The sequence below is a fragment of the Limosilactobacillus kribbianus genome, from assembly GCF_026413145.1.
Lineage (GTDB): Bacteria > Bacillota > Bacilli > Lactobacillales > Lactobacillaceae > Limosilactobacillus > Limosilactobacillus kribbianus.
On sequence record NZ_JAOVYZ010000009.1, the window covers coordinates 1 to 49,675 of the forward strand.

At 54.5% G+C, this 49,675-nt stretch carries 47 protein-coding genes and 1 other RNA gene; 37 read left to right on the forward strand and 11 right to left on the reverse strand.

What is annotated here, in order from left to right; all coding sequences use genetic code 11:
• Positions 1 to 292: 292 nt before the first annotated feature.
• From adhE to nrdH, 4 genes are all read right to left on the reverse strand, one after another.
• Positions 293 to 2,923, reverse strand: coding sequence for a bifunctional acetaldehyde-CoA/alcohol dehydrogenase (gene adhE / locus OCT58_RS03415; protein ID WP_267201449.1), 2,631 nt, complete (start codon positions 2,921 to 2,923; stop codon positions 293 to 295).
• Positions 2,924 to 3,216: 293 nt separating this feature from the next.
• Positions 3,217 to 4,239 carry a class 1b ribonucleoside-diphosphate reductase subunit beta gene (gene nrdF / locus OCT58_RS03420; protein WP_267201450.1) on the reverse strand — a complete coding sequence of 341 codons (1,023 nt, stop codon included), beginning with the start codon at positions 4,237 to 4,239 and terminating at the stop codon, positions 3,217 to 3,219.
• Positions 4,240 to 4,306: 67 nt separating this feature from the next.
• Complete coding sequence (gene nrdE / locus OCT58_RS03425; RefSeq protein WP_267201451.1) at positions 4,307 to 6,478, reverse strand: class 1b ribonucleoside-diphosphate reductase subunit alpha; 2,172 nt, start codon at positions 6,476 to 6,478, stop codon at positions 4,307 to 4,309.
• Positions 6,479 to 6,698: 220 nt separating this feature from the next.
• Positions 6,699 to 6,920, reverse strand: a complete 222-nt coding sequence (gene nrdH / locus OCT58_RS03430) for a glutaredoxin-like protein NrdH (protein ID WP_267201452.1) — start codon at positions 6,918 to 6,920, stop codon at positions 6,699 to 6,701.
• A gap of 234 nt (positions 6,921 to 7,154) precedes the next feature.
• Here nrdH and tadA point away from each other — a divergent pair, with 234 nt between their 5' ends.
• The 19 genes from tadA to tsaD all read left to right on the forward strand — a co-directional run bounded on the left by tadA (position 7,155) and on the right by tsaD (position 23,570).
• Complete coding sequence (tadA, locus tag OCT58_RS03435; RefSeq protein WP_267201453.1) at positions 7,155 to 7,655, forward strand: tRNA adenosine(34) deaminase TadA; 501 nt, start codon at positions 7,155 to 7,157, stop codon at positions 7,653 to 7,655.
• A 41-nt stretch (positions 7,656 to 7,696) separates the two neighbouring features.
• An RNA gene (gene ffs, locus OCT58_RS03440) (signal recognition particle sRNA small type) lies at positions 7,697 to 7,783 on the forward strand.
• 161 nt (positions 7,784 to 7,944) lie between these two features.
• Positions 7,945 to 9,906 carry a DNA polymerase III subunit gamma/tau gene (dnaX, locus tag OCT58_RS03445; RefSeq protein WP_267201454.1) on the forward strand — a complete coding sequence of 654 codons (1,962 nt, stop codon included), beginning with the start codon at positions 7,945 to 7,947 and terminating at the stop codon, positions 9,904 to 9,906.
• 22 nt (positions 9,907 to 9,928) lie between these two features.
• Entirely contained in the window at positions 9,929 to 10,237 is a 309-nt protein-coding gene (locus tag OCT58_RS03450) for a YbaB/EbfC family nucleoid-associated protein (RefSeq protein ID WP_267201455.1), read from the forward strand.
• Positions 10,238 to 10,240: 3 nt separating this feature from the next.
• Positions 10,241 to 10,840: a recombination mediator RecR gene (gene recR, locus OCT58_RS03455; RefSeq protein ID WP_267201456.1), complete on the forward strand. Its 600-nt coding sequence runs from the start codon at positions 10,241 to 10,243 to the stop codon at positions 10,838 to 10,840.
• A 2-nt stretch (positions 10,841 to 10,842) separates the two neighbouring features.
• Entirely contained in the window at positions 10,843 to 11,091 is a 249-nt protein-coding gene (locus tag OCT58_RS03460; protein ID WP_267201457.1) for a YaaL family protein, read from the forward strand.
• Positions 11,092 to 11,105: 14 nt separating this feature from the next.
• Entirely contained in the window at positions 11,106 to 11,759 is a 654-nt protein-coding gene (gene tmk, locus OCT58_RS03465) for a dTMP kinase (RefSeq protein ID WP_267201458.1), read from the forward strand.
• A 12-nt stretch (positions 11,760 to 11,771) separates the two neighbouring features.
• A complete protein-coding gene (gene darA, locus OCT58_RS03470; RefSeq protein ID WP_267201459.1) occupies positions 11,772 to 12,092 on the forward strand; it encodes a cyclic di-AMP receptor DarA in 321 nt (106 codons plus the stop codon).
• A 13-nt stretch (positions 12,093 to 12,105) separates the two neighbouring features.
• Entirely contained in the window at positions 12,106 to 13,128 is a 1,023-nt protein-coding gene (gene holB, locus OCT58_RS03475) for a DNA polymerase III subunit delta' (RefSeq protein ID WP_267201460.1), read from the forward strand.
• Positions 13,121 to 13,471 carry a DNA replication initiation control protein YabA gene (locus OCT58_RS03480; RefSeq protein ID WP_267201461.1) on the forward strand — a complete coding sequence of 117 codons (351 nt, stop codon included), beginning with the start codon at positions 13,121 to 13,123 and terminating at the stop codon, positions 13,469 to 13,471. Before holB ends, OCT58_RS03480 begins: the two co-directional genes overlap by 8 nt.
• A 7-nt stretch (positions 13,472 to 13,478) precedes the next feature.
• Complete coding sequence (rsmI, locus tag OCT58_RS03485; protein ID WP_267201462.1) at positions 13,479 to 14,345, forward strand: 16S rRNA (cytidine(1402)-2'-O)-methyltransferase; 867 nt, start codon at positions 13,479 to 13,481, stop codon at positions 14,343 to 14,345.
• 13 nt (positions 14,346 to 14,358) lie between these two features.
• Positions 14,359 to 15,114, forward strand: a complete 756-nt coding sequence (locus OCT58_RS03490; protein ID WP_267201463.1) for an acyl-[acyl-carrier-protein] thioesterase — start codon at positions 14,359 to 14,361, stop codon at positions 15,112 to 15,114.
• A gap of 135 nt (positions 15,115 to 15,249) precedes the next feature.
• Entirely contained in the window at positions 15,250 to 16,761 is a 1,512-nt protein-coding gene (locus OCT58_RS03495) for an exopolyphosphatase (protein ID WP_267201464.1), read from the forward strand.
• Between the two features lies 1 nt (position 16,762).
• Positions 16,763 to 19,018 carry an RNA degradosome polyphosphate kinase gene (locus tag OCT58_RS03500; RefSeq protein WP_267201465.1) on the forward strand — a complete coding sequence of 752 codons (2,256 nt, stop codon included), beginning with the start codon at positions 16,763 to 16,765 and terminating at the stop codon, positions 19,016 to 19,018.
• Entirely contained in the window at positions 19,011 to 19,964 is a 954-nt protein-coding gene (locus OCT58_RS03505) for a Ppx/GppA family phosphatase (RefSeq protein WP_267201466.1), read from the forward strand. The genes OCT58_RS03500 and OCT58_RS03505 overlap by 8 nt, the downstream gene beginning before the upstream one ends.
• 148 nt (positions 19,965 to 20,112) lie before the next feature.
• Positions 20,113 to 21,108, forward strand: a complete 996-nt coding sequence (gene galE / locus OCT58_RS03510) for a UDP-glucose 4-epimerase GalE (protein WP_267201467.1) — start codon at positions 20,113 to 20,115, stop codon at positions 21,106 to 21,108.
• A 149-nt stretch (positions 21,109 to 21,257) separates the two neighbouring features.
• A complete protein-coding gene (gene tsaB / locus OCT58_RS03515) occupies positions 21,258 to 21,983 on the forward strand; it encodes a tRNA (adenosine(37)-N6)-threonylcarbamoyltransferase complex dimerization subunit type 1 TsaB (protein ID WP_267201468.1) in 726 nt (241 codons plus the stop codon).
• Positions 21,967 to 22,536 carry a ribosomal protein S18-alanine N-acetyltransferase gene (gene rimI / locus OCT58_RS03520; RefSeq protein WP_267201469.1) on the forward strand — a complete coding sequence of 190 codons (570 nt, stop codon included), beginning with the start codon at positions 21,967 to 21,969 and terminating at the stop codon, positions 22,534 to 22,536. The genes tsaB and rimI overlap by 17 nt, the downstream gene beginning before the upstream one ends.
• A 2-nt stretch (positions 22,537 to 22,538) precedes the next feature.
• A complete protein-coding gene (tsaD, locus tag OCT58_RS03525; RefSeq protein WP_267201470.1) occupies positions 22,539 to 23,570 on the forward strand; it encodes a tRNA (adenosine(37)-N6)-threonylcarbamoyltransferase complex transferase subunit TsaD in 1,032 nt (343 codons plus the stop codon).
• Between the two features lie 48 nt (positions 23,571 to 23,618).
• Here tsaD and OCT58_RS03530 read toward each other — a convergent pair whose 3' ends face one another.
• The 5 genes from OCT58_RS03530 to proB form a co-directional block, all read right to left on the reverse strand.
• Entirely contained in the window at positions 23,619 to 23,906 is a 288-nt protein-coding gene (locus tag OCT58_RS03530; RefSeq protein ID WP_267201471.1) for a DUF4160 domain-containing protein, read from the reverse strand.
• Complete coding sequence (locus tag OCT58_RS03535) at positions 23,890 to 24,150, reverse strand: hypothetical protein (protein WP_267201472.1); 261 nt, start codon at positions 24,148 to 24,150, stop codon at positions 23,890 to 23,892. The genes OCT58_RS03530 and OCT58_RS03535 overlap by 17 nt, the downstream gene beginning before the upstream one ends.
• Positions 24,151 to 24,260: 110 nt before the next feature.
• On the reverse strand, positions 24,261 to 25,034 hold the full coding sequence (gene proC, locus OCT58_RS03540) for a pyrroline-5-carboxylate reductase (RefSeq protein WP_267201473.1): 774 nt from the start codon (positions 25,032 to 25,034) through the stop codon (positions 24,261 to 24,263).
• A gap of 14 nt (positions 25,035 to 25,048) precedes the next feature.
• The gene (locus OCT58_RS03545; protein ID WP_267201474.1) at positions 25,049 to 26,293 is read right to left on the reverse strand and encodes a glutamate-5-semialdehyde dehydrogenase; all 1,245 of its coding nucleotides are present in this window, start codon (positions 26,291 to 26,293) and stop codon (positions 25,049 to 25,051) included.
• Positions 26,294 to 26,314: 21 nt separating this feature from the next.
• Positions 26,315 to 27,103 (reverse strand): glutamate 5-kinase, encoded by a 789-nt coding sequence (gene proB / locus OCT58_RS03550; RefSeq protein ID WP_267201475.1) that lies wholly within the window; start codon positions 27,101 to 27,103, stop codon positions 26,315 to 26,317.
• 596 nt (positions 27,104 to 27,699) lie between these two features.
• On the opposite strand from proB, the gene OCT58_RS03555 reads away from it, so the two are divergent.
• From OCT58_RS03555 to OCT58_RS03565, 3 genes are read left to right on the forward strand one after another with little or no spacing between them, the layout of a single operon-like run.
• On the forward strand, positions 27,700 to 28,485 hold the full coding sequence (locus OCT58_RS03555) for a carbon-nitrogen family hydrolase (RefSeq protein WP_267201476.1): 786 nt from the start codon (positions 27,700 to 27,702) through the stop codon (positions 28,483 to 28,485).
• Between the two features lie 14 nt (positions 28,486 to 28,499).
• Positions 28,500 to 29,678: a pyridoxal phosphate-dependent aminotransferase gene (locus tag OCT58_RS03560; RefSeq protein ID WP_267201477.1), complete on the forward strand. Its 1,179-nt coding sequence runs from the start codon at positions 28,500 to 28,502 to the stop codon at positions 29,676 to 29,678.
• Positions 29,679 to 29,693: 15 nt separating this feature from the next.
• The gene (locus OCT58_RS03565; RefSeq protein ID WP_267201478.1) at positions 29,694 to 30,656 is read left to right on the forward strand and encodes a ketopantoate reductase family protein; all 963 of its coding nucleotides are present in this window, start codon (positions 29,694 to 29,696) and stop codon (positions 30,654 to 30,656) included.
• A gap of 64 nt (positions 30,657 to 30,720) precedes the next feature.
• Here the strand turns inward: OCT58_RS03565 and OCT58_RS03570 are convergent, their stop codons facing one another.
• Positions 30,721 to 32,676: an ABC-F family ATP-binding cassette domain-containing protein gene (locus OCT58_RS03570; protein WP_267201479.1), complete on the reverse strand. Its 1,956-nt coding sequence runs from the start codon at positions 32,674 to 32,676 to the stop codon at positions 30,721 to 30,723.
• A gap of 247 nt (positions 32,677 to 32,923) precedes the next feature.
• Here OCT58_RS03570 and OCT58_RS03575 point away from each other — a divergent pair, with 247 nt between their 5' ends.
• The 6 genes from OCT58_RS03575 to OCT58_RS03600 all read left to right on the forward strand — a co-directional run bounded on the left by OCT58_RS03575 (position 32,924) and on the right by OCT58_RS03600 (position 39,837).
• Positions 32,924 to 33,565, forward strand: a complete 642-nt coding sequence (locus OCT58_RS03575) for a redox-sensing transcriptional repressor Rex (protein ID WP_267201480.1) — start codon at positions 32,924 to 32,926, stop codon at positions 33,563 to 33,565.
• A 190-nt stretch (positions 33,566 to 33,755) separates the two neighbouring features.
• A complete protein-coding gene (gene groES, locus OCT58_RS03580; RefSeq protein WP_047769278.1) occupies positions 33,756 to 34,040 on the forward strand; it encodes a co-chaperone GroES in 285 nt (94 codons plus the stop codon).
• Between the two features lie 66 nt (positions 34,041 to 34,106).
• Positions 34,107 to 35,738, forward strand: a complete 1,632-nt coding sequence (gene groL, locus OCT58_RS03585) for a chaperonin GroEL (RefSeq protein ID WP_267201481.1) — start codon at positions 34,107 to 34,109, stop codon at positions 35,736 to 35,738.
• A 190-nt stretch (positions 35,739 to 35,928) separates the two neighbouring features.
• Entirely contained in the window at positions 35,929 to 37,524 is a 1,596-nt protein-coding gene (locus OCT58_RS03590; RefSeq protein WP_267201482.1) for an APC family permease, read from the forward strand.
• Positions 37,525 to 37,687: 163 nt separating this feature from the next.
• Positions 37,688 to 39,526 carry an APC family permease gene (locus OCT58_RS03595; protein ID WP_267201483.1) on the forward strand — a complete coding sequence of 613 codons (1,839 nt, stop codon included), beginning with the start codon at positions 37,688 to 37,690 and terminating at the stop codon, positions 39,524 to 39,526.
• A gap of 50 nt (positions 39,527 to 39,576) precedes the next feature.
• Positions 39,577 to 39,837, forward strand: coding sequence for a hypothetical protein (locus OCT58_RS03600; protein ID WP_267201484.1), 261 nt, complete (start codon positions 39,577 to 39,579; stop codon positions 39,835 to 39,837).
• Here OCT58_RS03600 and OCT58_RS03605 read toward each other — a convergent pair.
• Positions 39,834 to 40,478 (reverse strand): YigZ family protein, encoded by a 645-nt coding sequence (locus OCT58_RS03605; RefSeq protein ID WP_267201485.1) that lies wholly within the window; start codon positions 40,476 to 40,478, stop codon positions 39,834 to 39,836. The two genes, OCT58_RS03600 and OCT58_RS03605, sit on opposite strands and share 4 nt — an antisense overlap.
• Before the next feature lie 62 nt (positions 40,479 to 40,540).
• Here OCT58_RS03605 and OCT58_RS03610 point away from each other — a divergent pair, with 62 nt between their 5' ends.
• The 9 genes from OCT58_RS03610 (at position 40,541) to lgt (ending at position 49,548) form a co-directional block, all read left to right on the forward strand.
• On the forward strand, positions 40,541 to 41,872 hold the full coding sequence (locus OCT58_RS03610; protein ID WP_267201486.1) for an ATP-dependent helicase ComFA: 1,332 nt from the start codon (positions 40,541 to 40,543) through the stop codon (positions 41,870 to 41,872).
• The gene (locus tag OCT58_RS03615; protein WP_267201487.1) at positions 41,869 to 42,546 is read left to right on the forward strand and encodes a ComFC family protein; all 678 of its coding nucleotides are present in this window, start codon (positions 41,869 to 41,871) and stop codon (positions 42,544 to 42,546) included. The genes OCT58_RS03610 and OCT58_RS03615 overlap by 4 nt, the downstream gene beginning before the upstream one ends.
• Positions 42,547 to 42,678: 132 nt before the next feature.
• Complete coding sequence (gene hpf / locus OCT58_RS03620; protein WP_267201488.1) at positions 42,679 to 43,221, forward strand: ribosome hibernation-promoting factor, HPF/YfiA family; 543 nt, start codon at positions 42,679 to 42,681, stop codon at positions 43,219 to 43,221.
• A gap of 201 nt (positions 43,222 to 43,422) precedes the next feature.
• The gene (gene secA, locus OCT58_RS03625; RefSeq protein ID WP_267201489.1) at positions 43,423 to 45,786 is read left to right on the forward strand and encodes a preprotein translocase subunit SecA; all 2,364 of its coding nucleotides are present in this window, start codon (positions 43,423 to 43,425) and stop codon (positions 45,784 to 45,786) included.
• A gap of 96 nt (positions 45,787 to 45,882) precedes the next feature.
• A protein-coding gene (prfB, locus tag OCT58_RS03630) for a peptide chain release factor 2 (protein WP_438361110.1) occupies positions 45,883 to 46,999 on the forward strand; the annotation gives its coding sequence in 2 pieces (ribosomal slippage) (positions 45,883 to 45,954 and positions 45,956 to 46,999; 1,116 coding nt in all).
• Positions 47,000 to 47,057: 58 nt separating this feature from the next.
• The gene (locus tag OCT58_RS03635; RefSeq protein WP_267201491.1) at positions 47,058 to 47,399 is read left to right on the forward strand and encodes a PspC domain-containing protein; all 342 of its coding nucleotides are present in this window, start codon (positions 47,058 to 47,060) and stop codon (positions 47,397 to 47,399) included.
• Positions 47,399 to 47,758 carry a phage holin family protein gene (locus OCT58_RS03640; RefSeq protein ID WP_267201493.1) on the forward strand — a complete coding sequence of 120 codons (360 nt, stop codon included), beginning with the start codon at positions 47,399 to 47,401 and terminating at the stop codon, positions 47,756 to 47,758. The genes OCT58_RS03635 and OCT58_RS03640 overlap by 1 nt, the downstream gene beginning before the upstream one ends.
• 15 nt (positions 47,759 to 47,773) lie before the next feature.
• A complete protein-coding gene (gene hprK / locus OCT58_RS03645; RefSeq protein ID WP_267201494.1) occupies positions 47,774 to 48,727 on the forward strand; it encodes an HPr(Ser) kinase/phosphatase in 954 nt (317 codons plus the stop codon).
• Positions 48,727 to 49,548 carry a prolipoprotein diacylglyceryl transferase gene (gene lgt / locus OCT58_RS03650; protein ID WP_267201495.1) on the forward strand — a complete coding sequence of 274 codons (822 nt, stop codon included), beginning with the start codon at positions 48,727 to 48,729 and terminating at the stop codon, positions 49,546 to 49,548. The genes hprK and lgt overlap by 1 nt, the downstream gene beginning before the upstream one ends.
• The last annotated feature ends 127 nt before the right edge of the window (positions 49,549 to 49,675 follow it).

The following is a 49,675-nucleotide window of genomic DNA, read 5'->3' on the forward strand; positions in this document are numbered from 1 at the left end:
CTATTTAATTTTAAAAAGCAACGCTGTTTAAAGCAAAGAGTGAGCCTTCATTCACACAAATTGTGTAAATAAAGGCTCACTCTTTTGGTATCCCAAATGTCAATAGCTTAACTTAATGACATTTGAAAGAACTCGCTTGCGAGTTCGTCTTCCCACCCCCGCGAGGCTGGCTAGGCGTCCTGGGCGTTGATTTATCAACGTTCAGGATCCAGCCAGCTACCGCGCTGCAGCATTTATAAGCTATATAACAGCAAAGAGGCTAGGTTAATTCCCAGCCTCTTAGAAAATTCAATTATTTAGCGTCTTCAACACCGGTACCATCGTAGCAGCGTTCCAGGAGTTCCTTCAGCTGACTAACGAGTGGTTCAACCGGGTTGGTCGTCGTACATTGGTCCTCGTAGGCGAGAACGGCCAGGTCGTCGACGACCTTGTTGAACTTCTCCCGGCTAACCCCGTTGTCCTTCAGGCTTAACTTAACACCGCACTGGTGAGCAACCTCAATGAACTTTTGGGCGTAGGCTTCTGCCAGTTCTTCATCGGAGTTGCCTTGCAGGCCAATAAACCGTGCCAGGTCGGCGTAGTCCTTGGTAGCGTGGAAAGTTTCATAGTGTGGCCAAAGGGCGAGCTTTTGTGGCCGCTTGGCATTGAAGCGGATTACCTGTGGCATAGCGATCGCGATCAGCAGACCGTGCGGCAGACCGAAGGCACCACCCATCTTGTGGGCCAGGGAGTGGGTGATTCCAAGGAAGGCCTGACCGAACGCCATCCCGGCCATCGTGGAGAAGTCGTGCATCTTCCGGCGGGCCAGCTTGTCACCGTCAACTGACTTCGGCAGGTATTCCATCGCGCCCTTAACGGTTTGCAGTGACCAACCACGGGTGTAGTCGGTTGCCATGACGGAAACGTAGGATTCAGTGGCGTGGCAGATGACGTCTAAACCCGTGTAGGCCGTGGTCTTGGGTGGAACGGTTTCCACGAACTGGGAGTCAACGATGGCGATGTTTGGCGTCAGTGCGTAGTCGGCCAGTGGGTACTTCACGTGGGTCTTGGAGTCGGTGATGACCGCGAACGGGGTCACTTCGGAACCAGTCCCGGAAGTAGTTGGAATCCCGATCAGCTGGGACTTCACTGGCTTCTTGATCTGGTAAGCACGCTTCCGGATATCAAGGTACTTCTGCATTACACCGTACCAGGAAGTTTCTGGGTGCTCATAGAACATCCACATTGCCTTGGCGGCGTCCATTGGTGAACCACCACCGAGGGCGATGATGGTGTCCGGCTTGAAGTCGTTCATCATTGCGACACCCTTTTCAACGGTGTTCGTTGATGGGTCTTCTTCAACGTCATCGAAGACCAGGTAGGCCGTCCGGTTTTGACGGAGCCGCAGTTGGTCGATCACCCGTTGAACGTAACCACGCTTGCTCATCCCCGGGCCGGTAACGATGAAGGCCCGTTCAATGTTTGGGATATCCCGCAATTCTTTTAGCGAGTTCCGTTGAAAGTATACTTTTGGGGGAATCTTGACCCACTGACGATTTTCCCGCCGTTTCGCGATCACCTTGATGTTTAAGAGATCCCAGTCGGTCACGTTGTGAGAAACAGAGTTACCACCGTAGGAACCGGTTCCCAGGGTCAGGGATGGGGTCATGTTGTTGTAGATGTTACCAATCCCACCGATGCCGGATGGGGAGTTGACGATGATCCGGGAAGCACGCATTTCCAGACCGTACTTGGTGATCAGGTCGTCGTCTAAGGTGTGGATAGCGGCCGTGTGACCTTCACCACCGTAGTGCAGGAGTGCCCGGCAGATGTCAAAGGCGTTCTCACGGGAGCTTGCCCGGTACATGGTCAGCACTGGGGACAGCTTTTCAGCGGAAAGTGGGTACTTGTCACCAACCCCGTCGTATTCGGCGATCAGGACCTTGGTGTTGGCTGGAACGTTCTTCAGACCACACATTTCGGCAATGGCATTGGCGGAACGGCCGGCGATTGGTCCGCGAACCTGATGGCGTTCAGGATCGATGAAGCCGTCGGTAAAGGTCTTGATTTCATTTGGCTTGATGAAGTAGCAGTTCCACTTCTTGAATTCTTCCTTGACTTGGTCGTAGATTTCGTCATCAACAACGACGGAGTTTTCGGAAGCACAGATCATTCCGTTATCGAAGGTCTTGGATAAAACAATGTCGTAGATGGAACGAGCAATGTTAGCGGACTTTTCGATGTAGGCCGGGCCGTTACCAGGACCAACCCCTAATGCCGGGTTACCAGAACTGTAGGCGGCCTTAACCATGGCTGGACCACCAGTTGCCAGGATGGTTGCGGTGTTCGGGTTTTGGATCAGGGCCGTCGTCGCTTCGATGCTGCATTGCGGAATCCATTGAATCATGTTCTTCGGTGCACCGGCTTTTTCAGCGGCTTCCTGAAGGATCTTTGCAGTCTTGATAGAGGACTGGAGAGCCTGTGGGTGGAAGGAGAAGATGATTGTGTTCCGCGTCTTAGCGGAGATGATTGACTTGAAGATCGTCGTGGAGGTTGGGTTGGTAACGGGAACGATTCCGGCGATTACCCCCAGCGGGTCGGCGATGGTGACGGTTTGGTCTTCGTCGTTGTCTTCAATGATGCCGACGGTCTTGTCGTGGCGAATGTTGTTCCAGATGTATTCACTGGCGTAGATGTTCTTGATAGCCTTGTCTTCGGCGATCCCACGACCAGTTTCCTTAGCGGCATCCACGGCCAGGTCCATGTGGTGTTCTTCGGCAGCCAGGGCCATCGCTTGACAGATGTTGTCAACTTGTTCTTGTGAATAGTAACGCAATTTTTCAAAGGCGGCCAGACTCTTTTGCATCAGGTCGTCAATCATTGTTTGAGCTTGTTGTTGCTTACTTTCTTTTGCTTCAGTAGTTTGCTTTTTTGCTGTCGCCATAACAAAGTGCTCCTTTAAGTCAATATAGTTTGTTACGCTTTGAACATGGTCCATAATAATATAGGCCATTTAGAAAAGCAAGGGTCTTGTTATTCATTGAGCAATGGTTGAATTGATGTATTCGCTTACAACATTATTGGGATAATGCTTGCGCGCACGGGAAAAATATTGGTATAAATTTTGGATGCTTGAACTGCATAAAATTCAGTTCATACAGTTATTGAACAATAATTCACATTAAGGCCAAAAGAAAACCCGTGCTGCCAATTGAATGGTTACACGGGTCTGTTGAATTAATCACGTGAATTCTTGTCCTTACCGGCATTCGGATCCTTGATATTGTAATCATCGTCGCTCATCGCTTCGACGGCCCCAAGCCGGTAGCCGTTCCCCACCTGACTGAAGAAGTCGTGGTTAGAGGTCGAAGTCGAGATCCCGTTCATGACCACTGGATTGACGTCGGCGGCGGTGTCCGGGAAGAGTGGGTCCTGACCGAGGTTCATCAGGGCCTTGTTGGCATTGTAACGAATGAAGGTCAAAACGTTGCTGGTCCAACCGATTTGGTCATACAGCAGGTGGGTGTAGTCTTCCTCATTGCTGTAAAGGTCGTAGAGGAAGTTGTACATCCAGTCCTTCATGTCCTGTTGCTGCTTTTCGGTCCGTTGCCGGAGACCAACTTGGAATTTGTAACCGATGTAGGTGCCGTGAACGGATTCGTCCCGCAGGATCAGTTTGATGATCTCGGCGACGTTGTTCAATTTATTATGGCCCAGGTAGTAGAGCGGGGTATAGAAGCCGGAGTAGAAGAGGAAGGTTTCCAAGAAGACGTTTACCACCTTTTTCTTCAGCGGGTCCTCGTTTGGGTCGCGGTACATGTTGGCAATGCGGACGGCCTTGTTTTGAAGGTACTCCTCGGAGTCGGACCACTTAAAGATTTCCTCGATTTCGTCAGGAGTGTTCAGGGTTGAGAAAATAGTGGAGTAACTCTTAGCGTGGACGGATTCCATGAACTGAATGTTGTTTAAGACGGCGGTTTCGTGCTTGGTCTTGACGTCCTGTTTTAAGGCGGTCATTCCAGCCTCGGATTGAACCGTATCCAGGAGGGTCAGGCCCCCGAAGACGTGACCGACCGTCCAACGATGATCATCATCGAGCTGGCGCCAGTCGTCAAGGTCGTTAGAGACGGGAATTCGGGTGTCAAGCCAGAACTGTTCGGTCAACTTTTCCCAGGTAGCCTTGTCGATCATGTCCGAGACCTCGTTCCAGTTGATGGCTTCGTAGCTTTTTAGTGGCTTAAATTCTTGGTCAAACTTCATTTTGTGCTCCTTTAAATTGTAAACGAACGAATTGCTCTACCTAGTTTAGCAAGTGCGCACCGGCAAATCAAATCACACAGCTCTCGCATTGGTTGGCGCCGATCTCATCCTGATCGTCAGTGAAGGTCCGGACGTAGTAAATCGACTTGATGCCCTTTTGGTAGGCATAGTGCCGCAGAATGTTGAGATCCCGGGTGGTCATCTTGTCGGTCCGGCCGTCCTTCCATTCGTAGAGACCGGCCGGGATGGTGGAACGCATGAAAATCGTCAGTGACATTGACTGATCGACGTGCTGCTGGGCCGCCGCGTAGGTGTCAATGACCCGCCGCATGTCAATATCGTAGGCGGACTTGTAGTACGGCAGGGTGTCATTGGAAAGGTACGGGGCCGGGTAGTAGATCTTACCGATCATTTTTTCCTGTCGTTCCTCAATCCGGTTGACGATTGGCGTGATGCTAGCCGTGGAATCGTTAATGTAGGCCGTGGAACCATTCGGGGCAACGGCCATCCGGTAGGCGTTGTAGAGGCCGTCTCTCATGACCTGGTCACGAAGCTTCTTCCAGTCTGCGATCCCGGGAATAAAGATCCCGTCAAAAAGCTCCTTGACGACGTCGGATTGGGGACCCCAGTCACGTTCAACGTACTTGGTGAAGTACGAACCATCGGCATAGGCGCTCTTGTCAAAGTCGTAGAAGGTCGCCTGACGTTCACGGGCAAGCTCGTTGGAAGCCACCAGTGACCAGTAGTTGAGAAGCATGAAGTAGACGCCGGTGAATTCAATGGCGACTGGACTACCATATTGAATATGGTGCTTAGCCAGGTAGCCGTGCAGACCCATGGCACCTAGTCCGATCGAGTGGTAGAGCGTGTTGCCGTGTTCAATCGTTGGCACAACCTCAATATGTTCGGCGTCACTGATCCGGGTGAGGCCGCGGACCATCGCCCGGATGCTCTTACCGAAGTCGGGACTCTCCATCATATTGGCAATGTTGGTTGAACCCAGGTTACAGGAGACATCGGAGCCTAGCGTGGTGTAGGTTTGGTCATCGTTGACCCGGGAAAGGATCTGCACCTGGGCAATTTCGGAGCAGAGATTGCTGCTGACGACCTTGCCATCGATCGGGTTGGCCCGGTTGACCATATCAATGTTGATAATGTAAGGATAGCCGGACTCTTGCTGGAGCTTACTGATCTCATCTTCGAGGTCGCGGGCATTGACCTTCTTTTTATGGATCTCATCGTTGGCAACCATTTTGTCATACTCCGCCGTGATGTCGACGTAGGAAAATGGCTTACCGTAGACCCGTTCAACGTCGTAAGGACTGAAGAGATACATGTCCTCATTTTTCTCAACTAATTCATAGAACTTGTCGGGAACCGTGATCCCCAGTGAGAGGGTCTTCAGCCGGACCTTTTCGTCAGCATTTTCCTTCTTGGCCCCTAAGAATTCAATGATGTCGGGGTGGAAAACACTCAGATAGACCACGCCGGCACCCTGCCGCTGGCCCAATTGGTTGGAGTAAGAGAAGCTGTCTTCTAAGAGCTTCATCACCGGGACGACCCCGCTGGCCGCACCCTTGATCTTCTTGATGGGGGCACCAGATTCCCGCAAGTTGGACAGGTTAATTCCGACCCCACCGCCGATCTTGGAGAGCTGCAGGGCGGAGTTGATCGTTCGTCCGATCGTGTTCATGTCGTCAGTGGTCTGAATGACGAAGCAGGAGACGAATTCACCGCGCCGCTTCCGGCCGACGTTTAAGAAGGTCGGAGTAGCCGGCTGGTAGCGCTGGTGGACGATCTCATCGGCCAAATCCATGGCCAGCTCTTCGTTGCCGTTAGCCAGGTAAAGGGCATTCATTGCGACCCGATCAATGTAGTTTTCCAAGTAGTATTCCTTGTCATTGGTGCGCAGGGCATACTGAGCGTAGAATTTGTAGGCTGCCATGAAGGAATGAAAGTGGAAATCCTGGTCCCGGAGATAGGCGTAGAGCTTTTCGATAAAGACCGGGCTGTATTGGTCCACGAAGCCGCGTTCGATGTAGTCATTGTCTTCTAGCCAGGCGAAACGTTCTTTTAATGAGGAAAAACGTTTCGTGTTGGGTTCGACGTTCTCCTTGAGAAAATCGGCCAGGGCTTCCTGGTCCTTTTCAAGCTGAATCTGGCCGTTGCGGGGGATGTTGACCTCGTTGTTGAGGTCAAAGTACTTTACCTTTGTCAGATCAATATCGGATAATGCCATCTTGCTTAACTCACTTTCTTTGATTTTGGGCAATAAAGAAGGGAGTGGGACAGAACTCGCAAGCGAGTTCGTTTTCCCACCCCCGCGAGGCTGGCTAGGCGTCCTGGACGTTGATTTATCAACGCCCAGGATCCAGCCAGCTACCGCGCTGCAGCAGTTATGATTATAAAAATAGTAAAGAGGCTGAGTTAATTCTCAACCTCTAGATAAGTAACGTCTCTTAGGCTAATTGCTGAAGACGGTCTGGACGGAAGCCAGAGAATGCGCTGCCGTTGGGCAACTTAACGACCGGAGTAGCCATGAACCCCTCGGCCTTCAGTTGGGAAACGTACTCTGGCTGTTCGTCAATGTTGTGTTCAATGAAATCAATCTGGTGCTGCTTGAGGAACTTCTTCGTCATCTTGCATTGAATGCAGTCGTTCTTGGAAAAAACAGTTACCATTTCGCTCGCTCCTTATTTTTGCTTAGTGATGTTATCTAGTATAGCGAGAAATAGGGAAAAAGCAATCAAAAAACTACCGCATCTTGTGACTTGCTTTTAGTGAAACACGACATGTGGTAGTAACGACGGGCGACAAAAATCGTGAAACATTTTCTGGCAATTTAATCACTAGATAAGAGCTGCTAAATAATCTACACTAGAAGGGGTAAACAGTCTTTTAATGGAGAAAAAGTTATGGAAGAGGAAAAAATTCATCGGCACTACATGCGTGCGGCGATCCGGGAGGCTAAGCAGGCGGAAATCTTAAACGAGGTTCCGATTGGGGCAGTCGTGGTCCATGATGGCCAGATCATTGGCCGCGGTCACAATATGCGGGAGAAATTTCAAGACGCAACCTACCATGCCGAAATGCTGGCGATCATGGAGGCCTGCACGACGCTGGGCAGCTGGCGCTTGGAGGATTGCGACCTGTACGTGACCCTGGAGCCTTGCATTATGTGCAGCGGTGCGATCATTAATGCCCGAATCAAGAACGTCTATTACGGGGCCGCCGATCCAAAGGCGGGGGCGGTTGACAGTCTCTATCATCTCTTGAACGACTCACGCTTAAACCACCAGGTCAATGTTTACCGTGGACTTTTGGAAGACGAGTGTAGCCAAATGCTGAAGGACTTCTTCCGGGCCATTCGCAAGAAACGCAAGGCGGCCCGAAAAAAACGTCGGGCAAAGGACTAGCAATTCTCAGCAAAGTAGTGTACTATAATATTTGCCGTAAGGCCTTAGAGCAAGGTTGCACTTACGAACCGTGTCAGGTCCGGAAGGAAGCAGCACTAAGTATGAAGCAGCTTGTGCTCTAAGTTTGAGAGATTATCAGTGAGGTTCGTGATAAGTGTATTCTTATCGCGGGCCTCTTTAATTTTATGGTAAGATTAAATTTAACTATTTCAAACCAGATCGATCCCCATTGGGAAGGAAAACTTGTATAATATTGAAAGTAGTTTGATTTTAAGAAAGGAAGGTTAGCGTGAGTTACCAGGCACTATACCGGGTTTGGCGTCCCCAGCGTTTCGACGAGCTTGTCGGCCAACAGATTGTGACCCAAACGTTGAAAAACGCCATTATCACCCACCAGATCAGCCATGCCTACCTCTTCGCCGGACCACGGGGTACCGGGAAGACCTCGGCGGCCAAGATTTTTGCCAAGGCGGTCAACTGCCACCATTCTGAGGACGGCGAACCCTGCAACAAGTGTGAGATCTGCAAGGCGATCACCAACGGGCAGCTCAACGACGTGATCGAAATTGATGCGGCCTCCAACAACGGGGTCGAGGAGATCCGGGACATTCGCGACAAGGCCAAGTACGCGCCAACCCAGGCCGACTACAAGGTCTATATCATCGACGAAGTGCACATGCTGTCGACGGGGGCTTTCAACGCTCTGTTGAAGACCCTGGAAGAACCACCGGCCAACGTGATCTTTATCCTGGCGACGACGGAGCCGCACAAGATCCCCTTGACGATTATCTCCCGGGTTCAGCGCTTCGACTTCCGGCGGATCTCCGCTCAAGACGCCTTTGACCGGATGAAGTACATCCTGGACCAAAAGAAGGTGGACTACGAGGAGAAGGCTCTCTGGGTGATTGCTAACGCCGCCGAGGGGGGAATGCGGGACGCCCTGAGCATTCTCGATCAGGTGCTGTCCTTTAGTGACAATCAGGTTAAGCTCGACGATGCCTTGCTGGTGACCGGCAGCGTGACTAAACAGCTGCTGAAGAAGTACTTCTTGGAGGTGGCTCAGCAGCAGAGCGCCGCGGCCCTGGACACCATGCAAAAGATCCTCGGCGAGGGAAAGGACGGCCAGCGCTTCATTGAAGACCTGATCGCCTTCATTCGCGACGTTCTGCTCTACCAGGAATCGCCGAAACTGATCGTGGTTGCCAGCACTGGTCTCAAGGATGAGGACTTTCAGGAGCTGAGCAAGGCGGTTGACGCGACGACCCTCTACCAGATGATCGATGAACTGAACGATATCCAAGAGGAGATGCGCTTCACCACTCATCCCGACGTTTACCTGGAGGTCCTGACGGTCAAGCTTTGCCAGATCAGGGCGCCAAAGCAGGTCTCGGCGACATCGTCAGCCCCTCAAGCACCAGTAGCTCAGGGACAGGCGGCCCAGTCTAATTTGGCGGCCAACCAGGTGATCCAGCAGCTTCAACAAGAAGTCCAGCAGCTCCAGCAGACGGTCAAGAACCTTGCTGCTAATCCGTGGGCGCAGAATAGCGCCAAGCCAAGCAAGCCCCGGGTCCAGCAGCGGAATGTGCAGGTAAACCTGAACCAGGTTTATCCAGTCTTGGGTGCTGCCACGCGGAAGGACCTGGTGAACATCCAAAATCTTTGGGGCGATATGCTCAATCATTTGACGGTTCCCCAGCGTTCGCTCCTTCACGTTTCGAAGCCGGTGGCGGCCAGTGGCAGCGGAGTGATCGTTGCCTTTGACTACGCCTTCCTCTTTAAGGAAGCAACGACCGACGAAAACTTAACGACAGCGATGGAGCAGGCCTTACAAAGCCTGATGGGCACGGAACACCGGGTGGTCTTCGTGCCGAAGAATAAGTGGCCGCAGATTCGCCAGACCTATATCAAGGAACACGGCCTGGACAAGCGGCCCGCCCGGCAAAAGGCCACCGTTAAACCGACCTCAGCGTCGGCGGTACCACAAGCGCAGCCACGACAGGCTGAGTCGACTGCGCTGCCCAATCCGACTTCGGCTGCTGCTAAGACGGTAACCGCACCGCCGCAGCCGACGCCAGCACCGTCATCGGCGGCACCACTGCCGGAAGAACCACCGCTTCCTGATGAGCCCCCGGCTCTGGAAGACGACGCGGCCCCTCAGGAAGGCGATGACGCTGGCAGCCAGACCACGGATCCAGTTGCCGCCGCTAAGCAATTGTTTGGCGATGACATTGTGAAAATTGAAGATAATTAAAATAGTAAAGGATGATTGAATTATGATGCGCGGAATGAACATGCAACAGATGATGAAGCAGGCCAAGGCCATGCAAAAGAAAATGATGGCCGAACACGAGGAACTGACTAAGCAGGAGTTTGTCGGCAAGGCTCCCGACGACATGGTAACGGCAACCTTCACCGGTGACAACAAGCTGGTCGACCTCAAGATCAACAAGGAAGCCGTTGATCCCGACGATATCGACATGCTCCAAGACCTGGTCGTTGCTGCAATTAATGACGGCATTAGCAAGGTCAACGACGCGACGCAAAAGTCCCTGGGCAAGTACACCCGTGGGATGGGGATGTAATCCATGCAGTACCCGGAACCACTTGCCAAGCTGATTGAGAGCTACACCAAACTCCCGGGAATCGGCCAGAAGACGGCGACTCGGCTGGCCTTTTACACATTGGGCATGGAAGATGATGACGTGACCAACTTCGCCAAGTCACTTCTTTCCGCTAAACGGGACCTGCATCCCTGCAGCGTTTGTGGTAACATCACCGAGGACGATCCCTGTCCGATCTGCAAGGACAAGACCCGTGATCGTTCCAAGATCCTGGTGGTGGAACAATCCCAGGACATCATGGCGATGGAGCGGATGCACGAGTACCATGGCCTCTACCATGTCTTAGAGGGCGTGATCTCGCCCGTTGCTGGAACCGGCCCGGAAGACATCAACATCACCAGCCTGCTGAAGCGCCTGAAGGCTAACGATGAGGTCAAGGAGGTCATCATTGCCACCAATGCCTCTGCGGACGGGGAGCTGACGGCCGGCTACTTAGCCAAGCTAATCAAGCCGGCGGGAATCAAAGTCACTCGCCTGGCCCACGGACTTTCGGTCGGGGCCGACATTGATTATGCCGATGAGATGACGCTCTTTAAGGCGGTTCAAGGACGAACGGAGATGTAAGCATGCTATTTAAGCATCCAAAACACGAAATTGAAAAGCAACGCAACCAGCACCTCCTGAACACGATCTACGCGGTCAAAGGCAGCTGGGACCATGCCAAGGAAACGGAGCGGGCGGTCTACGAGGCCAACGTCAGCTCGGAGCTCAGCGATCGGGCCCACATGCAGGAGCAGAAGTACCTTTACTTGTACCGCCTGGCGCGCAAGTACCACGTGCACGGCCAGCTCAACCAGGGCGTGATTGGTCATTAGAAGGGATGAAGACCATGAAAGGAAAGTTTATTTCTTTTGAAGGATCCGACGGTGCCGGAAAGACTAGCGTCCTGCGGGCAATCCGGGCCGATTTGGAAAAGCAGTTGGGAGCTGCAGCGGTCATGTACACCCGGGAGCCGGGTGGTGACCACATTTCGGAACAGATTCGCCAGATCCTGATGGACAGCAAGAACACCGCCATGGATGCCCGCACCGAGGCACTGCTCTTTGCGGCGGCCCGGCGCCAGCACGTGGTCGCTGACCTTAAGCCAGCTCTGGCGGCGGGGAAGGTGATCCTGTGCGACCGCTACGTCGATAGTTCGATTGCCTACCAGGGGGCGGCCCGCCACCTCGGTGAGCAGGAGGTCTGGCAGATCAATCAGTTCGCCATCGACGGATTGATGCCGGAATTGACGATCTATCTGGACATCCCGACCGAACTGGGCTTAAAGCGGATCGCCACCCACCGGACGGATGAAGTTAATCGTTTGGATAAGGAACAGCTAGATTTCTATCACGCTGTTCGCCATTCCTACCTGCGCTTGGCAGAGAAAGAGCCAGCGCGGATCAAGACAATTGACGCCAGCCAATCCCTTGACCAGGTGATTGCTGACGTCAAGGCTGCCATGCACGCCAAGTTTACCGATCTATTTGCCAATGAATTCTAAGAGGTGATTACCATGAAGATGCTCGTCGTGATTGTCCAGTCCAAAGACAGCAACCGCCTGCGCAAGGCGCTGACTGCCGCGCACATTCAGATGACCCAGCTTTCCACGACCGGGGGCTTTTTGCGCGAGGGCAACGCCACCTTCCTGATTGGGATTGAAGATGACCGGGTTCAGGATGTCCTGGACGTGATCAAAAAGAACGCCAAGTCGCGCGAACAGTACATCACGTCACAGATGCACGATGTCGAAGGCGGCTCGGCCCTTCCAGTCAACGTCAAGGTCGGGGGTGCCACGGTGTTCGTCCTGCCGGTTGATCAGTTTATCAAATTTTAAGTGAGGGATTAGCGTGACAACGAGTGCACAGCCACGGGCAGAACAGCTTCAGCCCCAAGTCGTTGAGCGATTAAAGCAGGTTTTAAATCATCATGAACTGGCTCACGCCTACCTGCTGGTGGGACCCACCGGCTCGGGCAAAGGAGAAATCGCGCGGTGGCTTGCCCTGCGCCTTTTCTGTTTGCACCCGGTGAACAATGAACCGGACCTGACCTGCGCGGAGTGTCAGCGGATCCTGACTGGCAATCACCCAGACATCGTAACGGCTGCGGCGACGGGGCGGCAGATCAAGGTTGATGAGATTCGCCATCTGAAGGCCGAATTTACCAAGAGCGCGATGGAGGGGAACCAGAAGATCTTCATCATCAGGGATGCAGAGAAGATGACTACCGGAGCGGCCAACAGCCTACTCAAGTTTATTGAGGAACCCGGCCCGGGGGTCTATATCCTGATGCTGACCAGCAACAAGAGTGCCGTTTTGCCAACGATCCGTTCTCGGACCCAGGTGATCGAGATGCAACCCCTGTCGCGGACGGCACTTTTGGAAGAACTAGCCAAGGCGGAGGTCCCACTTGAGCAACGCGCCGTGGCGGTCGGCTTGACCGACTCCGTCACCGAGGTTCAAAATTGGTGTCAGGAAAATTGGCTCGGCCAGGCGATTGCCGGGGTCAGCAAATGGTACAACCAGGTTAGCCAGGGGAACATGCTGGCCTTTGTTTCGGTGCAGACCGTGATCCAAAAACTGGCGACAGACCGGGAAAAGCAGCAGGTGCTCCTCGACCTGATCACCCTGATTTGGCGTGACACCCTCCTGGTAGCCAATGGTGTTACCGGTGCCGATCGACTGCACTTTCTTGGCGCCCAGGCGCAATTGCAGGCGGTGGCCGGTCAGTACACGATGGCCCAGCTGCTGGCGGTCAGCCAGTTAACCTTGGGGATTCGTCACCAGCTCAGTCAGAACATTAACTTTCAAAACATTGTTGAACAATTGACGATTCAGATCGTCCAGACCTTGCGGGGGCAAAAGCATGAGTGAACAAAAAGCAAATGAGAATATTTATGACCGCTTTGCCCAGGTGACCAAGCAGACCCGGGAATTGGTGGCCAATATGGAGCAGCTGCAGAACCAGATTACCGAGGTTCTGGAACAAAACGTGGAACTTTCGATTGAAAACGACCACCTGCGCCAGGCAATCAAGAAGATGAAAAACGTCAACGGGGAGCCGCAGCTGTCGGGATCGCGGCAGAACTTAAAGGAACTCTACCAGCAGGGCTTCCACGTCTGCAGCGAATACTTCGGTAAGCGGCTGGCGCCGGGTGAATCCTGCGCCTTCTGTACCGACGTGATTTTTGGCCACGATCCGGATCAAGCAAAGTAGGTGAAACATGCAACAGATTAGCAGTTTTAAGAATCAAACGGGGGGCTGCCTCTACCTGGTACCGACCCCGATTGGCAACCTCGACGACATGACTTTTCGGGCGATCAAGACCCTTCAAGACGTTGACTTAATTGCCGCCGAGGATACCCGTCACACCCAGCAGCTGCTCAATCACTTTGAGATCAGCACCCGGGAGATCAGCTTTCACGAGCACAACACCGAGCAGCGGATCCCCGAATTGATTGCTAAGCTCAAAGACGGGCAAAAGATTGCCCAGTGCAGCGATGCGGGAATGCCATCGATTTCGGATCCCGGCAAGGAACTGGTGGCCGCGGCGGTCAAAGAGGGAATTCCGGTTGTCCCCTTGCCGGGTGCCAATGCTGGATTGACGGCATTGATTGCCTCCGGTCTGGTTCCCCAACCCTTTTACTTTTACGGCTTTTTAGAGCGCAAGCACCAGCAGCAAGTGACCGCCCTAGAGGAACTGGTTAACCGTCCGGAGACGATGATCTTCTATGAAGCCCCGCACCGCCTGAAGAAGACGTTGGCGACGATGGCCGAGGTCTTCGGAGACGAGCGACCGGCCGTCCTCGCCCGGGAGCTGACCAAGCGCTACGAGGAATTCAGCCGGGGAAGCCTCGGTGAGTTGCGGGACTGGTTTGAAAGCCACGAAGCCCGGGGAGAGTTTGTCGTCCTTGTGGCGGGGAACCCGCATCCAAATAAGCAAGAAGACGCGGGCCAGCCCCAATCGCTTCAGGAACAGATCGACGCGGCGATTGTCGACGGTCTGTCGACCAACGCCGCCATCAAACTGGTGGCCAAGCGTAACGGCATCAAACGTCAGGACCTCTACAAGCAGTACCACAACCTCTAGAAGGGGGATTTAAATGGACTTACAACAAAACAAACAAACCTATGAAATGCCCCACCTTTTGACCTACTACGAGTGTGACGATACCGGTCATCCCAGTCTCAGCATGGTCTTGAGCATGATGACGATGGTTTCCGATGCCCACAGCATGTCACTGGGGATGGATACCGCAACGGTGCAAGCTACCGGAGGCGCCTGGGTGATTACCGCCTATGAGGGAGAATTTACCAAAGAGCAGCCAACCTTTGGCGACACTGTAATTCTGGGTACCCGGGCCCTGGCCTACAACCGCTTCTTCGCTTTGCGGGAGTTTTGGCTAACCGACCCGGATCACCGGATCAAATACGCCCACTTTCGGGCCAACTTTGTCTTTATGAACTTGGAGAAACGGCAGTTGATGTCAATCCCCAACGAGCTGATCAGTCGCTTTGACTCGCCGCAGGAGAAGCGGCTGCCCCGGCTCGCCCGGCCCGCTGAGCTCACGGATCCGGACAAAGAACAGGAGTACCGGGTGCGCTACTTTGACATCGATGTCAACCACCACGTCAATAACGCCCGCTACTTTGACTGGTTGCTAGACCCGCTGGGGAGCCAGTTCTTGCGGACCCACCACCTGACCAAGATGGCGATTAAGTATGAGCATGAGGTTCGTGAGGGCGTCACGGTCACCAGCCGTTGCCAGGAGCTTGATGAACCAAACCAGCTGACCAGTCGCCATGCGATCGTAGTGGACGGCCAGACCTGTGCCCAAGCCGAATTCCACTGGGCCTAAATAATTAGTAAAAGAAGTCATTTCGCGTGAAATGGCTTCTTTTTTATTAATATTTGATCCTTTCACTGTGGTGATAGGGGCGAATGTTCTATAATTGACAATAGATGAAGAATTATCAAGATAGGAGTGGTTGGCGTGAAGAATTCATTGACTGCAGTGATTTATTTGGAGCCTGACCAGGTAAGCCTGCGCATCTTGGAACTCCCCAAGGGCCGGGTGATTAATGACGTCCGTTCGGGAGAATTAATGGTTGGCAGGGGCAACATTGCCAATTATGCCCAGAATATGGAAGCCATTGTGAATAACCTGGAGGGCTTTAAGCAGCTGCTGAAAGATTATCAAGTTGAAGACGTTCATTTCTATGGGGCAATTGAGGACCTCGATCCGGTCGACGCCCGTTACGTCGGTGACCAGTTAGAAGTTCGAACCGGATTGAAGGTGCAGTGGCTCAACAACAATCAGCTGATGGCCCAGACAATGGGCTGCGTTGTAACCATCCTGCCTGAATTCAAGGAATTGAGCAAGCACTGCCTGTACCTGCTGACACTGGGGTTGGACTCGGTAACGCTGGCCTTCTTTCACCACGGCAATTTTGAAAAGCAGTGGGACCTCGATCTCGGGGGTGCCAAGATTAGCCGGCTTGTCCAGCGGCTGCGGCAGACGACCACGAATCCACAGGAAATTATCCAGGACTACATCAATTCCAAACTGGAATACATTGCACCGGAATTGAAGCGGAAGAAGCGGACGGTGCTGCTGATTCAAAACGCACCGGTCCTCAACCATCACTACATTTCGCGGGGCGAACACCTGGCGGAAGTTCCTGAAGCACCATTGGACAAGGCTGACCAGGAGCTAGGCGTGCGGCCGGGCAGCCACGGCGCCTGGATTAGTAGTGCCCTGACCGATGCCCAGCGGCGGGTCAACCTACCGAACTATCTGGTGATTGCTCGGACTGCCCACCTAGTTCATCCGCTGAGCATTTACGTCACCGACATTTCGATGATGGATGGCCTGGTTAATGGGACGATTAACGCAGGGGCCCAGAGCCAGATTAATAAGATGATCCGGACCTCGGCCGACGATATTGCCCAGCGTTACGGGATTGACATGGCCCACCAAGAGTTCGTGACCAAGTTTGCCTGCCAGTTCTTCGACCAATTGCGGCCGATTCACCGGCTGGATAACCACGCTCGCCTGTTGCTGGAGATTGCCAGCAAGGTCGACGACATCGGAAACTTTATTAACCAAAAGGGCCATTACCGGCACTCGGCCTACATCCTGGAGGCCAACCCGTTGATCGGCCTGTCGGACAAGGACAACCAGATTATCGCCGAGGTGGCTCGTTATCACAGCGCCGAATCACCAACGGCCACCCAGGCCCACTACCGGCAAATGGATGATGACATTCAGCTGACGGTGGCCAAGCTGGCGGCCATCTTGCGGCTGGTTGATGCGCTGGATGACTCGCGCCAACAGAAGATTTCGGCGATTAAGCTAAAGCTGACGAGTGATCAGGTATTGAAGATCAAGGCCACGGCCAACGATGACCTGGTCCTTGAAAAGTGGTCATTTAGCAAAAAATCCAAGCTATTCAATGACGTCTTCGGCATTCAGCCGGTATTGATTGAGAGGGGCGAAAACTAATATGTACAAAGATTTCTATAAACCAGAAAACTATGTTAATCGGGAGTTGAGCTGGATCGACTTCAACGGCCGGGTTCTCGGTGAGGCAACCGACACGAACAACCCGTTGCTGGAACGGGCCAACTTCTTGGGGATTACGCAGAGCAACGTTGACGAATTCTTCATGGTCCGGGTGGCTTCCCTCCACAAGCTGGCCGCCGCCAACGTTACAACGACTGATGCTTCCGGCCTGACGCCGCAGGAGCAATTGGACGCCGTCAACGAAAAAGAGCACCGGATGGTTGAGGAACGTTATCGGGTTTACAATCAGCAGATCATTCCCCAGCTGGCAGAGCAAAACATCAATATTCTGCACATCGCCGACCTCGACGACAAACAGTACGAATTCATCCGTCGGTACTTCAACGACGAACTGATGCCGGTGCTGACCCCGATGGCCGACGACAGCTCCCGACCGTTCCCGTTCATCTCCAACAACTCCTTAAACATCGCCGTTCAGCTGCGTCGCGATCCAGAGCAGCGGGCCGAGTCGATGAAGACTAAGGAGATTCTGGAGGGGGACCAGGAAGTCGAACGCCACCAAAATGAGCCGCATGACGATTCCCGGGAGGCCGACATCAAGTTTGCTACCGTCCGGGTCCCAGACATTTACAAGCGGCTGGTGCGCCTGCCGGGTGAGAACAACTTCATCCTGATTGACGAACTGATCAAGGAATTCATGTCCTTGCTCTTCCCGGGTTACCAGATCATCAAGACGGCCACTTACCGGGTGATGCGGGACATGGACCTCGACGTGGCCGAAGAAGATACCTCCGACCTGCTGCGGGCCGTTAAGCAGCAGCTGCGTGATCGGGAGCACGGTCAGGTGATGCGGCTAGAGGTCGAGCACGACATTGACCCGTGGTTGGAAAATCAGCTGATCGACAACCTTCACGTCAGCGAACGGTCCCTTTACCGGGTGGACGGGCCGGTTGACCTGACCTTCCTGAAGAAGTTGTCCGGGATGGTCGACGGCCACGACGACCTGCGCTACAAGCCATACAAGTCCTATCTCAACCCGAAGATGGATATGGATCACAACATCTTCCAAGCCATCCGGGAAAAGGATTACCTGATGCAGCACCCGTACGACAGCTTTGACGCCGTCGTCAACTTTGTCCACCAGGCGGCCCTTGATCCGAAGGTACTGGCGATCAAGATGACCCTTTACCGGGTTTCCGGCAATTCGCCGATCATTAAGTACCTGGGGATGGCCGCCCAGCGGGGCAAGCAGGTCACCGTCCTGGTCGAAGTCAAGGCCCGGTTCGACGAGCAAAACAACGTTCGCTGGGCCCAGCGGCTGGAACAGATGGGCTGTCACGTTATCTACGGTCTGGTTGGCCTGAAGACCCACTGTAAGGTTACCCTGGTCATTCGGCGGGACGAAGATGGCTTGCGGCGCTACATGCACCTGGGAACGGGGAACTACAACGACGTGACCGCCCACTTCTACACCGACATGGGTCTCTTCACCTGCGATCACGAGATTGGCATTGACATGACCAATCTCTTCAACATGCTGTCCGGGTTCGCCCGGCCGCCGTACTTCCGACAGCTGCGGGTTTCACCGGACGGAATCCGGGAATTCATCAACCAGAAGATCGACGAGCAGATCGAGGTGGCCAAGGGCGGCAACCCGGCCCTGATCCGGATGAAGATGAATTCGCTCTCCGACAAGCAGATTATTGCCCGGCTCTATGACGCTGCCGCCAACGGGGTTAAGATCCAGTTAATCGTTCGGGGAATCACTTGCCTGAGAAACGACCTGCCGGAACTGCACGATAATATTGAGGTGCATTCCATCGTCGGCCGCTTCCTCGAACACTCGCGGATTTACTACTTCAAGAGCAACGGTCACGAGGAAATCTACCTGGCCAGTGCCGACATGATGACCCGGAACCTGAACCGGCGGGTGGAGGAGCTCTACCCGGTCAAGGAGGCCGACACCAAGGCCCGGGCCATCCATATTTTGGACGCAATGTGGCGTGACAACACCAAGGCCCGAATCTTGGAAGGGGACCACTACGAGCGGATCGACCATGGGGATGCTCAGCCATTCAATTCTCAGGAATACTTTGTGGCCGAGGCGGAAAAAATGTACAAGCAGGAACACCACCAACGCAAAAACCAGCGGCACCTATCCACGGTCTTTGAGACCCTGAGCAAGCATGTGCCGTCACTGCACCTCGACCACGGGAAGGATGATTCTAATGACTAACAACCTGGCCGTAATTGACCTGGGTTCCAACTCGGTCCGGCTCAAAATCAGTGAGCTGACTAAGGACGGGCAAGCGGTGACTAAGCACTATGAGAAGCGTTACGTCCGCCTGTCATCCCAGATGGGGCCGGAAAAGATCCTGAAGGCTGAACCGATGGACCGTACCGTGGCGGCCCTGCGTGATTTCCGCCAAGTTTGCGACGAATATGACCACGGCCGGATCGTGGCGGTGGCTACGGCCGCAGTCCGCCAGGCCAAGAACCAGCAGGAGTTCTTGGACCGGGTGCAACGGGAGACCGGCTTTAAGTTTCGGGTGATCACCGGCGAACAGGAGGCCTACCTGGATTACGTTGGTGTTGCCCGGACCCTGCCGATTGATCGCGGAATCATCATCGATACCGGTGGGGCCAGCATGGAACTGATCGCCGTTGACAACGGGGCGGCCGAGGAAACGGTCAGCATCCCGATCGGCTCGGTGACCTTGTCGCAACGTTATCAGCTTGGTGACGTGATCAAGGCGGCTGATCTCTTTGACGCCATGGTCGAGGTCGACGAGATCCTGTCCCATCAGCGCTGGCTCAATCGCTTCCGTGATACCCGGATCGTGGCCCTCGGTGGCAGCAACCGGGCCCTTGGTAAAATTTACCGCTGGCGCAATGCCGTCGATGGCAAGGCGGCCCCGATTCACGGGCTGACGATGAGTTCCCAGACGGCCTTTGGGATCATGCATCAGCTGGTCGAGGCTGATCAGGCGACCCGGGCCCAAATGCGGGGTGTCATGAAGGCCCGGGCCGACGTGATCGTCGGTGGCCTCTTGCCGCTCTTGGCCTTGATGCGCCAGCTGGCGATCGATAGCGTCAGCTTTAGCAACAACGGCCTGCGGGAGGGGATCCTCTTCAAGTACGTTGAACACGCCTTTGACATGGACAATTTGGAAACCCTCTAAGACAGCTAAATGAAGCGGCTTCAATTTTACGTAATTTTTACTAAAATTTACTCGCCGGGGCTGAAAAACTGTGCTACAATGCCTAGTGAAAGATAAAAACACTAGCTGGTTAGATCGGTTAGGCTGTCGATACGAGGAGGAATTTGGAATGGCAATTTTAGTTGCTGGTGGTGCCGGTTACATCGGTTCCCACATGGTCAAGGATTTAATCGAACATGGTCAAGACGTCGTTGTGGCCGATAACCTGTCAACGGGTCACCGGGACGCAATCAATCCGAAGGCAAAGTTCTACGAAGGTGACATTCGGGACCGGAAATTCCTGGACAAGGTTTTTGACAGTGAAGACATCACGGCGGTTGTTCACTTCGCCGCTTTCTCCATTGTTCCCGAATCAATGGAAAAGCCGCTGAAGTACTTTGACAACAACACTGGTGGGATGATTACCCTGCTGGAAGCAATGCGTGACCACCACATCAAGTACATTGTCTTCTCATCCACGGCGGCAACCTATGGTGTTCCAGAACACATGCCGATCAAGGAAACCGACCCACAGAAGCCAATCAACCCATACGGCCTGTCCAAGCTGATGATGGAAAAGATGATGGCCTGGGCCGACAAGGCATACGGCATCAAGTTCGTTGCCCTGCGGTACTTCAACGTTGCCGGGGCTGCTCCTGACGGCACGATCGGTGAAGACCATGGCCCTGAAACCCACCTGGTTCCAATCATTCTCCAAGTTGCCCAGGGCAAGCGCAAGGAACTGAGCATCTTCGGTGACGACTACAATACCCCAGATGGCACCAACGTCCGTGATTACGTTCACGTCATGGACCTGGCTGATGCTCACATCTTGGCCCTCAAGTACCTGGAAGCCGGCAATGAATCCAACGCCTTCAACCTGGGTTCCTCCACTGGCTTCTCCAACAAGCAGATGCTGGAAGCAGCCCGCGAAGTTACCGGCAAGCCAATCCCGGCCAAGATGGCTCCTCGTCGTCCCGGGGACCCCGACTCACTGGTCGCTGCTAGTGACAAGGCCCGGACGATCCTCGGTTGGAAGCCAAAGTATGATGACGTTCACGATATCATCGCGACTGCCTGGAAATGGCACTCCACTCACCCAAAGGGCTACGATGACCGCGACTAGTCCGCGTTAAATAATAGTAAAACTCCGCTGCTGAAATTTGGCAGCGGAGTTTTTTATTCTCAAATTGTTCCGGCCGATCAAACATCAGCGACGAAGTGGGCCAGTTGTGATAAGATGTTAGGTGTGATTGAAAGGACGTGCAAACAACAATGAAAGTCTTAGCGATTGATACCTCGAACCACCCGATGAGCGTTGCCCTGGTGGAAGACGACCAGCTGCTGGCCACCACGACGCTGAATATGGTTCGCAACCATAGTATTTATCTAATGCCGACCATTGACCGGCTCTTTAACCTGGTTAAGTGGCAGCCGGCAGACATCGACCGGATCGTCGTTGCTCAGGGTCCTGGCTCCTATACCGGAATCCGAATCGCCGTCACCACGGCCAAGGTCTTGGCTGACACCCTCAACGTGGAACTGGTGGGTGTTTCCAGCCTGGAAGTCGTTGCCCGCAACGTCCTGCCAACGACGACGGCGATCATCGTTCCCTTCTTCGACGCACGCCGGGGCAATGTCTTTGCCGGGGCCTACCAGTGGAAGGACGGCCAGCTGGTCAACCGGATTGAAGACCAGCACCTGGGGATGGCGACCCTGCTGGACCAGCTGGCAGCAGTTGACCAGCCCGTCGTCTTAGTAGGGCACCTGACTAAGCGGATTGAAGACCAGTTTGAATCCCTACCGGACAATGTTACCCTGGCGCCGCGCGCTTATGGGATTCCATCGACCTATCAATTGGCACTGGCGGGCGAAAACCGGCCAGCCGTCAAAGAAATTGATCCATTCGTGCCACATTACCTCCGGATTACCGAGGCCGAGGCAAACTGGCAGAAGCTTCACCCGGGCGAGACCCGTCAGAACTATGTTAGAGAAGTTTAAACACTGGTGCCGCTTCAAGTTCGAGGGGAACCGGTGGCCGCTGTTGGACTTTGCCCGGCGCGTGGTAATGATCAATGGCCGCCAGTACGTGGTTCGGATGGCTGCCGAGGATGACATCCAAAAAATGGTCGACATCGAACGGGCTATTTACGGGGAGGAACCCTGGAGCTACGCCGCCTTTCAAATCGAGCTGCGGCGGCCCCACGATCGGCTCTACCTGGTGATTGTCGATGACGGCTTGGTGATCGGCTTTATCGGCATGTCGGTCGACTGGTTCAAGCTCGACCTGCACATCACCAACTTGGGTGTAACCCCCGGCTACCAACAGAAGGGGATTGGAACCTACCTTGTGAGAACGGCGATTAACTATGCCCGCCACACCCAGCTGCACTCGGTCAGTCTGGAGGTGCGGGTTCACAACTTGGTGGCGCGTCAATTGTACGAGCACCTTGGTTTTCGTGAACGACAAATCAAGCACCGCTATTATCTCGACAATCATGAAGATGCGGTGGATATGGAAGCAGACCTATTGAAAAAAGGGGAATCAAAGTAATTATGGCAGAACGTACGCTGATTTTAGCGTTTGAAACCAGTTGTGACGAAACAAGCGTGGCCGTGATCGAGAACGGCACGAAAATTTTGAGTAATGTGGTGGCCACTCAGATTGATAGCCACCAGCGCTTCGGGGGCGTGGTGCCCGAAGTCGCCAGCCGCCACCACATCGAGTGGATCACACGGTGCATCGACCAGGCCTTAGATGAGGCCCAGGTCGACTACGATGACATTGCGGCCGTAGCGATTACCTATGGACCGGGACTGGTCGGTTCGCTTTTGGTCGGGGTCACGGCGGCCAAGGTGATCGCCTGGGCCCACCACCTGCCGTTGATTCCGGTCAACCACATGGCCGGCCACCTCTATGCGGCCCGCTACGTTGGTGAATTCAAGTATCCGCAGATGGCCCTCTTGGTTTCCGGCGGCCACACCGAACTGGTTTACATGCCCAAGGAACACGAGTACGAGATCATCGGTGAAACTCGTGATGACGCGGCTGGCGAGGCTTATGATAAGATCGGCCGGGTGCTGGGCGTCAACTATCCGGCCGGCAAGACGATCGACCAGTGGGCGGCCCAGGGTGAGGACACCTTCCACTTCCCGCGGGCAATGGAGAAGGAGGCTAACTACGACTTCAGCTTCAGCGGACTGAAGAGTGCCTTCATCAACACGGTCCACAATGCCGACCAGCGCGGTGAAACCCTCAACAAGTACGATCTGGCCGCCAGCTTCCAGCAGAGTGTCGTCGACGTCCTGGCGGAGAAAACAATGCGCGCATTGGATCGCTATCCGGTGAAGCAGTTGATCCTGGCCGGCGGGGTGGCCGCTAACCAGGGGCTGCGCAAGCGCCTCGACCACGACATGGCCAAGTACCACCCGGAGGTTTCGATGCTCCAGGCGCCACTGAAGCTCTGCGGTGACAACGCGGCGATGATTGGCGCGGCCGGCTATGTCAACTACCGTCACGGCGATCGCGCCGGAATGGACCTCAATGCGGTCCCCGGCTTGATGTTTAAGCGAATGGAAGTTGAATAAAAATCAAAAGGATGTTCATGGTGTGAGTCATGAACATCCCTTTTGTAGTTATTTATAAAAATTAATACTATCAACTTCAAAGTAGTTTTTCCATGCAGCTAGGATGAAATTGTAGTTTTGAGTAATAAAGAAGCTAAGGCGTTTAATTGACTTGCGTGATAGTTCGGCATGATTATTTGCTAATTCTACAGAACCATCTTTTAATAACCAGAATTTTGTGGATTGGTTTGACGGCCTTTTGACTGAAACATGAACATGAATTGGTTCACCACTTTCGTTGGACCAAAAATATATACAATATCCTGCAAAGTTAAATAAGTTAGGCAAGCTCAACACCGCCCTCTTTGGCGAATTCAACAATCAGCTTTTCATTTTTGGTGAGGATTTCTTCGTTCAGCTTGGTTTCGCTTGGTGTAAAGCCATCATTAAAGAGAACCTTGTGTGAAGGCAGTGAGTAGCGTGCCTCCTTAAATCCCCAGTCAGTTGGCTGCTCAAAGTTGACGTGGATCGTCTGATCGGGTTTGACTTCCGAATAAGTGATGATTAAATGGTTTGGAAATTCGGCGTACGGGTATAACATTTCGAACCCTCCTTTGCTTAGCCTTATTTTAGCATGGTTTTGCGATATTATATGTAAATTGGCACCCGATAAATCCGCAGATTTATCGGGTGCCAATTGTGACTTTTGTGCTATTTTTCGCCGTTGGCCTTGTTGACGGCGTCGATCACGGCATAGCGGAGGCCGTGCTTCTCCAGGGCCTCGACGCCCCGGATGGTGGTGCCGGCCGGCGAGGTGACCTGGTCGCGCAGCTCGGCTGGGGTCTTGCCGGTGTCGTAGGCCAGGGTACCGCTGCCTTTGACCATGCTGGCGATCAGTTCGTAGGCGGTCTGCCGGTCAAGACCGAACTTCACCGCGGCGTCGCTCAGCGCGTCCATGAAGACGTCGACGAAGGCCGGGCCGCAACCGCCGACCACGCCGACGATGTCTAGCTTGTCCTCGCTGACCGTGACAATGTCGCCGAGCTGCTCAAGGACGTGGTTGATGATCGGTTGTGCGGCCGTTGCATCATCATGCGGCAGGGCCAGGCCAATCGTTCCGGCGTTGACGGCCACCGGAGTGTTGGGAATGATGGTGGCAATCGGGTTATCCGGCAGGGCGGCCTTCAGCTGTTCCTGGGTAACACCCGCGGCCGCGGAGATGACGACCGTCTTCGGATTCAGTCCATTGAGCTCCCGGGCTACAGCCACCGTGATCTTGGCTGGGGTCGTGAGAATCACCACGTCCGGTTGGGCCTTGACCACTTCCGCGGCGGTGTGAAAGAGGGTGAAGTGGAGCTGGTCGGCAAGCTTGCTGACGCGGGGGTTGGTCGGGTTCATCCCACTCACCTCATCGACGCCGCTGTTTACAAGTCCTTTGACGATGGCGCCGCCCATGTTGCCGACGCCGATAATTGTTACTTTCATGTTGAACTTCCTTTCTATTGCCGAACCTGACCGTTACCGGTGATTTCATACTTAATGGTGGTCAATTGATTCAAGCCCATTGGCCCGCGGGCGTGGAGCTTCTGGGTACTGATGCCGATCTCGGCCCCGAAGCCGAAGACCCCGCCGTCCGTGAAGCGGGTCGAGGCGTTGACGTAGACGCAGGCGGAGTTGATCCGCTGCTGGAATTCCTGGCCCCGGGCTATGTCCTTGGTGACGATGACCTCGGAGTGGTGGGTGCTGTGGTGGTTAATGTGCTTGATGGCCGCATCCAGTGAGTCGACCACCTTTACCGCCATGATCAGGTCGTTGTATTCCGTATCCCAGTCCGCAGCGCTTGCTTCCTGCATGGCGGGAACCAGCTGGCGGGCGCGCTCGTCACCACGGAGCTGGACGCCGTGATTCATCAAGGCCTGGGCAATTTGTGGCAGGAACTTCTCCGCCACGTCCTGGTGGATCAGAAGCTTTTCGGCGGCGTTGCAGACGGATGGTCGCTGGACCTTGGCGTTGACCGTAATGTCAGTTGCCATCTGCAGGTCGGCATCCCGGTCGATGTAAACGTGGCAGTTGCCGGCCCCGGTCTCAATCACCGGCACGGTTGCCGTCTTGACGACCCGCTGAATCAGTCCTTGACCGCCCCGGGGAATCAGGACGTCAATGTAGTCGGTCAGGTTCATCATCTCCTGGGCCAGCTCGTGGCTGGTGTCCTCAATCAGCTGAACGGCATCTGCGGGCAGCTGGCGAGCGGCCAAAGTTTCGCGCAGAATCTTGGCCAGGGCGATGTTGGTACGGATTGCTTCCTTGCCGCCCCGCAGGATGACCGCGTTGCCGCTCTTAAAGGTCAGTCCGGTGGCGTCGACGGTGACGTTTGGCCGGGCCTCGAAGATGATACCGATGACGCCGAGTGGAACCCGCCGCTGGAGAATCTGCAGGCCATCCGCGTTGATCCAGCCCCGGTCGATCCGGGCAGTCGGGTCGGCCAGGCCCGCAATAGCGCGTAGGCCGTTTGCCATGTCAGCGATCCGCTGGGCGTTGACCAGCAGACGGTCAGTGAACTTCTTCGGCATTGCCGTGGCATTTGCCATATCTTCTTTATTGGCGGCGATGATCTCGTCTTGATGACTGTCGAGGGCGTCCGCCATGGCGTTTAAGGCTGCGTTTTTGGTGGCCGTGTCGAGCTGGGATAGAATATCTTCGGCAGCCTGGGCTCGCTGACCAATCTTAATTAATTCCTGATTCATAAATGATTCCTCCTTTGCGTTCTACTTGCCAAATCGAGTGCCGACCGCTTCGCCCTTGACGACTTTGAAAATGATCCGGGGATCGGCGCCGGAACAGAGAACCATCTGCTGGTGGTGTTCCATGGTGGTGGCGGCGGCGTGGAGCTTGGTGACCATCCCGCCGGTGCCGAAACGAGTGCTGGAGCCGCTGGCGGCCGCCTTAAGCTCCGGCGTCAATTCCTCAACCCGGCGAATTGGCTGGGCATCGGGATACTTGTGGGGATCCTTGTCGTAAAAGGCATCGATATCCGAAAGCACGATCAGCAGGTCGGCGCCGATTCGGGTGGCCACCAGGGCCGACAGCTCGTCGTTGTCACTGAAGGTCGTATGGTGGTCCAGCTCGTCGACCGAGACGGGGTCGTTTTCGTTGATGATCGGCACTACCCCGTCGTCCAACAGGGTCGAGATTGTATTAAGGACGTGCTGACGGCTGACGGGGAAGTGGAGCACGTCGCGGGTCAAAAGCAGCTGACCGACCTGAGTTTGATAATCGAGGAAGCGCTGGGAATAGATCCGCATTAATTCGGTCTGCCCGATGGCGGCTAGGGCCTGTTGCTTGGCGATCGGCTTGGGGCGTTCCCGCAGTCCCTGACTCGCCAGGCCAACCCCCATCGCCCCGGATGAGACCAGCACCATTTCATAGCCCTGATGATTGAGGGTCGCCAAGGTGAAGGCCAACCGGTCGATGGCACGCAGGTTGGTTTGGCCATTAGGCAGGATCAGACTGCTGGTCCCGACCTTGACGACGATTCGTTGCTTTTTTTCTGCCATTGGGCAAATCCCTCCTTAAAACAAAAGCACGCCCTTAATCGAGACACCAGTGACGGCGTTACCATTCTCGTTTAAAGACGTGCTTTACTCTTTTTCTAAAAATTTATTTACTTGTTAGTTCGTTGTGGCTTGGATTCGGTATTGGTGGCGGGGCTTGCAGCCGATGACCCCGCTCTCTGGTCTGACCTACTATGACCACACGCTTAGTTTACCGTCCCGATGATTTATTTGTCAAGTCTGAGAATTGATTAAAATTATGTTAGAAAACTATTGACTTTTTCTTAATCGTTAATTAGAATAAGCGACAACAAGTTAAGAGAACGTCAGTCAGATGAGTAGCGGTGGCGCAATTTTCAGAGAGTTCCTGGGCGGTGCGAAGGGATAGTTGCCAGCCGTGAAGATGGTCTGCAAAAATGACGCGCCGGCGAGGCTTAGCTGAGCTGGCGACGGGGTGGTAGCCGTTACCAGTACCGGGAGTTGATTGACTCCACGAGGCCGTCCGTGTGAGCGGGCGGCGAACTAAGGTGGCACCACGGGAAAGAGCACTCGTCCTTAAATATAAGGATGAGTGCTCTTTTTTGTTTGAGGTGGAGAAAATGAGTTTGAAAGTGGCCCTAGCACAGATTGACATTGCCTTTGCAAACCCGCAGGCCAACGCGGCCAAGGTGGCGGCCTTTACCAAACAGGCGGCCCAGGACGACGCGGACGTGGTCGTCTTCCCGGAGATGTGGAATACCGGTTACGCCCTGGACCAATTGGACCAGCTGGCCGACCCGGACGGCGCCCAAACCCGGGAGCTGTTGAGCCGCCTGGCGCGCCAGTACCGGATCAATATCGTCGGCGGTTCGGTTGCTACTAAGCACGGTAACCAGTTTTACAACACGACCTTGGTCTACGACTCAACCGGGCAGGCGGTTGTTTCCTATGACAAGGTGCACCTCTTTGGCCTGATGAAGGAGGACCAGTACCTGACCGCCGGGGACCGGGAGAACTTCTTCCGCTTGGCGGGCGTGCCAAGCGCCAGCTTCATCTGCTACGACCTGCGCTTTCCAGAATGGATCCGGACGGTGGCCCGCCACGGGGCCGACGTCCTCTACCTGCCCGCGGAATGGCCGGCCGTGCGGATCCCGCAGTGGCGGATCATGCTGCAGGCGCGGGCGATTGAAAACCAGGCCTTCGTGGTGGCGGTCAACCGGGTTGGGGACGATCCCGACAATCACTTCGACGGCCACTCATTGGTGATCGACCCGCTGGGGAAGATCATCGCCGGCGACGGCAGCGGCGAACGGCTCTACTTCGCCGATTTAGATTTGGATGAATTAAAAGCAGTACGGGGACCGATCCCAGTCTTCTCGGATCGGCGGCCGGACCTGTATCGTTAGGGAGGAAGATCATTATGAAATTTGAACAGTCAGACTTACTCAATCACTTACCGAAACAATTCTTTGCCAACCTGGTCGCCAAGGTCAACGCCAAGGTGAACGCCGGGGTCGACGTGATCAACCTCGGCCAGGGGAACCCGGACAAGCCGACGCCGGACTACATCGTCCAAAGCACCCAGAAGTGGGTGGCCGACCCGGCCTGCCACAAGTACTCCCCGTTCCAGGGCCTGCCGGAATTCAAGAAGGCCGCGGCCAAGTTCTACCACGAAAAGTACGGCGCCGACATCGACCCGAACTCGGAAGTCGCCATCCTCGGCGGGTCCAAGATTGGCCTGGTCGAACTGCCCTGGGCGCTGATGAACCCCGGCGATACCTATCTATTGCCGGATCCCGGCTACCCGGACTACTTCTCCGGTGCGGCCCTCGGCGAGGTTAACTTCGAGACGGTACCACTCCTGGAGGGAAACGACTTTTTGCCGGACCTGGACGCCATTCCGGAAGAGACGGCCAAGAAGGCCAAGTTCTTCTACCTGAACTACCCGAACAACCCAACCGGTGCGGTGGCGACGAAGGAGTTCTATGAGCACCTGGTTGCCTGGGCCAAGAAGTACCACGTCGGCATCATCTCCGACTTTGCCTACGGGGCAATCGGCTTCGATGGCCAGCAGCCGATTAGCTTCATGCAGACGCCGGGAGCCAAGGAGGTCGGGATCGAATTTTACACCTACTCCAAGACCTTCAACATGGCCGGCTGGCGGATCGCCTTTGCGGTCGGCAATTCCGACATCATCGGGGCGCTGAACCTGATCCAGGACCACCTCTTCGTCAGCCTCTTCCCGGCACTGCAAAAGGCGGCCATCGATGCACTGACCGCGCCGGAGCGGGATGAGGAGATCGCTAAGATCGTTGCCCGTTACGAAACGCGGCGGAATGCTTTCGTGGGTGCGGCCGAAAAGATCGGCTGGCACGCCTTCAATCCGCAGGGGACCTTCTACGCTTGGATGCCGGTGCCGAAGGGCTACACCAGCGAACAGTTCGCCGACCTGCTGCTGGACAAGGCGGGCGTGGCCGTGGCGCCGGGGAATGGCTTCGGTGAGCACGGTGAGGGCTACGTTCGGATCGGCCTGCTAATTGAACCGGACCGGTTAAAGGAGGCCGTGGACCGGGTCGCAAAACTGCACTTGTTTGATTAAGAGGGGGAAATGAGAATGACTTTGAAATATACTGTATTAGGTGCTGGCGCCATGGGACTGCGCTTCGGGGTTCTGCTCCAGGAACTGGCGGGGGCCAAGGTAGACTTTGTTGATAACTGGGCACCCCAGGTGGAAACGATTCAAAAGCAGGGCGGGGTATACGTTTCCCGTGATCACGAGGGCCGCCACCTGGTTCCGATCAACATTTATTCGCCTGAGGACTATGCTGGCGATCCCGACGTCTTCATCGTCTTTGCCAAGCAGATGACCCTAGATGACCTGCTGACCCGCAGCGCCCACTTCTTCCATCCGGATCATCAGTACGTCTTCTCTGGTATGAACGGGATGGGGCACATCGAAAAATTAAACCGCTACTTCCCGAAAGAACACGTTGTTGCCGGAACCTGCCTGATCGGGACTGTCCTGAATAAGGCGGGGGATGTCGACTTCATCGGTAAGTCTGGCGCGGGCTCGATCAACCTGGCACCCCAGGTTGGCGAACCGGACGCGCGGGTCAAGGAGATCGTCGCCGATTTCACCACGGCCAATATCAATCCGCACTTAAACGACAACTTCTACGGCACTCTGCTCACCAAGGTAGTCTTCAACTCGGTAATCAACACGATCTGCACCCTCTTTGAAATCCAGATGGGTCAGTTCATCGACTACGATGGTGCCGAAAAGCTCGGCAAGCAACTGATTAACGAGGCCTTCGACGTGGCCGAGCGGACGGGTATCCAGCTGCTGTCCACCCGGGAGGAAGAATGGCAGACGATCAAGTACGTCAGCTCCGTCACCAACCCACTGCACTACCCATCGATGTACCAGGATATGTCCAAGGGACGGGCAACCGAGGTTGATTACATCAACGGCTACATTTACGACCTTGGCAAGAAGTACAATTACGAGGCCAGCACGCACGACTTCCTGCGTAACCTGGTCCACCTCGCGGAAAACACCCGGAAGTTTAGAAAATAATTTTGAATAGGCACCAAAAGGGATCAAGCAAGTCAAATTGCTTGATCCCTTTTTGTAGATTCTACTATTGATTTTCCTGGTCGAATTCCTCGAGCTTTTCGGCGGCCTCGGTCCAGGCCAGTTCGACCTCGTCCGACTTTTCCTTGGCGGCGTCGAGCTCCTTTTGCAGGTCGGTTAGTTTGCCGATGTCGGTGGCGATTTCCGGCTGGCTCATCTTTTCTTGGATTTCCTCCTGCTTGGTCTCTAGGTCGGTCATCTCAGCCTCGAGCTTGTCGACCTGGCGCTGCAACTTGCGCCGGGCCTTCTGGGTTTCCTTGCTCTGCTGGTAGGATTGTTTGCCTTTGGAAGGCTGGCTGGCCGGCGTTGGGCCTGCCGGATTGTCCTGCTGTTTGGTTGAAGCAGCCGCGGCCCGCTTTGTCTGTTCGGCCAGGTAGTCATCGTAATCCCCTTCGTAGTGGGTGATGCCATCCTTTTGCATGTCCAACACGTCGGTGGCCACCTGGTTGATGAAGTACCGGTCGTGGGAGACGAAGAGGACCGTCCCGGTGAACTCGTTGATGGCGTTCTCGAGGACCTCCCGGCTGTCGATGTCCAGGTGGTTGGTTGGTTCATCGAGGATCAGGAAGTTGATCGGCTTGAAGGAGAGCTTGGTCAGCTCCAGGCGGGCCTTTTCACCCCCGGAGAGCTCGTGGACGACCTTGTAGACATCATCGCCGACGAAGAGAAAGCTGCCGAGCAGGGAGCGAATGTCTTTTTCCGGGACTTCGGGGTGCTCGTCCCAGACTTCATCGAGGACCGTCTTGTCGGGATGGAGCTGCTGCTGTTCCTGGTCGTAGTAACCGATGTCCAGATTGGCCCCGAACTTGACCGTCCCGCTGATCAACGGAATCTGGTGCAGGATTGACTTCAAAAGGGTCGACTTCCCAATTCCGTTGGGGCCGATGATCCCGATCCGCTGCGGCTTGCGAACGGTGAAGGAGAGTGGCCCGGCCAGGACCTGCTCATCGTAGCCGACCTTGGCGTTTTCCACGTCGAGGACCTCGTTGCCGCTGTCCTTGTCACTGTGGAAATGAAAGTGGATCGACTGGTCGTCGGTTTCGGGTCGGTCGAGCCGGTCCATCTTTTCCAGCTGCTTGCGCCGTGCCTGGGCCCGCTTGGTGGTCGAGGCCCGGACGATGTTGCGGTTGACAAAGTCTTCCAGCTTAGCAATCTTTTTTTGCTGCTGGTCGTAGTGCTTCCATTCGGTCTTTAGACGCTCCTGCTTGTGGGCAACGAACTGGGTGTAGTTGCCGGTGTAGTGAAGCAGGGTTCGGTTGTCGAGATCGTAAACGTCGGAAACAACGTGATCGAGGAAGTACCGGTCGTGGGAAACCACCAGCAGGGCACCCTGGTAGCTCTTCAAATAGTCTTCCAGCCAAGCTAAAACATTCATGTCGAGGTGGTTGGTCGGTTCGTCCAAAATTAACAGCTGGGGGGCCTGGAGGAGAATCTTGGCTAGGGCCAGCTTCGTCTTTTGTCCCCCGGACAGGGCGTCGACCGGCGTGTCGTAGTATTCTTCCCCGAAGCCAAAGCCCTTCAGGATTCCCCGCATCCGGGATTCGTATTCAAAGCCGCCACGCTTTTTGTAGTCGTTCTGCAGACGGTCGTATTTGTTCATCACCTGCTGGTAGCGCTCGTCGGCAGGGTCAATGTCCGCAAGTTCGGTTTCGAGCTGGTGAATCTCGTCCTCCATGGCGTGAAGGGGTGCAAAGACCAGGTCGAGTTCGGCCCAGATGTTGTTTTGGCTATCGAGCCCCTGGTCCTGGGCCAGGTAGCCGATCGTCAGGTCGCGGACTTTGCTGATTGAACCCTCATCAGGGGTGGTGATGCCGGCAATCATCTTCAGCAGGGTGGTCTTCCCGGCACCGTTGCGGCCAACCAGAGCGGTCCGGCCGTGGTCCTGGATCTGCATGTTGATATTGTGAAATAAAACGTCGGCCCCAAAGCGGCGCATGACGTCATTGGCTTGTAATAGTATCATTGAAGAAACCTCATTAATATGGATATAATCTACCATAATAAATTCTTATCTATTCTTATCTATTCTAACAGATTTCAAGAAATTTATAAAAAATGCACTTTTTATTGTGGATCGGTTCACAAAACCGCCGAAGGTTGCTAGAATGTATTGTGATGTGAATTTCACAAAGTATCAAAATCGAGCTGGTAATTTGCTCAACAATAAGCGTGAGAGTCAAGAGTAAACGATCAGTGATAGGGGGATAATTATGCCAACTAAAAAAATACCACGCGCAACTGCCCGGCGGTTGCCAATCTACTACCGTTACCTTACCGTTCTGATGAGTGCGAATAAACAACGGGTCTCCTCGACGGAACTGTCCGAAGCCGTCCAGGTCGACTCAGCGACGATTCGGCGGGACTTCTCCTACTTTGGTGAGTTGGGGAAGCGGGGCTACGGTTACGATGTGGCCAGCCTGCTCAAGTTCTTCAAGGGGATCCTGCACCAGGACTCCTTGGTCAGCGTGGCCTTAGTCGGGGTCGGGAGTCTGGGAAGTGCTCTGCTAAACTACAACTTCCACCAGGATACCAACCTGCGGATCAGCGCCGCCTTCGACACGAAGCCGGAGATGGCTAACACGGTCAAGAGCGGGATTCCAATCTACCCGGCCGAAGAAATGATGACCCAATTAAAGGAACAGCAGATTGACGTGGTGATCCTGACGGTGCCGGGTGCCAAGGCCCAGAAAGTTACCGATCAGCTGGTTGAATCCGGGGTCAAGGGGATCCTGAACTTTACGCCGGTCCGTCTGTCCGTGCCGAAAAACGTTCAGGTGCAAAACATTGACCTGACGAATGAATTGCAGACCCTGATCTACTTCATTAAGAACTATTCTGACGACAATAAATAAGAATAATCAAACGTCCCGCAAGCCTAGTGCTGCCGGGGCGTTTTCTTGTTTGGTCAAAAAATAGTCAAATTTGGTCAAACTTTTTATTGCAATTCGGGCAAAAGATGTTATAGTAATAACTGTGGTTAGCACTTAAGCACAGTGAGTGCTAAAGTGACAAAATTAAATTTAACAAGATGGAGGGATTAACGTGTTAAAACCATTAGGAGACCGCGTTGTTCTAAAAGCTGAAACTGAAGAAGAAAAGACGGTTGGCGGAATTGTCCTGGCATCCAATGTCAAGGAAAAGCCAACTACTGGAAAGGTTATTGCCGTTGGTGAAGGTCGGACCTTAGACAACGGGCAAAAGCTTGCTCCAGCTGTTAAGGAAGGTGACCGGGTACTCTTTGATAAGTACGCCGGCAACGAAGTGGAATACGACGGGGAAAAGTACCTGGTCGTTCACGAAAAGGACTTAGTCGCAGTGCTCGACTAGTTCAAACCACATTCATTACGAAATTAAAACGAAAAAATAATTATCGATTCGATGAGGTGACAATAAATGGCAAAGGAAATTAAGTTTGCTGAAGACGCACGGAACGAAATGCTCCGCGGTGTTGACAAATTAGCTGACACGGTTAAGACGACGATGGGTCCTAAGGGTCGTAACGTTGTCCTGGAACAAAGCTACGGCAACCCAACCATCACGAACGATGGTGTAACGATTGCCAAGAGCATTGAACTGGAAAACCACTTCGAAAACATGGGTGCTAAGCTCGTGAGCGAAGTTGCTTCCAAGACCAACGACATTGCCGGTGACGGGACCACGACTGCTACCGTTCTGACCCAGGCAATTGTCAACGCCGGGATGAAGAACGTGACTGCCGGTGCTAACCCAGTTGGCATTCGTCGCGGGATCGACAAGGCGACCCGGGCAGCCGTTGAAGCTTTGAAGAAGATGTCACACGATGTTAAGACCAAGGATGACATCGCCCAGATTGCCTCCATTTCTGCTGATAACAAGGAAGTTGGTAAGCTGATTGCCGACGCCATGGAAAAGGTTGGTAACGACGGGGTGATCACTCTGGAAGACTCCCGTGGTGTTGACACCAGCGTTGACGTTGTTGAAGGGATGAGCTTCGACCGTGGCTACATGTCTCAATACATGGTTACGGATAACGACAAGATGGAAGCCGACCTCGACAACCCATACATCCTGATCACGGACAAGAAGATCTCCAACATCCAGGACATCCTGCCACTGCTGCAAAGCGTTGTTCAGGAAGGCCGTGCTCTCTTGATCATTGCCGATGACATCACCGGTGAAGCTCTGCCAACCCTTGTTTTGAACAAGATTCGTGGGACTTTCAACGTGGTTGCTGTTAAGGCTCCTGGCTTCGGTGACCGGCGGAAGGCTCAACTCCAAGATATCGCCGTTCTGACCGGCGGGACCGTTATTTCCGACGACCTGGGCATGAACCTGAAGGACGCTACCGTTGGTCAATTAGGTCAATCTAACAAGGTTACGGTTACTAAAGACGCTACCACGATCGTTGATGGTGCCGGTGCCAAGGAAGCCATCGCTGAACGGGTTGACCAAATCAAGCAGGCCATCTCCAAGACGACTTCTGACTTTGACCGTGACAAGCTCCAAGAACGGCTGGCAAAACTCTCCGGTGGGGTTGCCGTTGTTCGGGTCGGTGCTGCTACCGAAACTGAAATGAAGGAAAAGAAGTACCGGATTGAAGACGCCCTGAACGCTACCCGGGCTGCCGTCCAAGAAGGATTCGTTCCTGGTGGTGGTACGGCACTCGTAAACGTTCTGCCTGCCCTGGACAAGGTTGAAGCAACCGGTGATGAAGCAACTGGTGTCAACATCGTTAAGGACGCCCTGGAAGCACCTGTTCGTCAGATCGCCGAAAACGCCGGTGTTGAAGGCTCCGTCATCATCAACCAACTGAAGAGTGAAAAACCTGGCATTGGTTACAACGCTGCTGATGGCAAGTTCGAAGACATGGTTGAAGCCGGAATCGTTGACCCAACCAAGGTTACCCGTTCCGCTCTGCAAAACGCTGCCTCTGTCTCCGCACTGCTGCTGACGACGGAAGCCGTTGTTGCCGACAAGCCTGATGACAACAAGAACAATGCCCCTGCTGCTCCACAAGGCGGCGCTGGCATGGGCGGCATGATGTAATCTCTGCCGTTGCGTAAAATTAATAATTAAAAATAGTCGATGGGAAAATTTCCCGTCGGCTATTTTTTAATTTCCCGGGAAATATCTACCTAGGAAATTTTGGAAAGCCTTTTCAGCGCCGCACGGGTCCGCGGGTGTGGTAAAGTAGACTTTGCAATTATTTTCAATCACCGGTACAGAAAGGACTAACATGGAAAAACTAAAAGTACACAAAATTAGCCTCTTTTCCGGGATCATGCTGGCGCTGAATTCCCTGATTGGCTCCGGCTGGCTCTTTGGGGCCGGGACCGCTGCCAAGGTGGCCGGCCCGGCTGCCATCATTTCCTGGATCCTCGGGGCGGTCATTATCATCAGTATCGCAATTACCTATGTCGAACTGGGGGCGATGTTTCCCGAGAGCGGGGGAATGAGCCGCTACGCTCAATACAGCCACGGTCAGTTGCTCGGCTTTATCGCGGCTTGGGCCAACTGGATTTCGCTCATCACCCTGGTGCCGATGGAAGCGGTGGCCTCGGTTCAGTACATGAGTTCCTGGCCGTGGTCCTGGGCCAACTGGACCCACCACTTCCTTTCCCACGGCAACGTGACTTCCCAGGGAATGTGGGTGGTCGTGCTTTTCATGCTGATCTTCACTTTGATTAACTTTTGGTCAGTCAAATTGATGACCCGCTTCACCAACCTGATCTCGATCTTTAAGATTGTCTTGCCGACCCTAACCATCGTGATGTTGTTGATCAGCGGCTTCCATCCGGGCAACTTTGGCCACAGTGCGGCGACCTTCATGCCCTACGGCAGTCGGTCGATCTTCGAAGCGGCAGCCGTTTCCGGGATCATCATGTCCTATGACGCCTTCCAGACGATCATCAACATGGGTGGTGAGATGGTGAACCCCCGTAAAAATATCGTCCGCGGGGTGTTGATCTCAATGATTATCACCGCGGTAATCTACATCATGCTCCAGGTGGCCTTCATCGGGGCGGTGGATCCGGCACTCTTGGCTAAGAGCGGCTGGCACGGGGTGAACTTTACTTCGCCATTTGCCGACATCGCCATCCTACTAGGGATGAACTGGTTGGCCATTCTGCTTTACATGGATGCCTTTGTCTCGCCGTTCGGAACCGGGGTGGCCTTCGTGGCGACGGCCTCCCGGGCCCTGGCGGCAATGACCCATACCAAGCACCTGCCACAGTGGTTGGGACGCCTGGCCCGGCGCTACATGATTCCCCGTTTCGCCATGGTGACCGATTTTATCCTGGCCGTGATCCTGGTCAACACCTTCCGAAACTGGAGCCTGCTGGCAACGGTCATCACTGGGTCGACCCTGATCGCCTACCTGACCGGCCCGGTCACCGTTACGACCCTGCGCCGGATGCGACCTGATCTAAAACGGCCCTTTGCCCCGCACTACATGTCCTGGTTGGCCCCGGTTGCCTTTGTCCTCGCCAGCCTGGCGATCTACTGGACGATGTGGCCGACGACCATTCAGGTGATCGTGGTGATCGCCCTCGGCCTGCCAATCTACCTCTATTACGAGGTGCGCTACCAGCACTCCAAGTGGGGCCAGCAGCTGAAGAGTTCCGCCTGGCTGATTACCTACATGGTCTTTATTTCGCTGGTCTCCTATGCCGGCAGCACTGGCTTTGGTGGCCAAGACTGGATTCAGTACCCATGGGATTTTGTGATCATCATCATCTGCTCGCTCGGTTTCTACTGGTGGGGAGTTCACAGTCACCTGCCAGAGATGGACCCGATTGCCGAAGAAGTCAACGCGCGAGTCAAACTTTAAGCTTAATTTGTCCCAATTTGGTGAAAAAAGTCGCAGATTGCTTGTTGCAATGCCGGTGAATAAATTATAATATTGTTCAGTTATCCAATCGGGGTAACGATCAAGTTAACAAAATTTCCACAGACTGATTAAAATTCAGCTAAGTTGGGAGGGAGAAAATGATATGTGGCGTTATCTAAAACGCGTGTTAATTGGGAAGCCACTGAAGACCCTGGATGAGGGTCAGACCCACTTAACGAAATTCAAGGCGTTAGCGATGCTGTCGTCCGACGCCATTTCGTCAGTCGCCTATGGTCCTGAGCAGATTACCACTGTCCTGGTAACCCTGTCGGCCGCCGCTATCTGGTACTCGATTCCAATTGCGGCGATTGTCCTGATCCTTTTACTGGCGATCACGCTATCGTATCAACAGATTATTCATGCTTACCCCAGTGGTGGGGGTGCCTATGTCGTTGCTACCCGCAACTGGGGGAGCACCGGGGGACTCTTCGCCGGGGGCTCGCTTCTGGTTGACTACATGCTGACCGTGGCAGTTTCGACGACTTCTGGGGTGGAGGCGATCACCTCCGCGGTTCCGGCGCTTTACCGGTTCTCCATACCGATTGCCATCATTATTGTTCTGCTGATTATGTTCATGAACCTGCGGGGGATGAGCGAGAGCGCCAACTTCTTGACGGTCCCGGTCTACTTCTTCGTTGTGATGATCACGATCATGATTATCTGGGGATTCTACAACATTGCCACCGGTAACATTCACTACCACGCGGTTGTGGATTACGGGACGCCGGTTAAGGGCATGTCGCTGGTCCTCTTCATTCGGGCCTTTTCTGCCGGTTCTTCATCCTTGACCGGGGTGGAAGCCGTCAGCAACGCGGTGCCGAACTTTAACAAACCCAAGGAAAAGAACGCGGCCACGACCCTGGCGATCATGAGCCTGATCCTGGCAACTTTCTTCAGTGCCATCATCTTCTTCAGCTTCTACCTGGGAATCATTCCGAATTCCCGGACGACGGTGCTGTCGCAGATGGGGGCCCAGATCTTTGGTGGTCACGGGGTTGGCTTTTACCTGCTCCAGCTAGCAACGGCTATGATTCTGGCGGTGGCCGCCAATACCGGTTTCTCCGCCTTTCCAATCCTGGCCTTCAACATGGCCAAGGACAAGTACATGCCGCACGCCTTCATGGACCGTGGTGACCGGCTGGGCTACTCCAACGGGATCATCTCGCTGGCGGTCGGGGCGATTATCTTGATCCTGATCTTCCATGGTCAGACCAACAACCTGATTCCGCTGTACGCGGTCGGGGTTTTCGTGCCGTTCACGCTGTCCCAGTCCGGGATGATTATTCACTGGTTCCGGGAACGCCAGGGCTTCTGGCTGGGCAAGGCCTTCATCAACCTGGTTGGGGCCCTGATTTCCCTGATCCTGGTCATCTGCCTGTTCTGGCAGCACTTCGTCAACGTTTGGCCGTACCTGATCATCATGCCGGTCCTGCTGTGGATTTTCTACGCCATTCACTCGCACTACACCAAGGTGGCCGCGCAATTACGGGTGGCCGAGAAGACCAAGGTGCAGCTGCACGACTACGACGGCTCGACCGTGATCGTTCTGGTCGGCAACGTCACCCGGGTGACCCGGGGCGCGATCAACTACGCCCGGTCGATCGGTGATTACGTCATCGCCATGCACGTTTCCTTCGACGAAAATCCGGGCAAGGAACACAAGACGGCTAACGAATTCAAGGCCGAGTACCCGGATGTCCGCTTCGTCGACATCCACTCGTCCTACCGGTCAATCGCCAAACCGACGTTGCGGTTCGTGGACGTGATTGCCAAGCGGGCCGAGGCACGGAACTACTCGACGACCGTCCTGGTTCCGCAGTTTATCCCAAAGCACCCATGGCAATTAATCCTGCACAACCAGACCAGCGTCCGGCTGCGGGCGGTGCTGAACTCACGGGAGAACATCATCGTCTCAAGCTACAATTACCACTTGCATGAATAAACAAATCGGTGCCTTGACATTCTGTCGGCACCGATTTTTTGGAGAAACACATGAACAAAAAACAGTTGTTATTTGGTGGCCTCTTTGCCCTCGGCCTGATCTTTACGGCCAGCTACTCGATCGATAACCGGGGCTTTCACTCCGGCATCTTCGGGATCATCGGCTGCGTCTTGATGCTGGCGTCCTACGTTGGCTTTAATCAGGAAAAATTAAAAGCCCATGACCACCACACGCGGGTGATTCTGGGCTGGCTGAGCGGCATTTTGGCCTTCATCGTGATTTTAGATATTACCGAAGTCCTCTTAGCTTAGGACTGGGCAATATAGGGCACCTCGTGATTGCGGGGCTGCCCTTTTTTGATTGTCAGCTGATCGTTAAAGCGGGTTGTCAAATCAGCAATCAGCTGGTCGCAGGCGTCCTGGTCGACAAAGATGGTAACTACGACGTTGACCCCGTACTGCTCGTCGGCGACCGTGATCTGTTGTTCCTTCAGAAAGTAGAGCAGCTGATCGTGCTGGGCGTAGGAGGCGGTGATGGCCACGGAAGTCTGGATGACCCGTTGGACCAGCCCTGCCTGATGGACGGCATTGGTGGTAACGTTGCTGTAGGCCCGGATCAGGCCGCCGGCGCCGAGCTTGATGCCGCCAAAATACCGGGTGACAACGGCCACGACATTGTGCAATTTAGCCAGTTGGAGCGACTCGAGGATCGGTACCCCGGCCGTTCCGCTCGGCTCGCCATTGTCGCTCTCTCGCTGAATCTGGTCGTGATCGCCGACCAGGTAGGCGTAGCAGTTATGATTGGCCTTGCGGTTGTCCCGCTGCACCTGGGCGATAAAATCCTGGGCCTCTTCTTCGCTGTTGATTCGGCCGAGCTGGCAGATGAATCGTGACTTTTTGATCACCATCTCAAAGGCGGTGTTTTTGGCAATGGTAAGGAATGGTTCTGGCATGACAAAACTTCTTTCGTGAAAAATTGGATTTTTCCCGTACTTATTAAGTAGGGGGGATGAAAATGAAATTGACAGAGTATTACGGCCGCCGGGTCCTAGTTGACCGGCCGGACTGGCAAGCAAAGCAGCCGCCGGCACCAATCCAGACTCTGGAAACCATCACGGTGGGCGATCGCAAAATCGAATGTCGGCGCTGTGGACAAAAAACGCCCAAGAAGATTGCGGCCCTGCCCAATGGCGAATTCTACTGCCCACGCTGCATCAATCTAGGCCGGGTGGCCACGTTAAATAAATTTTATCATGTTCCGGAGCCAAATCAATTTGTGGTCAAAGAACCGGTACTAACTTGGCAGGGGCAGCTGTCGCCCTTGCAGCAGGAGGCCGCGGAAGAAGTCGCGACGGGGATGAAAAAGCACCAGCACCAGCTGCTCTGGGCCGTAACCGGGGCCGGTAAGACCGAGATGATGTTTCGGGGGATCGCGGCAGCCCTGCGCCGGGGCGAGCGCTTGGCAGTGGCCTCTCCGCGGGTCGACGTCTGTTTGGAGCTTTATCCGCGTCTTCAAGCGGCCTTTGCCAACACGACAATGGTCCTGCTGCACGGCCGCCAGGAGCTGCCCTACCGCTATGCCCAGCTGACGATCTGCACGACCCACCAGCTTTTGCGCTTTTACCATGCCTTTGACAACCTGATCATTGACGAGGTCGACGCTTTTCCTTACGCGGCCAATGCGGCCCTGCTGTATGCGACCGGGCAGGCGGTGAAGGAAAAAGGCGGTTGCCTCTATCTGACTGCGACTCCGGGCCCGTCTTTGCTGCGCCAGGTCCGCCAAAAGGAGCTGGCGGTTAGCTACCTGCCACTGCGCTACCACGGTCATCTGTTGCCGGAGGTCCGATTGCGCCTGACGCCCCGCTGGCGCCGGACACTGGATCAAAAGCGGTTACCGGCCAACCTGGTTGCGGAGCTGCGACGAACGCTGGCGGCCGGCCACCGGTTCCTGTTCTTTGTGCCGCACGTTCGTGACCTGCCTGGGATCGCCGGAGCATTGGAGACGGTCGGCTTTGAACGCCGGACCTTTACGACGGTACACGCCGCGGACCCCGAACGACTGGCGAAGGTGCAGGGGATGCGGGACGGCCGGTACGATTTCTTGGTGACCACCACGATCATGGAACGGGGCGTGACCTTTCCAGAGATCGACGTTTTTGTCCTGGGGGCTGATGATCCGGTCTTTTCGTCCTCAGCTCTGGTGCAGATTGCCGGTCGGGCCGGCCGCGCGCGCAGTCGCCCCGACGGCCGGGTCATCTTCTGGCTCGGCTGTCCCTGCCGGCGGGTGCGGGAGGCGGCCCGCCAAATTCGCTTTATGAATCAAAAAGGCCGGGCTCTCCAGCGATGAACTGCCTACTTTGCAACGCCCCACTTGCCTACCGCCTGACCATTCCCGACCTGGTCCTGCTGCGGCCAATCCAACCGCCTGTCCTCTGCCAGCGCTGCCGCAAACAATTTGAGCGGATCGATTCCGCGACGGCCTGCCCGGGCTGTGGCCGTCCCAAGAACGGTCGGCGCCTCTGCCCGGAGTGTCAGCGTTGGCACCAGCACTATGGCTGGCACCTGCGCCACACGGCCCTCTATACTTACAATGAGGCAATGCGCGATTTTATGCGCCGCTATAAGTTTCAGGGCGACTACCGCCTCCGCCAGGTCTTCCAAGGTGAACTTTCTCGTCAGGTGCAAACTCTTGCCGCCGACCTGGTGATCCCGATTCCGGTGACGGCCACCACCATGGCGACACGGGGATTCAACCAGGTGCTGGGGTTCTTGGGGACGGAGGAGGAGTCCGGCCTGCTTGTGCACCGCGCCGGTGAAAAGGTCGCCCAGTCACACAAGACCCGCCGTCAGCGGCTGCACACGCCCCAGCCGTTTGAATTGACCAATCCGGTAGCCGTCCGGGGGAAGCGGGTCCTGCTAGTCGACGACGTTTACACAACGGGGCGGACCCTCTACCACGCCGCCAGCCTGATCCACGCGGCTGGGGGAGACGAAATCATTAGTCTGTCCCTTGCTCGTTAAGGAAGGTTAAATGATTCTGAAAACGGTTTGTTAATTGATCAGAACTACACTATAATGGAATTAGGATATGAGAAGAGTGGTCCTTCTGATATCAGATCAAGCAATTGCTTGGACTGAAAGGAGAGATGTCTGATGTTAAAGTTCAATATTCGTGGTGAAAATGTCGAAGTTACTGATTCAATTCGTGACTACGTAGTCAAGCGGATCAGCAAGCTTCAAAAGTTCTTTGAAGATAGCGTCGAAGCTACCGCCCACGTGAACTTAAAGGTATACCCAAACCGGACCTACAAGGTTGAAGTGACGATTCCGCTTCCATACTTGACGCTGCGGGCCGAAGAGACCTCTAACGACATGTACGGTAGTGTGGACCTGGTTACCGATAAGCTTGAACGTCAAATCCGGAAGTACAAGACCAAGGTCAACCGCAAGTCCCGTGAAAAGGGCTTTAAGAACGTTGAATTCGTTCCAAGCGATGACGACACTACTAGTACTGACGATTTGAAGATCGTTCGGACCAAGCAAGTTTCCTTGAAGCCAATGGATCCCGAAGAAGCTGTTCTGCAGATGGACATGCTGGGACACGACTTCTTCGTCTTCCAAGATGCTGAGACCAACGGCACGAGCATTGTTTACCGTCGTAAGGACGGTCGCTACGGCCTGATCGAAGCAGAATAAATGAACGCGTTGAGTGTTCAAAAAGGGGATTACAGCAAGTGTTTTGCTGTGATCCTTTTTTGTTTATCTGGCGATCAGTTTGGTTTTCAAAGCCTAGTGAACGTGGTAAAATACATAAGTTAGATTAAAAAATATAATTGGCTTGAGTAGCACTTTTTTAATCGTTTTAGCTCGAGCTAATGAATTAGGAAGGACGCTTTTATGGCCAACATTTTAAAGAAATGGATTGAAAGCGACCGTCGTGAACTGCGGCGGATTGATAAAATCGCTGATAAAGTTGAAGCCTACGCCAAAACCATGGCGGACATGACTGATGACCAGTTAAAGGCGAAGACACCAGAATTCCGCCAGCGCTACCAGAAGGGTGAAACGCTCGATGAGATGCTGCCGGAGGCCTTCGCGGTTGCCCGGGAAGGTGCCAAGCGGGTGCTGGGCCTGTACCCATTCCATGTTCAGATCATGGGTGGGATTGTCCTGCACGAAGGGAACATCGCCGAAATGAAGACCGGTGAAGGGAAAACCCTGACCGCTACTATGCCGGTATATTTGAACGCGCTCTCCGGCAAAGGGGTCCACGTTATCACCGTTAACGAATACCTGTCCAAGCGTGACGCCGTCGAGATGGGCCAGCTCTACAACTGGCTGGGCTGCAGCGTCGGCATTAACAATTCTGAGATGAGTCCCGATCAGAAGCGGGAAGCTTACAAGGCCGACATTATGTACTCGACCAACAGTGAAATCGGGTTCGACTACCTGCGTGACAACATGGCCGTTTACAAGGAAGACCAGGTTCAGCGGGGATTGAACTACGCGATCGTCGACGAGGTGGACTCGATCTTGATCGATGAAGCCCGGACGCCGCTGATCATTTCCGGACCGGGAACGGGGACCTCGAAGCTCTACAAGCAGACGGACCGGTTTGTCAAGCAGTTGAAGAACGAGGTGGACTACAAGGTCGACCTGGAATCCAAGACCGTTTCCCTGACTGACGAGGGGATCCAAAAGGCCGAAAAGTATTTTAACTTAAAGAACCTCTATGATCCTGAGAACACGCCGCTGACCCACCACCTCGACCAGGCGCTGCGGGCCAACTACATCATGTACCGGGACAAGGACTACGTGGTTTCCGACGGCGAAGTCCTGATCGTTGACTCCTTCACCGGACGGGTGATGCAGGGACGGCGGTTCTCCGATGGCCTGCACCAGGCGATTGAAGCCAAGGAAGGCGTTGAGATTCAGGAAGAAAACAAGACGATGGCCAACATCACCTACCAGAACCTCTTCCGGATGTACAACAAGTTGGCCGGGATGACCGGGACCGCCAAGACTGAACAGGAAGAATTCCGTGAGATCTACAACATGGAGACGATCACGATCCCAACCAACAAGCCGGTTATTCGGAAAGACGAACCGGACCTGCTCTACCCAACGCTGAAGAGCAAGTTTGCGGCCGTTGTTCGCCGGATCAAGAAGCTCCACGCCAAGGGCCAGCCAATCCTGGTCGGGACCGTGGCCGTTGAGACCTCCGAATACCTGTCGCACCTGCTGGACAAAGAACACATTCCGCACGTGGTCTTGAACGCTAAGAACCACGCTAAGGAAGCCGATATCATCAAGAACGCCGGTCAGCGCGGTGCCGTGACGATTGCCACCAACATGGCCGGGCGGGGGACCGATATCAAGCTCGGCCCCGGCGTTCGGGAACTCGGTGGCTTGGCCGTCATCGGGACCGAACGGCATGAATCGCGGCGGATTGATAACCAGCTGCGGGGCCGTTCCGGTCGGCAGGGGGATCCGGGCCTGTCCCAATTCTACCTGTCACTGGAAGATGACCTGATGAAGCGCTTCGGTGGTGACCGGATCAAGAACTTCCTGCAACGGATGAAGGTCGACGACGAGGACGCGGTGATCAAGAGCCGTTTCCTGACGCGCCAAGTGGAATCCGCCCAGAAGCGGGTTGAAGGGAACAACTACGACTCGCGGAAGAACGTTCTCCAGTACGATGACGTGATGCGTGAACAGCGGGAGATCATCTACAAGGAACGTCAGCAGATCATCACCGAGGACAAGTCTTTGAAGTGGGTCCTGATGCCGATCTTCAAGCGGACGATCGAACGGGAAGTTGAGCAGCATACCCTGGGTGAAGAAAAAGAATGGGATCTCAAGGGAATCGTCGACTTTGCCGAAGAGGTCCTGGTCAAGCCGCACACCTTTACGGTTGACGACTTGAAGGGTAAGACCAAGGAGCAGATGGTGGACTACCTGATGGGCTTTGCCAACGGTGTCTACAAGGACAAGCAGCGTCAGCTCTATGATCCGGCTCAGATGCTGGAATTCGAGAAGGTCGTCCTCCTGCGGGTGGTTGACTCCCACTGGACCGATCACATCGACGTGATGGACCAGTTCCGGCAGTCTGTCGGTCTGCGGGGCTATGGTCAGTTGAACCCGCTGGTTGAATACCAGACGGCCGGCTACCACATGTTCGAGCAGATGATTGCCGACATCGAGTACGAGACGACCCGACTCTTCATGAAGTCCGAGATTCGTCAGAACGTGACCCGGTAAAATTCAATACGATTAATTACTACTAGATTCTAGGTACGGCAGTAAGGTAACCCATGGCGGTACCGCTGCCGTATGTTTGTATGTGGAGGTTTTGTTGTGGAATTAAGTGAAGCAAAAAAACAAGTAGAAGCAATGCAACAAGAAGTTGCCCGCTTCGGGAGGTCTCTTTGACCTCGATGCCTTAGACGAGAGCATCGCGGAAAACGAGCAGAAGATGGCCCAGCCGGACTTCTGGAATGACAACGAGTCGGCCCAAAAGGTGATCGGTGAGAACAATGCGCTCAAGGATAAGCGCGACACCTTTGTCCACCTGCGCGACCAGATTGCCAACCTGCAGACCAATATCGAACTCCTCGAACTGGAGCCCGATCCGGACCTGCAGCAGGAATTCGACGCGACCTTTGCCCAGACGAAAAAGGCCCTGGAGCAATACCGGCTCAGCCAGCTGCTGGACGGGGAGTACGACTCCAAGAACGCCATCTTGGAGATCCACCCCGGTGCCGGGGGAACCGAAGCCCAGGACTGGGGTTCGATGCTCTTGCGGATGTACGTTCGCTGGGGTGAACAGCACGGCTTTACCGTCGAGACGGCCAGCTATGAGGCCGGGGACGAAGCCGGCATCAAGAGTGTGACCCTCTTGATTAAAGGGCACAACGCCTTTGGCTACCTGCGCAGCGAGAAGGGGGTTCACCGGCTCGTCCGGATCTCACCATTTGACGCGGCGGGTCGGCGCCACACCTCCTTTGCCTCGGTCGACGTCATGCCCGAATTGGACGAGAGCGTCAACATCAAGATTGACCCGTCCGATCTCCGGGTCGACACCTTCCGTTCCAGCGGGGCCGGTGGTCAGCACATTAACAAGACCGAATCGGCCGTCCGGATTACCCACCTGCCGACCGGGATCGTGACCTCCTCGCAGGCTGAGCGTTCCCAGCTGCAGAACCGGGTAACCGCGATGAACATGCTGAAGTCGAAGCTGTACGAATTGGAAGAAGAAAAGAAGGCCAAGAAGCGGGCTGAGATCGAAGGGGAGCAGCTGGACATCGGTTGGGGCTCCCAGATTCGTTCCTACGTCTTCCATCCCTACACAATGGTCAAGGATAACCGGAGTGGTCACGAGACCCACGATGTTCAAGCGGTGATGGACGGTGACCTCGATTCCTTTATCAACGCTTATCTCCAGTGGAAATTAAGCCAGAAGAACCCGCAATAAAGAAGATTGCGGTTAATTGGAAAAGCAAGTAAGATTAAATTAACAAGGAGTGGTGTTTATGCGCGAAAATCGCAAACGTCGGCTGACCCGCTCGGCGTCCGACCGCATTTTGGGCGGCGTCTTTGGCGGACTTGGTAAGTATCTCCATGTTTCACCGAACTTTTTGCGGGTGATCTACGTGATCCTGACGATCTTAACCGCCGTCATGCCGGGGGTGATCGTCTATCTGATCCTGTTGATTATCATGCCGCCTGATCCGGAACATCCCGGTATCATGGGCTTCTTCCAGGCCTTTAACGACCTGAACAAGAAGATGACGGATTCGGGCGACCAGTCCCGGTCCCGGCGGCAGCTGACCGACGTAGAAGAAAAAGACATTAAAAGAAATGGGCGATCATAATGGGATTTTGGAAAAGAGTATTAATTGATACCGTTCTGTTTATTGCCCTGGCCGGCCTCTTTGCCGGGACGGGGATGTTCTACATCAGCAGCGCCTGGATTGCGCTGCTGGCCAGCTTTGTTTTGGCCATCTTAAACGTCTTAGTCAAGCCAATCCTGGTGATTTTTTCCCTACCGATCAACGTCTTGACCCTCGGGCTCTTCAGCATCGTAATCAACGGGGCGATGTTGATGCTGACATCGGCATTTATTGGTGCGGACCTTTTTCACTTCTCTTCGTTTTGGAGTGCCATGCTGATTGCCATCATCATGTCGATCTGCAACACCATTATTACTGACCACCAAGAAAATCATTATTAAAAGGAGTGAAGCATCGTGCCAAACCACGTTACCGTTCAAGAATTAGTTGACCAGGTCCGCTTAAAGGTTCTCCAAGGCAAGGAATACCTCGACCGGCCGATTACCACCAGTGACATCTCCCGGCCAGCCCTGGAATTTGCCGGTTACTTCAAGCACTATCCGGCCCTGCGGATCCAGCTGCTGGGGATTACCGAAACCTCCTTCTCCAAGGACCTGACCCACGAGAAGATGGTAAAGTACATGACGAAGATGTGCACGCCGCAAACGCCGTGCTTCGTCATCTCAACGAACCTGCCGATCCCGCCGGAACTGAAGACGGCGGCGGCCAAGGCCAACATCCCGATCCTGGGGACCCATCTGACCTCCTCGCAGATTCTGTCCAACATGACCTCCTACCTGCTGGGCCGCCTGGCACCGCGGAAGTCAATGCACGGGGTGCTTGTCGACATCAACGGGGTCGGGGTCCTGATCACTGGTGATTCCGGGGTCGGTAAGAGTGAAACCGCCCTGGAACTGGTTCGGCGGGGACACCGGCTGGTTGCCGATGACCGGGTCGAGGTCTATGCCCGGGACGAACAGACCCTGATCGGGACGGCGCCGGCGATCTTAAAGCACCTGATGGAAATTCGGGGAATCGGGATCATCGACGTTTCCACCCTTTACGGGACCGGGGCGATCATGCCGGATGACAACATCAACCTGATCGTTCATCTGGAGACCTGGACGCCGGACGCCAAGTTTGACCGGCTCGGCGACCGGGGTGATACCCAGACCATCCAGGGAGTGATCATCCCGAAGGTGTCAGTGCCGGTCAAGACCGGGCGGAACCTGGCGATCATCATTGAATCGGCCGCGATGAACTACCGGGCCGAGACGATGGGCTACGACGCCACGGAGACCTTCGACCGCAACCTGAACAAGCTGATCAAGGAAAACTCGGCCCGCGATAGCAAGAAGGTTCAGAAGTAATGGGGACCAGGCTAATAGCGGCGCTTAACCCCATCGCCCTCCAATTCGGCCCCTTCACGATTCACTGGTACGGGGTCATCATTGCGACCGGGGTGGTTCTGGCCCTCTGGTTGTCCGTTCGCGAGGGCAAGCGCCAGGGAATCCCCGAAGACTACTTCTACGACTACCTGCTCTGGGCCTTACCGATCGCCATCATCTGCGCCCGACTCTACTACGTCACCTTCCAGTGGCCGTACTATGCCGCCCATCCCGGTGAGATCATCGCCATCTGGGACGGAGGAATTGCCATCTACGGGTCGATTATTGGGGGCTTTGCCGTCCTCTACTTCTTCTGTCGCGCCCGGCACCTGTCGATGTGGACGATGCTGGACGTGATCGCGCCGACGGTCATCCTGGCGCAGGGAATCGGCCGCTGGGGAAATTTCATGAACCAGGAGGCCTTTGGCGTGATTACGACCAAGGCCGCCCTAATGGCTCAGCACATCCCGAATTGGATTATTGCCCAGATGTACATCGGTGGCCACTACCGGGTGCCAACCTTCCTCTACGAATCACTTTGGGACCTGGCGGGCTTTGCCGTTTTGATGCTGCTGCGGCACCGGCACCACTTCTTCTTGCGTGGGGAAGTCTTCTTATCCTACGTGATGTGGTACGCCTTTGGCCGCTTCTTCATTGAAGGGATGCGGACCGACAGCCTGATGCTGGGCAGCGTCATCCGGGTTTCTCAACTGCTGTCACTGCTGTTCTTCATCGGCGCGCTGGTCTTAATGATCGTGCGGCGGCGACGGGGAATGGCTCCCTGGTATGATCAACCAAAGTAAAATAAGTCATGTGGTAATAAGTCAAGATAAAATTATCACTGACAAACTTGTTTTGACCAGATTTTTGACGCACTTAAATAAGCCTTGGTACCAAGGTGTTTTAAAAGCTAAGCGTCGAGAATCAATT

Coding starts and splice junctions, on each gene's coding strand:
- adhE (WP_267201449.1), bottom strand. CDS start 2,923: ATGGCGACAGCAAAAAAGCAAACTACTGAAGCAAAAGAAAGTAAGCAA.
- nrdF (WP_267201450.1), bottom strand. CDS start 4,239: ATGAAGTTTGACCAAGAATTTAAGCCACTAAAAAGCTACGAAGCCATC.
- nrdE (WP_267201451.1), bottom strand. CDS start 6,478: ATGGCATTATCCGATATTGATCTGACAAAGGTAAAGTACTTTGACCTC.
- nrdH (WP_267201452.1), bottom strand. CDS start 6,920: ATGGTAACTGTTTTTTCCAAGAACGACTGCATTCAATGCAAGATGACG.
- tadA (WP_267201453.1), top strand. CDS start 7,155: ATGGAAGAGGAAAAAATTCATCGGCACTACATGCGTGCGGCGATCCGG.
- OCT58_RS03450 (WP_267201455.1), top strand. CDS start 9,929: ATGATGCGCGGAATGAACATGCAACAGATGATGAAGCAGGCCAAGGCC.
- recR (WP_267201456.1), top strand. CDS start 10,241: ATGCAGTACCCGGAACCACTTGCCAAGCTGATTGAGAGCTACACCAAA.
- OCT58_RS03460 (WP_267201457.1), top strand. CDS start 10,843: ATGCTATTTAAGCATCCAAAACACGAAATTGAAAAGCAACGCAACCAG.
- tmk (WP_267201458.1), top strand. CDS start 11,106: ATGAAAGGAAAGTTTATTTCTTTTGAAGGATCCGACGGTGCCGGAAAG.
- darA (WP_267201459.1), top strand. CDS start 11,772: ATGAAGATGCTCGTCGTGATTGTCCAGTCCAAAGACAGCAACCGCCTG.
- OCT58_RS03480 (WP_267201461.1), top strand. CDS start 13,121: ATGAGTGAACAAAAAGCAAATGAGAATATTTATGACCGCTTTGCCCAG.
- rsmI (WP_267201462.1), top strand. CDS start 13,479: ATGCAACAGATTAGCAGTTTTAAGAATCAAACGGGGGGCTGCCTCTAC.
- OCT58_RS03490 (WP_267201463.1), top strand. CDS start 14,359: ATGGACTTACAACAAAACAAACAAACCTATGAAATGCCCCACCTTTTG.
- OCT58_RS03500 (WP_267201465.1), top strand. CDS start 16,763: ATGTACAAAGATTTCTATAAACCAGAAAACTATGTTAATCGGGAGTTG.
- OCT58_RS03505 (WP_267201466.1), top strand. CDS start 19,011: ATGACTAACAACCTGGCCGTAATTGACCTGGGTTCCAACTCGGTCCGG.
- galE (WP_267201467.1), top strand. CDS start 20,113: ATGGCAATTTTAGTTGCTGGTGGTGCCGGTTACATCGGTTCCCACATG.
- tsaB (WP_267201468.1), top strand. CDS start 21,258: ATGAAAGTCTTAGCGATTGATACCTCGAACCACCCGATGAGCGTTGCC.
- rimI (WP_267201469.1), top strand. CDS start 21,967: ATGTTAGAGAAGTTTAAACACTGGTGCCGCTTCAAGTTCGAGGGGAAC.
- tsaD (WP_267201470.1), top strand. CDS start 22,539: ATGGCAGAACGTACGCTGATTTTAGCGTTTGAAACCAGTTGTGACGAA.
- OCT58_RS03535 (WP_267201472.1), bottom strand. CDS start 24,150: ATGTTATACCCGTACGCCGAATTTCCAAACCATTTAATCATCACTTAT.
- proC (WP_267201473.1), bottom strand. CDS start 25,034: ATGAAAGTAACAATTATCGGCGTCGGCAACATGGGCGGCGCCATCGTC.
- OCT58_RS03545 (WP_267201474.1), bottom strand. CDS start 26,293: ATGAATCAGGAATTAATTAAGATTGGTCAGCGAGCCCAGGCTGCCGAA.
- proB (WP_267201475.1), bottom strand. CDS start 27,103: ATGGCAGAAAAAAAGCAACGAATCGTCGTCAAGGTCGGGACCAGCAGT.
- OCT58_RS03555 (WP_267201476.1), top strand. CDS start 27,700: ATGAGTTTGAAAGTGGCCCTAGCACAGATTGACATTGCCTTTGCAAAC.
- OCT58_RS03560 (WP_267201477.1), top strand. CDS start 28,500: ATGAAATTTGAACAGTCAGACTTACTCAATCACTTACCGAAACAATTC.
- OCT58_RS03565 (WP_267201478.1), top strand. CDS start 29,694: ATGACTTTGAAATATACTGTATTAGGTGCTGGCGCCATGGGACTGCGC.
- OCT58_RS03570 (WP_267201479.1), bottom strand. CDS start 32,676: ATGATACTATTACAAGCCAATGACGTCATGCGCCGCTTTGGGGCCGAC.
- OCT58_RS03575 (WP_267201480.1), top strand. CDS start 32,924: ATGCCAACTAAAAAAATACCACGCGCAACTGCCCGGCGGTTGCCAATC.
- groL (WP_267201481.1), top strand. CDS start 34,107: ATGGCAAAGGAAATTAAGTTTGCTGAAGACGCACGGAACGAAATGCTC.
- OCT58_RS03590 (WP_267201482.1), top strand. CDS start 35,929: ATGGAAAAACTAAAAGTACACAAAATTAGCCTCTTTTCCGGGATCATG.
- OCT58_RS03595 (WP_267201483.1), top strand. CDS start 37,688: ATGTGGCGTTATCTAAAACGCGTGTTAATTGGGAAGCCACTGAAGACC.
- OCT58_RS03600 (WP_267201484.1), top strand. CDS start 39,577: ATGAACAAAAAACAGTTGTTATTTGGTGGCCTCTTTGCCCTCGGCCTG.
- OCT58_RS03605 (WP_267201485.1), bottom strand. CDS start 40,478: ATGCCAGAACCATTCCTTACCATTGCCAAAAACACCGCCTTTGAGATG.
- OCT58_RS03610 (WP_267201486.1), top strand. CDS start 40,541: ATGAAATTGACAGAGTATTACGGCCGCCGGGTCCTAGTTGACCGGCCG.
- OCT58_RS03615 (WP_267201487.1), top strand. CDS start 41,869: ATGAACTGCCTACTTTGCAACGCCCCACTTGCCTACCGCCTGACCATT.
- hpf (WP_267201488.1), top strand. CDS start 42,679: ATGTTAAAGTTCAATATTCGTGGTGAAAATGTCGAAGTTACTGATTCA.
- secA (WP_267201489.1), top strand. CDS start 43,423: ATGGCCAACATTTTAAAGAAATGGATTGAAAGCGACCGTCGTGAACTG.
- OCT58_RS03635 (WP_267201491.1), top strand. CDS start 47,058: ATGCGCGAAAATCGCAAACGTCGGCTGACCCGCTCGGCGTCCGACCGC.
- OCT58_RS03640 (WP_267201493.1), top strand. CDS start 47,399: ATGGGATTTTGGAAAAGAGTATTAATTGATACCGTTCTGTTTATTGCC.
- lgt (WP_267201495.1), top strand. CDS start 48,727: ATGGGGACCAGGCTAATAGCGGCGCTTAACCCCATCGCCCTCCAATTC.